General features: G+C 64.0%; 57 protein-coding genes and 1 riboswitch (1 of these 58 running past the window's edge). Of the genes, 28 read left to right on the plus strand and 29 right to left on the minus strand.

Translation table 11 applies throughout. From position 1 onward, the window contains the following. The first annotated feature begins 203 nt into the window (after nt 1–203). Nucleotides 204–302, plus strand: a riboswitch (ZMP/ZTP riboswitch). A gap of 166 nt (nt 303–468) precedes the next feature. The 7 genes from glyA to U4Y90_RS17205 all read left to right on the plus strand — a co-directional run bounded on the left by glyA (nt 469) and on the right by U4Y90_RS17205 (nt 5,030). Then, nucleotides 469–1,716: a serine hydroxymethyltransferase gene (glyA, locus tag U4Y90_RS17175; protein WP_321796237.1), complete on the plus strand. Its 1,248-nt coding sequence runs from the start codon at nt 469–471 to the stop codon at nt 1,714–1,716. An 18-nt stretch (nt 1,717–1,734) separates the two neighbouring features. Next, a complete protein-coding gene (gene nrdR, locus U4Y90_RS17180; protein ID WP_321796238.1) occupies nt 1,735–2,217 on the plus strand; it encodes a transcriptional regulator NrdR in 483 nt (160 codons plus the stop codon). 159 nt (nt 2,218–2,376) lie between these two features. Further along, nucleotides 2,377–2,925 (plus strand): GspH/FimT family pseudopilin, encoded by a 549-nt coding sequence (locus tag U4Y90_RS17185; RefSeq protein WP_321796239.1) that lies wholly within the window; start codon nt 2,377–2,379, stop codon nt 2,923–2,925. Then, a complete protein-coding gene (locus U4Y90_RS17190; RefSeq protein ID WP_321796241.1) occupies nt 2,922–3,305 on the plus strand; it encodes a prepilin-type N-terminal cleavage/methylation domain-containing protein in 384 nt (127 codons plus the stop codon). Before U4Y90_RS17185 ends, U4Y90_RS17190 begins: the two co-directional genes overlap by 4 nt. After that, complete coding sequence (locus tag U4Y90_RS17195) at nt 3,302–4,090, plus strand: PilW family protein (RefSeq protein WP_321796243.1); 789 nt, start codon at nt 3,302–3,304, stop codon at nt 4,088–4,090. The genes U4Y90_RS17190 and U4Y90_RS17195 overlap by 4 nt, the downstream gene beginning before the upstream one ends. Then, on the plus strand, nt 4,087–4,569 hold the full coding sequence (locus U4Y90_RS17200; RefSeq protein ID WP_321796245.1) for a pilus assembly PilX N-terminal domain-containing protein: 483 nt from the start codon (nt 4,087–4,089) through the stop codon (nt 4,567–4,569). The genes U4Y90_RS17195 and U4Y90_RS17200 overlap by 4 nt, the downstream gene beginning before the upstream one ends. An 8-nt stretch (nt 4,570–4,577) precedes the next feature. Next, a complete protein-coding gene (locus U4Y90_RS17205; RefSeq protein WP_321796246.1) occupies nt 4,578–5,030 on the plus strand; it encodes a type IV pilin protein in 453 nt (150 codons plus the stop codon). A gap of 10 nt (nt 5,031–5,040) precedes the next feature. Here the strand turns inward: U4Y90_RS17205 and U4Y90_RS17210 are convergent, their stop codons facing one another. The 4 genes from U4Y90_RS17210 to U4Y90_RS17225 form a co-directional block, all read right to left on the minus strand. After that, nucleotides 5,041–5,541, minus strand: coding sequence for a DUF3318 domain-containing protein (locus U4Y90_RS17210; protein WP_321796247.1), 501 nt, complete (start codon nt 5,539–5,541; stop codon nt 5,041–5,043). Between the two features lie 21 nt (nt 5,542–5,562). Then, complete coding sequence (locus U4Y90_RS17215; protein ID WP_321796439.1) at nt 5,563–5,943, minus strand: phage holin family protein; 381 nt, start codon at nt 5,941–5,943, stop codon at nt 5,563–5,565. A gap of 176 nt (nt 5,944–6,119) precedes the next feature. Beyond that, a complete protein-coding gene (locus U4Y90_RS17220; RefSeq protein WP_008342781.1) occupies nt 6,120–6,422 on the minus strand; it encodes a DUF883 family protein in 303 nt (100 codons plus the stop codon). A 279-nt stretch (nt 6,423–6,701) separates the two neighbouring features. Further along, entirely contained in the window at nt 6,702–7,892 is a 1,191-nt protein-coding gene (locus tag U4Y90_RS17225; RefSeq protein WP_321796249.1) for an acyl-CoA dehydrogenase, read from the minus strand. 142 nt (nt 7,893–8,034) lie between these two features. Between U4Y90_RS17225 and U4Y90_RS17230 the strand changes: the two genes are divergently transcribed. Further along, nucleotides 8,035–8,823: an IclR family transcriptional regulator gene (locus tag U4Y90_RS17230; protein WP_321796250.1), complete on the plus strand. Its 789-nt coding sequence runs from the start codon at nt 8,035–8,037 to the stop codon at nt 8,821–8,823. A 4-nt stretch (nt 8,824–8,827) separates the two neighbouring features. Here U4Y90_RS17230 and kynA read toward each other — a convergent pair whose 3' ends face one another. The 3 genes from kynA to kynB are packed head-to-tail and all read right to left on the minus strand — an operon-like array spanning nt 8,828 to nt 11,611. Further along, the gene (kynA, locus tag U4Y90_RS17235; protein ID WP_321796251.1) at nt 8,828–9,694 is read right to left on the minus strand and encodes a tryptophan 2,3-dioxygenase; all 867 of its coding nucleotides are present in this window, start codon (nt 9,692–9,694) and stop codon (nt 8,828–8,830) included. A 13-nt stretch (nt 9,695–9,707) separates the two neighbouring features. Further along, on the minus strand, nt 9,708–10,958 hold the full coding sequence (gene kynU, locus U4Y90_RS17240) for a kynureninase (protein ID WP_321796252.1): 1,251 nt from the start codon (nt 10,956–10,958) through the stop codon (nt 9,708–9,710). A gap of 26 nt (nt 10,959–10,984) precedes the next feature. Continuing rightward, on the minus strand, nt 10,985–11,611 hold the full coding sequence (gene kynB / locus U4Y90_RS17245) for an arylformamidase (protein WP_321796253.1): 627 nt from the start codon (nt 11,609–11,611) through the stop codon (nt 10,985–10,987). A 133-nt stretch (nt 11,612–11,744) separates the two neighbouring features. On the opposite strand from kynB, the gene U4Y90_RS17250 reads away from it, so the two are divergent. After that, on the plus strand, nt 11,745–12,251 hold the full coding sequence (locus U4Y90_RS17250) for an Lrp/AsnC family transcriptional regulator (protein WP_321796254.1): 507 nt from the start codon (nt 11,745–11,747) through the stop codon (nt 12,249–12,251). A gap of 5 nt (nt 12,252–12,256) precedes the next feature. Here U4Y90_RS17250 and U4Y90_RS17255 read toward each other — a convergent pair whose 3' ends face one another. Then, the gene (locus U4Y90_RS17255) at nt 12,257–12,769 is read right to left on the minus strand and encodes a flavin reductase family protein (protein ID WP_321796256.1); all 513 of its coding nucleotides are present in this window, start codon (nt 12,767–12,769) and stop codon (nt 12,257–12,259) included. 324 nt (nt 12,770–13,093) lie between these two features. Between U4Y90_RS17255 and msrA the strand changes: the two genes are divergently transcribed. Next, on the plus strand, nt 13,094–13,663 hold the full coding sequence (gene msrA, locus U4Y90_RS17260; RefSeq protein WP_321796257.1) for a peptide-methionine (S)-S-oxide reductase MsrA: 570 nt from the start codon (nt 13,094–13,096) through the stop codon (nt 13,661–13,663). A 7-nt stretch (nt 13,664–13,670) separates the two neighbouring features. Here msrA and U4Y90_RS17265 read toward each other — a convergent pair whose 3' ends face one another. The 3 genes from U4Y90_RS17265 to pdxH form a co-directional block, all read right to left on the minus strand. Beyond that, complete coding sequence (locus U4Y90_RS17265) at nt 13,671–14,762, minus strand: DUF72 domain-containing protein (RefSeq protein WP_321796441.1); 1,092 nt, start codon at nt 14,760–14,762, stop codon at nt 13,671–13,673. After that, on the minus strand, nt 14,759–15,973 hold the full coding sequence (locus U4Y90_RS17270; RefSeq protein WP_321796258.1) for a cyclopropane-fatty-acyl-phospholipid synthase family protein: 1,215 nt from the start codon (nt 15,971–15,973) through the stop codon (nt 14,759–14,761). Before U4Y90_RS17270 ends, U4Y90_RS17265 begins: the two co-directional genes overlap by 4 nt. A gap of 106 nt (nt 15,974–16,079) precedes the next feature. Continuing rightward, entirely contained in the window at nt 16,080–16,721 is a 642-nt protein-coding gene (gene pdxH, locus U4Y90_RS17275; RefSeq protein ID WP_321796259.1) for a pyridoxamine 5'-phosphate oxidase, read from the minus strand. A gap of 288 nt (nt 16,722–17,009) precedes the next feature. Here pdxH and U4Y90_RS17280 point away from each other — a divergent pair, with 288 nt between their 5' ends. Continuing rightward, entirely contained in the window at nt 17,010–17,855 is an 846-nt protein-coding gene (locus U4Y90_RS17280) for a tRNA threonylcarbamoyladenosine dehydratase (protein WP_321796261.1), read from the plus strand. A 53-nt stretch (nt 17,856–17,908) separates the two neighbouring features. Here the strand turns inward: U4Y90_RS17280 and trxA are convergent, their stop codons facing one another. Together trxA and U4Y90_RS17290 are read right to left on the minus strand one after the other, a co-directional pair. Beyond that, nucleotides 17,909–18,757: a thioredoxin gene (gene trxA / locus U4Y90_RS17285; RefSeq protein WP_321796263.1), complete on the minus strand. Its 849-nt coding sequence runs from the start codon at nt 18,755–18,757 to the stop codon at nt 17,909–17,911. A gap of 79 nt (nt 18,758–18,836) precedes the next feature. Beyond that, on the minus strand, nt 18,837–19,736 hold the full coding sequence (locus U4Y90_RS17290; RefSeq protein WP_321796265.1) for a pirin family protein: 900 nt from the start codon (nt 19,734–19,736) through the stop codon (nt 18,837–18,839). A 181-nt stretch (nt 19,737–19,917) separates the two neighbouring features. Between U4Y90_RS17290 and U4Y90_RS17295 the strand changes: the two genes are divergently transcribed. Together U4Y90_RS17295 and U4Y90_RS17300 are read left to right on the plus strand one after the other, a co-directional pair. Next, on the plus strand, nt 19,918–20,160 hold the full coding sequence (locus tag U4Y90_RS17295; protein WP_321796267.1) for a hypothetical protein: 243 nt from the start codon (nt 19,918–19,920) through the stop codon (nt 20,158–20,160). 163 nt (nt 20,161–20,323) lie between these two features. Continuing rightward, complete coding sequence (locus U4Y90_RS17300; protein WP_321796268.1) at nt 20,324–21,202, plus strand: EamA family transporter; 879 nt, start codon at nt 20,324–20,326, stop codon at nt 21,200–21,202. A gap of 15 nt (nt 21,203–21,217) precedes the next feature. Here the strand turns inward: U4Y90_RS17300 and U4Y90_RS17305 are convergent, their stop codons facing one another. Together U4Y90_RS17305 and tsaE are read right to left on the minus strand one after the other, a co-directional pair. After that, complete coding sequence (locus tag U4Y90_RS17305) at nt 21,218–22,720, minus strand: N-acetylmuramoyl-L-alanine amidase (RefSeq protein WP_321796270.1); 1,503 nt, start codon at nt 22,718–22,720, stop codon at nt 21,218–21,220. After that, a complete protein-coding gene (gene tsaE / locus U4Y90_RS17310; RefSeq protein ID WP_321796272.1) occupies nt 22,702–23,286 on the minus strand; it encodes a tRNA (adenosine(37)-N6)-threonylcarbamoyltransferase complex ATPase subunit type 1 TsaE in 585 nt (194 codons plus the stop codon). The genes U4Y90_RS17305 and tsaE overlap by 19 nt, the downstream gene beginning before the upstream one ends. Nucleotides 23,287–23,304: 18 nt before the next feature. On the opposite strand from tsaE, the gene queG reads away from it, so the two are divergent. From queG to xerD, 3 genes are read left to right on the plus strand one after another with little or no spacing between them, the layout of a single operon-like run. After that, complete coding sequence (queG, locus tag U4Y90_RS17315; protein WP_321796443.1) at nt 23,305–24,537, plus strand: tRNA epoxyqueuosine(34) reductase QueG; 1,233 nt, start codon at nt 23,305–23,307, stop codon at nt 24,535–24,537. Next, complete coding sequence (locus U4Y90_RS17320) at nt 24,534–25,016, plus strand: methylated-DNA--[protein]-cysteine S-methyltransferase (protein ID WP_321796273.1); 483 nt, start codon at nt 24,534–24,536, stop codon at nt 25,014–25,016. The genes queG and U4Y90_RS17320 overlap by 4 nt, the downstream gene beginning before the upstream one ends. Next, on the plus strand, nt 25,013–25,942 hold the full coding sequence (gene xerD, locus U4Y90_RS17325; protein WP_321796274.1) for a site-specific tyrosine recombinase XerD: 930 nt from the start codon (nt 25,013–25,015) through the stop codon (nt 25,940–25,942). Before U4Y90_RS17320 ends, xerD begins: the two co-directional genes overlap by 4 nt. Before the next feature lie 9 nt (nt 25,943–25,951). On the opposite strand, the gene U4Y90_RS17330 is transcribed toward xerD, so the two are convergent. Next, complete coding sequence (locus U4Y90_RS17330; RefSeq protein WP_321796275.1) at nt 25,952–27,103, minus strand: acyl-CoA dehydrogenase family protein; 1,152 nt, start codon at nt 27,101–27,103, stop codon at nt 25,952–25,954. A gap of 109 nt (nt 27,104–27,212) precedes the next feature. Between U4Y90_RS17330 and ybaK the strand changes: the two genes are divergently transcribed. Both ybaK and plsY read left to right on the plus strand, forming a co-directional pair. Further along, on the plus strand, nt 27,213–27,704 hold the full coding sequence (gene ybaK / locus U4Y90_RS17335; protein WP_321796277.1) for a Cys-tRNA(Pro) deacylase: 492 nt from the start codon (nt 27,213–27,215) through the stop codon (nt 27,702–27,704). 36 nt (nt 27,705–27,740) lie between these two features. After that, complete coding sequence (plsY, locus tag U4Y90_RS17340; RefSeq protein ID WP_321796278.1) at nt 27,741–28,376, plus strand: glycerol-3-phosphate 1-O-acyltransferase PlsY; 636 nt, start codon at nt 27,741–27,743, stop codon at nt 28,374–28,376. A gap of 58 nt (nt 28,377–28,434) precedes the next feature. Here the strand turns inward: plsY and U4Y90_RS17345 are convergent, their stop codons facing one another. Beyond that, entirely contained in the window at nt 28,435–28,920 is a 486-nt protein-coding gene (locus U4Y90_RS17345) for a YajQ family cyclic di-GMP-binding protein (protein ID WP_106855383.1), read from the minus strand. 100 nt (nt 28,921–29,020) lie between these two features. On the opposite strand from U4Y90_RS17345, the gene murB reads away from it, so the two are divergent. Continuing rightward, nucleotides 29,021–30,037 carry a UDP-N-acetylmuramate dehydrogenase gene (murB, locus tag U4Y90_RS17350; protein WP_321796282.1) on the plus strand — a complete coding sequence of 339 codons (1,017 nt, stop codon included), beginning with the start codon at nt 29,021–29,023 and terminating at the stop codon, nt 30,035–30,037. 69 nt (nt 30,038–30,106) lie between these two features. Here murB and U4Y90_RS17355 read toward each other — a convergent pair whose 3' ends face one another. Together U4Y90_RS17355 and argF are read right to left on the minus strand one after the other, a co-directional pair. Then, nucleotides 30,107–31,336, minus strand: coding sequence for an argininosuccinate synthase (locus U4Y90_RS17355; protein WP_321796284.1), 1,230 nt, complete (start codon nt 31,334–31,336; stop codon nt 30,107–30,109). Nucleotides 31,337–31,499: 163 nt separating this feature from the next. Beyond that, complete coding sequence (gene argF, locus U4Y90_RS17360; protein WP_321796286.1) at nt 31,500–32,429, minus strand: ornithine carbamoyltransferase; 930 nt, start codon at nt 32,427–32,429, stop codon at nt 31,500–31,502. A gap of 514 nt (nt 32,430–32,943) precedes the next feature. Between argF and U4Y90_RS17365 the strand changes: the two genes are divergently transcribed. Beyond that, on the plus strand, nt 32,944–33,282 hold the full coding sequence (locus tag U4Y90_RS17365) for a DUF3579 domain-containing protein (protein ID WP_321796288.1): 339 nt from the start codon (nt 32,944–32,946) through the stop codon (nt 33,280–33,282). A 148-nt stretch (nt 33,283–33,430) separates the two neighbouring features. On the opposite strand, the gene rpsT is transcribed toward U4Y90_RS17365, so the two are convergent. Continuing rightward, complete coding sequence (gene rpsT, locus U4Y90_RS17370; protein ID WP_321796289.1) at nt 33,431–33,709, minus strand: 30S ribosomal protein S20; 279 nt, start codon at nt 33,707–33,709, stop codon at nt 33,431–33,433. Between the two features lie 367 nt (nt 33,710–34,076). Between rpsT and murJ the strand changes: the two genes are divergently transcribed. After that, the gene (gene murJ / locus U4Y90_RS17375; protein ID WP_321796291.1) at nt 34,077–35,627 is read left to right on the plus strand and encodes a murein biosynthesis integral membrane protein MurJ; all 1,551 of its coding nucleotides are present in this window, start codon (nt 34,077–34,079) and stop codon (nt 35,625–35,627) included. After that, nucleotides 35,627–36,472 carry a SirB1 family protein gene (locus U4Y90_RS17380; protein WP_321796293.1) on the plus strand — a complete coding sequence of 282 codons (846 nt, stop codon included), beginning with the start codon at nt 35,627–35,629 and terminating at the stop codon, nt 36,470–36,472. Before murJ ends, U4Y90_RS17380 begins: the two co-directional genes overlap by 1 nt. Before the next feature lie 50 nt (nt 36,473–36,522). Here the strand turns inward: U4Y90_RS17380 and U4Y90_RS17385 are convergent, their stop codons facing one another. From U4Y90_RS17385 to lpxK, 5 genes are all read right to left on the minus strand, one after another. Next, nucleotides 36,523–37,281 carry a 3-hydroxyacyl-CoA dehydrogenase gene (locus tag U4Y90_RS17385; protein ID WP_321796295.1) on the minus strand — a complete coding sequence of 253 codons (759 nt, stop codon included), beginning with the start codon at nt 37,279–37,281 and terminating at the stop codon, nt 36,523–36,525. Between the two features lie 208 nt (nt 37,282–37,489). Continuing rightward, nucleotides 37,490–38,155, minus strand: coding sequence for an adenylate kinase (gene adk / locus U4Y90_RS17390; protein ID WP_321796296.1), 666 nt, complete (start codon nt 38,153–38,155; stop codon nt 37,490–37,492). A gap of 288 nt (nt 38,156–38,443) precedes the next feature. Continuing rightward, nucleotides 38,444–39,235: a 3-deoxy-manno-octulosonate cytidylyltransferase gene (gene kdsB / locus U4Y90_RS17395; protein ID WP_321796298.1), complete on the minus strand. Its 792-nt coding sequence runs from the start codon at nt 39,233–39,235 to the stop codon at nt 38,444–38,446. Between the two features lie 10 nt (nt 39,236–39,245). Further along, entirely contained in the window at nt 39,246–39,452 is a 207-nt protein-coding gene (locus tag U4Y90_RS17400; RefSeq protein WP_321796300.1) for a Trm112 family protein, read from the minus strand. Further along, nucleotides 39,433–40,449 carry a tetraacyldisaccharide 4'-kinase gene (lpxK, locus tag U4Y90_RS17405; protein ID WP_321796302.1) on the minus strand — a complete coding sequence of 339 codons (1,017 nt, stop codon included), beginning with the start codon at nt 40,447–40,449 and terminating at the stop codon, nt 39,433–39,435. The genes U4Y90_RS17400 and lpxK overlap by 20 nt, the downstream gene beginning before the upstream one ends. Before the next feature lie 496 nt (nt 40,450–40,945). Here lpxK and xseA point away from each other — a divergent pair, with 496 nt between their 5' ends. The 4 genes from xseA (at nt 40,946) to U4Y90_RS17425 (ending at nt 44,673) form a co-directional block, all read left to right on the plus strand. Next, nucleotides 40,946–42,313, plus strand: coding sequence for an exodeoxyribonuclease VII large subunit (gene xseA, locus U4Y90_RS17410; RefSeq protein WP_321796303.1), 1,368 nt, complete (start codon nt 40,946–40,948; stop codon nt 42,311–42,313). A gap of 209 nt (nt 42,314–42,522) precedes the next feature. Beyond that, nucleotides 42,523–43,104, plus strand: a complete 582-nt coding sequence (locus U4Y90_RS17415) for a superoxide dismutase (protein ID WP_321796305.1) — start codon at nt 42,523–42,525, stop codon at nt 43,102–43,104. A 212-nt stretch (nt 43,105–43,316) separates the two neighbouring features. Beyond that, nucleotides 43,317–44,453, plus strand: coding sequence for an acyltransferase (locus U4Y90_RS17420; RefSeq protein WP_321796307.1), 1,137 nt, complete (start codon nt 43,317–43,319; stop codon nt 44,451–44,453). 67 nt (nt 44,454–44,520) lie between these two features. Continuing rightward, the gene (locus U4Y90_RS17425; protein ID WP_321796309.1) at nt 44,521–44,673 is read left to right on the plus strand and encodes a hypothetical protein; all 153 of its coding nucleotides are present in this window, start codon (nt 44,521–44,523) and stop codon (nt 44,671–44,673) included. Between the two features lie 2 nt (nt 44,674–44,675). On the opposite strand, the gene U4Y90_RS17430 is transcribed toward U4Y90_RS17425, so the two are convergent. From U4Y90_RS17430 to U4Y90_RS17445, 4 genes are all read right to left on the minus strand, one after another. Further along, the gene (locus U4Y90_RS17430; protein WP_321796310.1) at nt 44,676–45,947 is read right to left on the minus strand and encodes an EAL domain-containing protein; all 1,272 of its coding nucleotides are present in this window, start codon (nt 45,945–45,947) and stop codon (nt 44,676–44,678) included. A gap of 240 nt (nt 45,948–46,187) precedes the next feature. Next, nucleotides 46,188–47,621 (minus strand): multidrug transporter subunit MdtD, encoded by a 1,434-nt coding sequence (mdtD, locus tag U4Y90_RS17435; protein WP_321796312.1) that lies wholly within the window; start codon nt 47,619–47,621, stop codon nt 46,188–46,190. Nucleotides 47,622–47,631: 10 nt separating this feature from the next. Next, complete coding sequence (locus U4Y90_RS17440; RefSeq protein ID WP_321796314.1) at nt 47,632–48,378, minus strand: GntR family transcriptional regulator; 747 nt, start codon at nt 48,376–48,378, stop codon at nt 47,632–47,634. Between the two features lie 222 nt (nt 48,379–48,600). Beyond that, nucleotides 48,601–49,815: an MFS transporter gene (locus U4Y90_RS17445; RefSeq protein ID WP_321796316.1), complete on the minus strand. Its 1,215-nt coding sequence runs from the start codon at nt 49,813–49,815 to the stop codon at nt 48,601–48,603. A 337-nt stretch (nt 49,816–50,152) separates the two neighbouring features. Between U4Y90_RS17445 and xdhA the strand changes: the two genes are divergently transcribed. Together xdhA and xdhB are read left to right on the plus strand one after the other, a co-directional pair. Next, on the plus strand, nt 50,153–51,676 hold the full coding sequence (gene xdhA / locus U4Y90_RS17450) for a xanthine dehydrogenase small subunit (protein WP_321796317.1): 1,524 nt from the start codon (nt 50,153–50,155) through the stop codon (nt 51,674–51,676). A gap of 12 nt (nt 51,677–51,688) precedes the next feature. Continuing rightward, a protein-coding gene (gene xdhB / locus U4Y90_RS17455) for a xanthine dehydrogenase molybdopterin binding subunit (RefSeq protein ID WP_321796318.1) crosses the window boundary here: on the plus strand, nt 51,689–54,019 show its 5' portion. The gene runs 33 nt beyond the window's last position; 2,331 of the gene's 2,364 nt are visible here — the first part of the coding sequence; it begins with the start codon at nt 51,689–51,691; its stop codon lies beyond the right edge, outside the window.

Consider the following 54,019-nt stretch of genomic DNA (forward strand, 5'->3'; position numbering starts at 1 on the left):
CGGGCTCCGAACGGGGTGAAATGGATACAGCCGGCGCACGCAGGGAAGCGCGTCCGGCAACGGCGCAAAGGGTACTTCCATTGATGCGGCGCGGCAAGCAATCACGGGTTCGAACGATCGTGCTTTATATGCTTTCGCTTGTGCGTGGATCTGGCCTGTCCGCCGGTTGCCTAAAGCATGGCCGCCCATTACACTACAACGCTCAAACCCCGCGTGACTGGCGATAGAATCTTCGGATTCAAGGTGGAGCGACCCACCAGGAAGCGCGGAGCGTCGTTTTGCCGTTCGCCTGGGCAGCTGAGATCCGCACGCCGTCGCTGCGTTGCCGGTGGCTGTCCGTTCCGCGAAGCCGGATTCATTCTCCATCCGTCGCGCCTGGACTCCATTGGTTTCCAGCGTCTTTTGCGTCTGCTTCGAACGTGGCGCACGCGCGATCCGGTCAACCTGTTTTGATCTCACGGAAAACGTATGTTTGACAGAGCCGAAAGTACCCTCGCCAATGTCGATCCCGAACTGCTCAAGGCGATCGAGCAGGAAAACCGCCGCCAGGAAGATCACATCGAGCTGATCGCGTCGGAAAACTACACGAGCCCCGCGGTGATGGCCGCGCAGGGCTCGCAACTCACGAATAAGTACGCCGAAGGCTATCCGGGCAAGCGCTACTACGGCGGCTGCGAATACGTCGACATCGTCGAGCAGCTCGCGATCGATCGCGTGAAACAGCTCTTCGGCGCCGAGGCCGCGAACGTCCAGCCGAACTCCGGCTCGCAGGCCAATCAGGGCGTGTTCTTCGCGGTGCTCAAGCCGGGCGATACCATCATGGGCATGAGCCTCGCCGAAGGCGGTCACCTGACGCACGGCTCGCCGGTCAACATGTCGGGCAAATGGTTCAACGTCGTGAGCTACGGCCTGAACGAAGCCGAAGACATCGACTACGAAAAGACCGAAGCGCTCGCCAAGGAGCACAAGCCCAAGCTGATCGTTGCGGGCGCGTCGGCATTCGCACTGAAGATCGATTTCGAGCGTCTGTCGAAGATCGCGAAGAGCGTCGGCGCTTACTTCATGGTCGACATGGCGCACTACGCCGGTCTCGTTGCCGCTGGCGTGTATCCGAACCCAGTGCCGCACGCCGATTTCGTCACGACGACCACGCACAAGAGCCTGCGCGGCCCGCGCGGCGGCGTCATCCTGATGAAGGCCGAGTTCGAAAAGCAGATCAACTCGGCGATCTTCCCGGGCATTCAGGGCGGCCCGCTCATGCACGTGATTGCCGCGAAGGCCGTCGCGTTCAAGGAAGCGCTGTCGCCGGAATTCAAGACGTATCAGCAAAACGTGGTCGACAACGCGCGCGTGCTCGCCGAAACGCTCGTGAAGCGCGGATTGCGCATCGTGTCGGGCCGCACGGAAAGCCACGTGATGCTCGTCGACCTGCGCGCGAAGAAGATCACCGGCAAGGCCGCGGAGGCCGCGCTCGGCGCCGCGCACATCACGGTCAACAAGAATGCGATCCCGAACGATCCGGAAAAGCCGTTCGTCACGAGCGGCGTGCGCCTCGGCTCGCCCGCGATGACCACGCGCGGCTTCGGCACGAAGGAAGCGGAGATCGTCGGCAATCTCATCGCCGATGTGCTCGACAATCCGGAAGACCAGGCGACTCTCGCGCGTGTACGCGAGCAAGTGGCCGATCTGACCAAGCGTTTCCCGGTCTACCGTTAATCCGCGAGCCCGACACCGATGCGCTGCCCATTCTGCCGACACGAAGATACCCAGGTCGTGGATTCTCGCGTGTCGGAGGATGGCGCGGCCATCCGGCGGCGGCGGCGCTGTCCCGCGTGCGACAAGCGTTTCACGACGTATGAGCGCGTCGAACTGGCGCTGCCTACCGTCGTCAAGAAGGACGGCAGCCGCACGGAATTCGACCGCCGCAAGATCGTCGCGAGCATGCAGCTTGCGCTGAGAAAGCGCCCGGTTGCAGCCGATGCGATCGATGCCGCCGCGTCCCGCATCGAATATCAACTGCTCGGCAGCGGCGAGCGCGAAGTGCAGAGCGAGCGGCTCGGCGAGCTCGTCATGAACGAACTGCGACAGCTCGACACCATCGCCTACGTGCGTTTCGCCTCCGTCTACAAGCGTTTCGAAGACGTCTCCGAGTTCGAAGACGTGCTCGACGAATTCCGGCGCGCCGTGCCGAAGAAATCGAGTTCGCGCAAGCGCTGATCCTTTTCGCATCGTTTTCCTCCCAAGCCTGATTTCCTGCCATTCGCTCGCGCAGTGTGCGGGGCATCGGATGACATGAACACTCGGCCATTCGGCTAATGGCGGCGCGCGTTCCTTATCGCTAGATTGAGCTTTTCGGCTCGGTCCGATCGATAAGGCATGCAGATGATCCGTACATCAAGTCAAGGTTTCACGCTCGTCGAACTGTGCGTGGTGCTCGCCGTGATGGCGATTCTCGCGACGTTCGCCGCGCCGTCGTTCGTCGCGTGGCGGACGCGCGATCACGTCGACGCGCGGGCGCGCTCGCTCTTCTCCACGTTGTCGTTGGCGCGGGCCGAAGCCGTCAGGCGCGGAGCGCGCGTCACGCTGTGCAGAATCGATGCGTCGCGCCATTGCCTACAGTCAGGGCGAAGTTGCGAGAGCGGCGTCACGGACTGGTCGTGCGGATGGGGCGTCTTCGTCGATCGCGACGGCGTTTCGACGCTCCTTCGCATGCAGCCGCCGATGACCTCGGTATCGATCGCCGGGGCGTCGACAGAGCTTTCGTTCACGCCGCCCTCGGGGCAGGTGATCGGCGGATTTCGCAGCTTCGATTTCGGCCCGCGCGGCGCCGATCCCGCTGCGAGTCCGGAGGCGCGGCGATGCATTCGGCTCGCGGCGGGCGGCCGCGCACGGATGACTCAGGGCAGTTGTGGAGCATCGGCATGAAGGACGCTCAACGAGGCGATTCGCTAATCGAAGTGATGATCGCGCTCACGCTCACGGCGGTTACGGCGCTCGGTCTTATCGCGGTGCAAAGCGCGCTCGCGCGCGGCGAACGAGCCGCGTTGATGCGGGAACGCGCGGCGCTCATCGCGGATTCGGTAGTGGAAGGCATCGGCGGCAATGCGGACCGTGCGGCGATCGTGTCGCTATGGCAGAGCAGGGCTGCGTCAGTGCTGCCGTCGGGCGATGTCGCGGTATTCGATCGCGCCGATGGCTTGCGCATCGCGACGGTGAGCTGGCGCGCGGAAGACCGGTCCGATCCGTGTCCCGAGGCGCAGGCGAGACCGCTCACGTCATGCATCGCGGTGGCGTTCGCGCGATGACGTCACGCCTGCTCTCGTCGCGCGGCCATACGCTGCTGGAAATGTCGATCGCGCTCGCACTCGGCATGCTGATCGTGACCGCGTCGCTGTCGCTCTATCGCGGACAGCGCGCTGCGTTCGATCTTGCCGCGGAAACCGCGCGCATTCACGACGCCGCGTCCGTCGCGCTGGACATGCTCGGCCAGCAGATTCAGATGGCAGGATTCACCTCGAGCCGGGACGTGAATGTCGACGCATCGTTGTTCGGCTGCGCGCAAGGCCGCGTCGTCGGTGCGGACTCGGCGCCGTCGTGCGAGTCGCTTGCCAGTCATGCGGACGGGCTGCAGGTTCGCTATGTCGCCGACACCGTGTCCACCTGGCCGACCAGCGCAGGCGCTCCGACGGACTGCCTCGGCCAGGCCGTCGCCGACACCGTCGTCACGAATCGCTTCCATGCGAAGCTCAGCGGTTCGACCGGCGAGCCCGAGTTGTACTGCGAGGGCGGCGGCAGACAGGCGCAGCCGATCGTCGAAGGCATCGAGCGGATCCGCGTCATGTACTGGCTGGCGGGCTCGCCATCGGCATCGGATGCTTCGGCCATCCCGCGCGAACGCTGGCGCGACGCCTACGCGGCCGAGATTTGCGTCCTCGTGCGCGGCTTTACCACACACGCCAAGCGCAAAACGAGCTACGTCGATTGCAGCGGTGCGACTGCTTACGCCGAGGACGGCCGCGCTCGCCAGGCCTTCTGGCGGCGCGTCGCGATACGCAATTCGCCGGCGATGCAATCCGGAGGCGCGCGATGAAGCGACGTTCGCCGACACGCGGGGCCACGTTGCTGATCGTCCTGATCCTCGCCGCGATGATGCTGATCACCACGGGCGCATGGTTGCAGACATCGCTGGTGGCGGCGCGCACGACCATCGCCGCGCGCGAGCGCGTGCAGGCGTTTCATGCGGCGGACAGCGCGTTGATCCGATGCAGCCGGATGCTCGACCTCGCACTGCCGTCGATTCCCCAGTCGAAGGATGAACCGTCGCGATGGCGCGCGAAGGCTTCGTTCGAAGGGCCGTCGGCTGCGGCGATCACGCCGTTCGCGTCGTGGCCGTATGCGCGCCGCGCACCGCAATGCCTGATCGAATCGTGGGCAGATACGTCGTATCTGATCACGGCGCGGGGTTTCGGCGCGACAGCAGAGTCCGAAGCGTGGCTGCAGCTTCGGATCGATATCGCCGAGGGCGCGAGCGCGCAACACTGGCGGCGCGTCGTCGCCAGGCCGTTTTGAGGATCGTCATGAACGAAAAGGGATTCAGTCTGCTTGAACTGATGATCGCGCTGGGCGTCGCCGCGATCATCGCGACGTTCGCCGTTCCAGCGTATCGAACGCATGTGGTGAAGGCGCACCGGCTCGATGCCGCGTCCGCGTTGATGCGCGCGGTTCAGTTCGTCGAAACGACGCGGCTCGCCCAGAATCCGGCGAGCGGCGACGCCATCGCGCTCGGCGCCGGTCTCGATCGGGCGCCTGCGAGCGGGGCGGCTGTGTACAGCGTGGCCGTGCTGCCGGAATCGTCGACGAACGGCGGCTATGCCGTCGAAGCCGTGCCCATCGTGCCGGGAGCAATGCAGGACGATGCGTGCGGCGTGTTCGTCATCGATGCAACCGGGCTACGCTGGAATCGTCCGCCCGGCGCGACCACGCCGCTCGATGCGGCACAGTCGGCGTCCTGCTGGGCGGGAAAGGCTTGATCTCGCGCGCTCAGAATACGGTGGGATCGGCGGCGTCGCTGGAGGTTTCCGGCGCAGTGCTCTTCATCTGCTGATAGATGCGCCAGCCTTCCCATCCGGCGAGAGCAAGTCCACCCCATTTGAGCACGGGCTTCGCGCTGCGCAACAGCTTCGTTCTGACCGGTTTGGTGAAGACGAGCGACACGATCGAGCCGATGACCGGATACTGTTTTAACAGCATGCCGACATTACCGGAGCCGAGCAGCGACCCGAGCATTGCGCCGATGCCGCCCGCCGACGCGCCGCGCCGGCCCCAGCGGCGTGATCTGCCTCCGCCCGGCATCAGGAAGCGCAGGAAACTGAAATGCGTGACGGACGCGCGCAGATCATAGGTGGCTTGCCGCAGTTCCATGCGCTCGACATCGGCGCGGGCGATCAGCAGTTCCTTGCGCAGCGCGCGCATGTGCGGCGTGCGCAGCGTCTGCGACTTGTCGCGCCTGGGCGTCTTGAAGGTGTCGTCGTGTTGGCTCATGGCTTGGTGTGGGCGCGGGGATCAGCGGAACGTGTCGCGGTCTTTGCGGAATTCGGCGAGCGTCTCGTCGAACATGTTCGGCGCGTCGCGCAAATTGCTGCGCGCGCGCAGGCCGCATGCAAGCGCGATCAGTGCATACAGCAACGTGATGCCGCCGAGCGCCTGCCAGCGATACGTGTCCCAGAAGAAGATGGCGATCAAGACCGTCAGCGAGATGAGCGCCATCATCGCGAGCATCATCGAGGCGAGTCCGAGGAACAGCACGCCGATCAGCCGCTCCTTTTCCTCCTGAAGCTCGATACCGATGAGTTCAAGGCGCGTCTCGAAAATGGCGAAGGCGGAGCTCAGAATTCGTCGCAATGGTCCGGGGGACGATTGCTGCGTTGGCCGTTCTGTCGTCATGGCTTGGATGCGAGAGGCGCGTTGGTGCCGCTTTTTTGTATTCCGGCCGGCGCGTGAAGCAGCCGTCCGGTGCGAGTGTCGAGCCGCGCGCCCGGGCAAGGCGCTCGCGGTTCGGTCCTGCGGGACCGCGACAGAAGGCTGGTCAGCAATCTGCGGGCCATCGAGCGAGACGTTGCTTACTTGCGGTTGATCAGAAGGCCGATCACCATGCCGATGCCCGCCGCAATGCCGATGGACGCCCAAGGATGCTCGTGCACATAGTCGTCGGTGGCGCGCGCGGCTTTCTTGCCTCGCTCGATCACGACGACCTGCGCGTCGGCGGCTTTTTCCTTCGCTTGCTTCAGACGGGTGAGTGCGGTCTCGCGCAATTCGGAAGCGCGCTCACCGGTAGCGGTAGCCGCTTGCTTCAAGAGATCTTCGGCGTCAGCGAGTACTGATTTGATATCCGACATGAATCGCTCCTTATTGATTTCTGACATTGATGGCTCCAATCGGTAAGGCTACGGGCATCGTAACCAAAGATGGGATCGCTGACGAGGAGGCGTGCAATCCGCCGCGCGAATCGACGCAGATTTCGTTCCACTCGCGCGACCCCGCGCCGCAGCCCGCTGCCTCGCCTGTGCGTCGACATCGTTCCGGATTGATTCGATCTGACCCGTAAAAGTTTCAGGCGCTTATCGAAAATTACAACCGCGAAGCGAAAAAACAAAAGGGCCGGCGCAAAAGCGCCGGCCCTTCCGGTTGTGAATGAAGTTCGTTTAGAAAAACGCCTGAATTCCGGTTTGCGCGCGTCCGAGGATCAACGCGTGAATATCGTGCGTGCCTTCGTAGGTATTCACCACTTCGAGGTTCACGAGGTGACGCGCGACGCCGAATTCATCGGAGATGCCGTTGCCGCCGAGCATGTCGCGCGCGAGCCGGGCGATGTCGAGCGCCTTGCCGCAGGAATTGCGCTTCATGATCGACGTGATTTCGACGGCCGCCGTGCCTTCGTCTTTCATGCGGCCGAGGCGCAGCACGCCTTGCAGGCCGAGCGTGATTTCAGTCTGCATGTCGGCGAGCTTTTTCTGAATCAGTTGATTCGCCGCGAGCGGCCGGCCGAACTGCTTGCGATCCAGCGTGTATTGCCGCGCCGTGTGCCAGCACGCTTCCGCAGCGCCGAGCGCGCCCCACGAAATGCCATAGCGCGCCGAGTTCAGGCAAGTGAACGGACCCTTGAGGCCACGCACGTTCGGCAGCATGTTTTCTTCGGGGACGAACACTTCGTCCATCACGATTTCGCCGGTGATCGACGCGCGCAAGCCGACCTTGCCGTGAATCGCCGGCGCCGACAGACCCTTCCAGCCCTTTTCGAGGATGAAGCCGCGAATCTCGTCACGCCCGTCCTCCTCCAGCTTCGCCCAGACGACGAACACGTCCGCGATCGGCGAGTTCGAGATCCACATCTTCGTGCCGGACAGCGAAAAGCCGTTCTGCACCTTCTTCGCGCGTGTCGTCATGCTGGCCGGATCGGAACCGGCGTTCGGCTCGGTGAGGCCGAAGCAGCCTATCCACTCGCCGCGCGCGAGCTTCGGCAGATACTTTTCCTTTTGCGCTTCGCTGCCGAACGTGTTGATCGGCACCATCACGAGCGACGACTGCACGGACATCATCGATCGGTAGCCCGAATCCACGCGCTCCACTTCGCGCGCGATCAGGCCGTAGCAGACGTAATTGAGCCCAGGGCCGCCGTACTGCTCGGGGATCGTCGGTCCGAGCAGGCCCAGTTCACCCATTTCGCGGAAGATCGCCGGATCGGTCTTTTCCTCGCGAAACGCCTGCATCACGCGCGGCTGCAGCTTGTCCTGCGCGTAAGCGCGCGCGGCCTCGCGCACCATGCGTTCGTCGTCGGTCAGTTGCTGATCCAGCAAGAGCGGATCTTCCCAGTTGAAACGGGCGGCGTCGGCCATGTGTATCTCCTGATTTCATCGAAAAGCGCCGGAAGCGGATCGGTTCGACAAGCCTATGCGATCGGCCGGCGCGTGAGGCGCTTGACATGAGTTCCGCTAAGCGAAACAATGTTTTGCAAATCAGCCTTGAGTCTATCACCCGATGCCGACAGATTCCAACCGAAATTCCTTGCGCCATGTATCGTCCGAGGAGATCGACGAGCGCAAGTTCGTCGTCGCGCTCGCGCGCGGGCTCGATCTGCTGCGCGCGTTCCGTCCCGGCGAGACGCTGCTCGGCAATCGGGATTTCGTCGAACGCACGGGTTTGCCGAAGGCGACGGTCAATCGTCTCGCCTACACGCTGACGACGCTCGGCTATCTGCGTTTCGACGAACCCGCGGGCAAATACGCGCTCGACACGGGCGTGCTGTCGCTCGGCTTCACGCTGCTCGCGGGCGCGGACACGCTGGAACTCGCGCGTCCGCACATGCGGGCGATGGCGCGCGAGATCGGCGCGGCGGTGTCGCTCGGCTGCCGTGACGGGCTCGACATGATCTATCTGGAAACCATTCGCAGCGAGACGGCGCTCACGCTTGGCCTCGCGCCGGGCTCGCGTCTGTCGATGCTGACAAGCTCGATGGGCCGCGCGTATCTCGCCGTGCAGGAGCCGGCGGCGCGTGAGGCGTTGTTCGAGGAGCTCGGCAAGAGCGAAGGCGAAGAGAAAGTCGATGCGGCGCGCCGCTCGATCGAGGATTACGCGCGCGACGGCTGCTGCTATTCGTTTCGCGAATGGCACGACGACGTGAACGCCATCGCCGCGCCGCTGCGCGACCTGCGCAACGGGCGCTGGCTCGTGCTGTCGAGCAGCGGGCCGGCGTCGTCGATGGACGAGGCGTATTTCCGCGAAACCGTCGGGCCGAAGCTGAAGGCGCTGGCCGCGCGGCTCGCGTAACGCTTCAGAGCACCGTCCGGACGTGCCAGAGCTCCGGAAACAGCACGACGTCGAGCATCTTGCGCAAGTACGACGCACCCGCGGTGCCGCCCGTACCGCCCTTGAAGCCGATGATGCGCTCCACCGTCGTCACATGCCGGAAGCGCCACTGCCGGAACGCGTCCTCCAGATCGACGAGCTCCTCCGCCATCTCGTACAAATCCCAGTGATGCGACGGATCGCGATACACCGCAAGCCACGCGGCCTCGACCGATGGATCGTGCGTCGTCGGCTGGGTCCAGTCGCGGTTCAGGCGTTCCGGGGCGATCGCGAAGCCGCGCCGGGCGAGCAGGCGGATCACTTCGTCGTAGAAAGAGGGCGCTTCGAGCGTCTCGCGCACCTGGTCGAGAATTTCCGGCCGATGCGCATGCGGCCTGAGCATCTGCTCGTTCTTGTTGCCGAGCATGAACTCGATCTGCCGATACTGATGCGACTGAAACCCGGACGACTGCCCGAGATATGGGCGCATCGCGGTGTATTCGGACGGCGTCATGGTCGCGAGGACGTTCCACGCCTGCACCAGCTGCTCGAAGATGCGCGACACGCGCGCAAGCATCTTGAACGCAGGCGGCAACTCGTCGCGATGCACCGCCGCGAGCGCCGCGCGCAGTTCGTAGAGCGCGAGCTTCATCCACAGTTCGCTCGTCTGATGCTGCACGATGAACAGCATCTCGTTGTGATCCGGCGAGAGCGGATGCTGCGCATTGAGGATCGAATCGAGGCCGAGATAGTCGCCGTAGCTCATCGAATCGGAGAAATCGAGCTTGGCGTCGTGCCAGCCGTTTTCATCGGATGCGCCGTGGCCAAAAGGGCAGCCTTGTGTGTTGCTCATGTCGACGCTCCTCTCAGGTCACCGATGCGCGCTCGGCGAATTCGGGCGCGCGCCAGCCTTCGGTGACGAGCACGTCGCGCAGGATTTCGACGGCGTCCCACACGTCGACGAAGCGCGTGTAGAGCGGCGTGAAGCCGAAGCGCAGGATGCGCGGCTCGCGATAATCGCCGATCACGCCGCGCGCGATCAGCGCCTGCATCACCTCATAGCCGTGCGGATGCTCGAAGCTCGCCTGCGAGCCGCGTTGCGCGTGATCGCGCGGCGTCGCGAGCGAAAGCGGGAATTCTCCGCAACGCTCCTCGACCAGCCTGATGAACAGATCGCTCAACGCGAGCGATTTGCGGCGTAGCGTCTGCATGTCGGTTTGCAGGAAGACATCGAGACCGCATTCGACGAGCGACATCGATACGATCGGTTGCGTGCCGCAAAGAAAACGGCCGATTCCGTCGTCCGGGCGATACACCGGGTTCATCTCGAACGGCTTCTTGTGCCCCCACCAGCCGGAAAGCGGCTGCGAGAACGCGTTCTGATGGCGCTTGGGCACCCACACGAACGCGGGCGAACCGGGTCCGCCGTTCAGATACTTGTACGTGCAACCGACAGCGTAGTCCGCGCCGACGCCGTTCAGATCGACCGGCACCGCGCCCGCCGAATGCGCGAGATCCCAGACGGCGAGCGCGCCCGCGCGATGGATCATCTCCGTCAGCGCGGCCATGTCGTGCATGTAGCCGGTGCGGTAGTTGACGTGCGTGATCATCGCGATGGCGGTGGTTTCGTCGATGGCGGACGGCAACTCCGAGGGATCGTCGACGAGACGCAGCTCGTAGCCGCGATCCAGTTGCTCGATCAAACCTTGCGCGATATACAGATCGGTCGGGAAGTTCGAACGTTCGGAGACGATCACGCGGCGCTTCGGATCGCGCTCGTTCGCGAGCTTGAGCGCGGCCGAGAGAATTTTGAAGAGATTTGCGGAAATCGTGTCCGTGACGACGACTTCGTCCGCGTCAGCGCCGATCAGCGGCGCCAGCTTGTTGCCGAGGCGCTTGGGCAGCGCGAACCAGCCGGCCGTGTTCCAGCTGCGGATCAGGCCGTCGCCCCATTCAGCGGCAATGACGTCGGCGGCGCGCGTGGCGGCGGCTCTGGGCGGTACGCCGAGCGAATTGCCGTCGAGATAGATCACGCCGTCGGCGAGCGCGAACTGGTCGCGCAGCGCGCGTAGCGGATCGTCGCGGTCGAGCGCCGCGGCTTCGTCACGATGTTTCATCGAAAAGTCCATATATTTGAGGATCATCAGGAAAGTGGACGCAGGACGGCGCGAACGGGGCTCGCATCGAGCGTCGAAAATTTGAGTGGCAGCGCAATCAGTTCGTAATCGCCGGGCGCGGCGGAATCGAGCACGAGGCCTTCGAGAATCGCCATGCCGTGCGCGCGGATGCGCTTGTGGGCGTCCATCGTCTTCGAGTCTTGCGGGTCGAGCGAAGGCGTATCGATGCCGATGAGCTTCACGCCTTTTTCGGCCAGCAGGTCGATGGTTTCCGGCGCGACAGCGGCAAAGGCGTGGTCCCACGCGTCGAGCGGCGCGCGCGCATACGTGCGGAGCAGGACGCGCGCGGGGATGCCGTCGAGATGCGCGGCGACGTGCTCGGGCATCACGAGCGGCGATGCGCCGATACAGTGCACGACCCGGCACGCGCCGATGTACGTATCGAGCGCAACCGCGCCGATCGGCTGGCCGTGCTCGTCGTAGTGAAGCGGCGCGTCGGCGTGTGCGCCGGTGTGCGGAGAAAGCGTGAGTCGGGCGACGTTGACGGGCGAGCCCGCTTCCATGCGCCACACGCGCTCGATGCCGACCGGCGTGTCGCCCGGCCACACGGGCGTGGCGGGATCGATCGGCGGGGAAATGTCCAGAAGCGTCATGACGCGCCTTAGCAGAAAGCGTGGAGATGCGTCAAATCATAGTCGTGTCATCTCGAAAAGTGCTTGCGAAATAACCACCCAAAAGTGTCGCGCTTAGAACATAATTCGATGAAACGGGCTAGGGGACTCAAAAATGACCGGATTCACGCTCGATGCAACGGATTGCCGAATTCTGGCGGTACTGCAGGAAGATGGACGGATCAGTAACCTGGACCTGGCGGAGCGCATCTCGCTCTCGCCGTCGGCATGCTTGCGCCGAATGCGGCTATTGGAAGAGGAAGGGGTGATCGCGAGCTATCGCGCGTGCCTCGACCGCGAGCGGCTCGGCATCGAACTGGAAGCGTTCGTCCACGTGTCGATGCGCAACGATCAGGAAAACTGGCATGAGAAGTTCGCCGCCGCCGTGCGCGAATGGCCCGAAGTGGTCGGCGCGTTCGTCGTCACCGGCGACACGCACTACGTGCTGCGCGTGCTCGCGCATAACCTCAAGCACTATTCCGACTTCATTCTCTCGAAGCTCTACAAGGCGCCCGGCGTGATCGACATCCGCTCGAACATCGTGCTTCAAACGATGAAAGACGACGCGGGCGTGCCGGTTGCGCTGATCGAGCAGCCGGGGCGCAGCCACCACACGCCCTGAGCTTCTTATTCGAGCGGCCCCAGCGTGTGGAAGCCGCCCGCCTGAAAGACGAGCGGCGCGACCTGCGCCGCGTCTTCGCGCACGCCGCAACGCTCCACTTCGCCGACGAAGATCACGTGATCGCCTTCGTCGTAGCGGCTGCGATTGTGGCATTCGAACCACGCGAGCGCGCCGTCGAGCACGGGCATGCCGGTGTCGCCGGCGGCGTGCGACACGCCTGCGAAGCGGTCGCCCTTGACCGTCGCGAAACGCTTGCACAAGTCGATTTGCGATGCCGCGAGCACGTTCACCACGTAGTGGCTATTGGCGCGAAACACCGGCATCGACGCCGATTTGGTCGAGAGGCTCCACAGCACGAGCGGCGGATTGAGCGACACCGAGTTGAACGAGCTCGCGGTGATGCCGATCAACTGGCCGGAATCGGTGCGCGTCGTGATGACCGTGACGCCGGTAGCAAACTGGCCGAGCGCGGCGCGAAACGCGGTCGGGTCGAAATTCGGGCTTTTGGCGCGGGTCATTTGGCAGTTGAGCAGGCAAATGGGCGGTCGAGTGTGTCGTGTGCTACCGAGCCGGCCGCGCGTCGCGCTTCAGTCGGAAGAACCTTTTCAGAAATCATGTAAAAGCTGGAGATTTGTGACGATTCTATCGGAATCGGCAGCCGAAGGCCGCCAAATGCCCGTATTCCGGCAGCAAGTTTTCCGCCTTCGTGATGCTTCCTGCGCCGCGTGTTCAAACCCAGTAAGCTCGTCTCATCGCGTCTGGATGATTGAAGAATCGGCCGGGCGCATCCATATGCATGATCCGCGGCACGGCCGCATGCACTTGATGAGGAGTTGCGCCTTATGACCCAGTCCAACCAGCACAACGAGCAGGCGAGAACCGAGACCGCGACCCTCGGCGGAGGATGTTTCTGGTGCACCGAAGCCGTGTTTCTCGCGGTGCAGGGCGTGGAGTCGGTCGAATCGGGCTATGCGGGCGGCAAAGTGGTGAATCCGTCGTACGAGCAGGTTTGCAGCGGCGACACTGGCCACGCGGAAGTGGTGAAGGTCGTGTTCGATCCGTCCGTCATCAGTTATCGCGACGTTCTCGAGATCTTCTTCGCGACGCACGATCCGACCCAGCTCAACCGGCAGGGCAACGATGTGGGCACGCAGTATCGCTCGGCCGTCTTCACGCATTCGGACGAGCAGCGCAAGATCGCGCTCGAAGTCATCGACGAACTCGAGCGCGAGGATGTCTACGGCGGCAAGATCGTCACCCAGGTCGTGCCGCTCGACGACGATTACTATCCCGCCGAGGCGTATCACCAGAACTACTTCGCGCAGCATCCGAACCAGGGCTATTGCGCGGCGGTCGTCGGGCCGAAGGTCGCGAAGTTTCGCAAGAAGTTCGTGCATCGCCTGAAGGCGTGATGCGCGTCTAATCGTTGCGCGCGCGCTCGCACTCTTGCGCGATGCCGCGTGCGAGTTCGAAGCAGGTGAGCGGCGCGGACCCTTCGGCCTTGTTGTTCGCCGCGATCACGACCGGCTGGCCCGCGATGGCATATCGCGCGGCCAGTTCGGCGAGCGCTTCGTGCGTGTCGCGGTCTTCGTCGACGATCTTGTCGAACGGCTCGTACCTGGCCTTCGCCTGTTCATAGCGAAAGCCGCTGTGCAGACTCCAGCGCACGATGAGCGGCCCCGGCTTGTCTTCGTCCAGCAACGCGAGCGCCTTCGCCTGACGCCGCACGTCCGGCATGCGCGCGTGCACGCCGATGCAATAGCGCACGTTCGCCTCGCGCAGCGCGCGGATGAAGCGCGGGGTGAGCATGACCGCGTCGCGGATTTCGACCGCATAGCATGACTCGCCTTCGAGCGGCGGCAACGCCTGCAGAAACGCCGACAGCCGCTCGATGAAGCGCGCCGGCTCGACGATCATCGCGTCGGGCAGCGGCGAGAACTGAAACACGAGCGCGCCCGCTTTCGCCCCGAGTCCGCCGATGCACGGCGTCACGAATTCGTCGATGGCGATTCGCGCGTTCAGAAACGCGGGATTCTCTGCATCTGGCGTGCCGCGCTCGCCGCGGATGAAGGCATCGGTGACGGAAGCGGGCGCTTTCACGATGAAGCGGAAATGCCCCGGCACTTGCGACGCGTGGCGCGCATAGTCGGCGAGCGAAAGCGGCGCGTAAAAAGAGCGGTCGATCGACACGCTTCTCAGAAGCGGATGCGCGCTGTAGGCGCTGAGGCCGTCGCGGGAGAGCTTCGTGTTCGAATATTCGTCCCCGTAAACGATGCCGCGCCAGCCCGGAAACGACCATGTCGATGTGCCGAGATGGATCGCGTCCGGCAGGCGTTTTGCGAGGGCTTCGAGTTCGGGCTGCAACGGCGCGGGGAGTACGCCGCGCGCTTTGGGCTGTCGGGGTGGCTTCAGCGGCTTCCCAGGTTCCGCCGAAACGGGCGCGGGCTCGCCGAAGAGATCGAACTGATCTTCCGGCTCGCCCGTTTCGAGGTGGTTCGAATCGCGGTTCAGAGCGCCTTCTCGTAGATATACCGCCGCGACCACGGCAGCGTCGTCGCACTGCGTCCCGCCTTGCGGCAGACCACCTGATAGATCGACACGTCGTCGTTTTCGAACGCGTACGCGCAGCCCGCGAGGTACACGCGCCAGATGCGGAAATGCTCATCGTCGACGAGCTTTTTCGCCTCCTCGGCGTTCGCTTCGAACCGGTCGGCCCAGACGTCGAGCGTGTGCGCGTAGTGCCGCCGCAGGCTTTCGACGTCGATCGCCTCCAGCCCGCCGCGCTGCATGCTTTCCAGCGCGAGGCCGATGTGCGGCAGCTCGCCGTCCGGGAACACGTATTTGTCGATGAACTCGCCGCCGCCGAGCGACGTCTCGCCGCTGTCGGCATCCGACGACGTGATGCCGTGGTTCATCGCGATACCGTCATCGACGAGCAGGTCGCGGATTTTCGCGAAGTAGTCCGGCAGATTCTTGCGGCCGACGTGCTCGAACATGCCGACGCTCGTGATGCGATCGAACTGCCCCGGTATATCGCGATAGTCCTGCAAGCGGATTTCGACCTGGCCTTCGAGGCCCGCCGCCTTCACCCGCTCGGTCGCGAGCTTGAACTGATTCTCGGACAGCGTGACGCCGACGCACTTCGCGCCGAAGTTCTGCGCCGCGCGAATCACGAGCGCGCCCCAGCCGCAGCCGATGTCGAGCAGGCGCTGTCCCGGTTGAAGCTGAATTTTCGTCAGAATGTGGTCGATTTTCTTCAACTGCGCGGTGTCGATGTCTTCATCGCCGTTCTCGAAGTACGCGCAGGAGTACACCATGTTCTTGTCGAGCCAGAGCCGATAGAACTCGTTCGACACATCGTAGTGGTACTGAATGGCTTTCTTGTCCGACGTCTTCGAGTGATTGAAGTAACGTCGCACGCGGGCGAGCTTGCTTGCGCTCGTCACCGTGCTCTTCGCGAGCGAATAGCTGATGTTGATGATGTCGGAGAGCTTGCCCTCGATGTCGATCTTGCCCTTCACGTAGGCTTCACCGAGATTGTCGAGACTCGGTTCGAGCAGATAGGGCAGCGCAGTCGCGCTCTTCACGTGCAGCGTCACCTGAGGCGCGGCGAACTGGCCGAAGTCGTGCTGCTGGCCATCCCAAAGCACGAGCCGGGCGGGCAGGTTCGCCCGGGCGCGCACTTCCTCAACCCACTGCGTCAGCTTCTTCTCCCAGAACATGCTTGTTTCTCCGCGCTAGATGAAATCAAGAGAAGGCTCGCGCCTCCATGTTCGTGCTATCTGCCGCTTCGCCGCTGCAACGTCCGGCCGTGATGCGCCCGATCGCTTACGGCGCGAGCCTCGCGATGCGCCACGGACCGAGCGCGTCGTCCCGCGTATAGACGATGCGGTCGTGAAGGCGCGACGGGCGTCCCTGCCAGAATTCGACGGCATCGGGCACGAGGCGATATCCGCCCCAATGCGGCGGGCGCGGCGGCGCGTCGCCGTACCGGGCGATCATCTCGCGCTCGCGCGCTTCCAGCGCCTCGCGGCTTTCGAGCGGCTGGCTCTGGTCCGATGCCCACGCGCCGATGCGCGAGCCGAGCGGACGCGATGTGTAATACGCATCGCTTTCCTCAGCGCTCGTCTTCTCGACGCGGCCCTCGACGCGCACCTGGCGCTCGAGCTCGATCCAGTGGAAAAGCAGGCTCGCAGCGGGATTGACAGCGAGTTCGCGGCCCTTGCGGCTATCGTAATTGGTAAAAAAAACAAATCCGCGTTCATCGACACCTTTGATAAGCACGATGCGTGCGGAAGGGCGCCCTTGCGCGTCGACGGTCGCAAGGGTCATGGCATTCGGCTCGGGCAGTTTCGCGTCGAGCGCTTGCTTGAACCAGGTCTGGAACTGGGTCACCGGATTCGGATCGACGTCGGAGGCATCGAGCGCGTCGCGCGAATAGTTTTTGCGGAGGTCTGCGAGGGTCGTCATTTTTATGCGAACGCTACAGTCGCGTCAGTATAGCCAAGGTGAAACGATCTTGCCCTGATTACCGTGAACGTGCCGTGCGCGCCGGCGGAGCAAGACGGTCGCGGCTATCACGTCCAAGATTTCGATAAGGCAGAATACGCAATTCGCCCGAATTTTGCATGATCGAACACCCAAGTTTGCAAACCCGATAGCCGTCTGTAAGCATTGCTTGACGCCGCACAACGAGCGTTGCATTTTGGCGGCTTTAAGTTCGCTTTCAATGGGCTCGATTCCATCCCTTTGCACGACATGAACGCTTCATCCGATACCGCTGCAACACCATTCGCCGCCGATGCCGCCGATCGCGAGCGCCGCTTCGGCGGCATCGCGCGCCTGTACGGCGCACCCGCGCTCGCCGCGTTCGAGCGCGCCCATGTCGCGGTGATCGGCATCGGCGGCGTGGGCTCCTGGGTGGCCGAGGCGCTCGCGCGCAGTGCTGTCGGCAAGCTCACGCTGATCGATCTCGACAATGTCGCCGAAAGCAACACGAATCGTCAGATTCACGCGCTCGATGGCAACTACGGCAAGGCGAAAGTCACGGCGATGGCCGAGCGCATCAAGCTGATCGATCCGGCGTGCGACGTGCGGCAGATCGAGGACTTCGTCGAGCCCGGCAATTTCGATGAAACATTGGGCGGCGGCTTCGACTATGTGATCGATGCGATCGACAGCGTGCGTACCAAGACGGCGCTCATCGCGTGGTGCGTGGCGCGCAAGCAGGCGCTCATCACCGTCGGCGGCGCGGGCGGGCAGCTCGATCCGACGCGCATTCGCATCGACGATCTCGCGCTCACGATTCAGGACCCGTTGCTCTCGAAGGTGCGCGGCCAGTTGCGCAAGCTGCACGGTTTTCCGCGCGGGCCGAAGGCGCGGTTCAGGGTGAGCGCGGTGTATTCGGACGAGCCGCTGATCTATCCCGACGCGCCCGCGTGCGATATCAGCGAAGGCGCCGAGCATCTCGAAACGGGCGCGGGCCATTCGGGGCCGGTCGGGCTCAATTGCGCGGGCTTCGGATCGAGCGTATGCGTGACGGCGAGCTTCGGCTTCGCGGCGGCCGCGCATGTGCTGCGGGAATTGGCGAAGCGCGCCGCCTGAAACGAAAATGGCCAGCTTCGATAGTTGGCCATTTCTTCCATCCGGAGCGCCGATCAGTTGATCGCCGCGCTCAACTTGCGCCGCCACTGCGACACGAGATCCGGCTGATTCGCGGCGAGTTCGAAGACGGAGAGCATCGTCTTGCGGCCGACATCGTCCATGAAGGCGCGGTCACGCACGACGATCGCCAGCAAATGCTCCAGCGCTCCGGCGTAGTCGCGCCCCGCGATCAGGCGATTGGCGAGCGCGAAGCGCGCGTCGAGATCGTCGGGATTCGCGTTCACCGCGTCGATCAGCGCGTCGGCGGGCGGCAGGTCGGCGGCGGCATCGGCGGCATCCAGCTCGGTTTTCAACGCGTTGTAGCGCGCGTCGATGCCTTGTGTCGTCTTCGGCGACAGCAGCTTGTCCTCTTCCTTCGCCTCGTCGATGCGGCGCTCCGCGATCAGCCATTCGATCAGGTCGAGGCGCGCATCGTCATAACCAGGATCGAGCGCGAGCGCGGCCTTGATCGTGTCGATCGCGAGCTTGCGCTTGCCCGCGGCCCACGCGGTCTGCGCCTTGAGGCGCTCGGCATCGGCGCCGGCGGGCACGAGCCGGTCGAGAAACTCGCGCAACTGGCCTTCCGGCAGCACGCCGATGAACTGATCGACCGGCCGGCCCTCCGCGAACGCGATCACGTGCGGAATGCTGCGCACCTGAAAATGCGCGGCGAGTTCCTGATTCTCGTCGACGTTCACCTTGACGAGCTTCCACGCGCCCGCGGCTTCGGCTTCGAGCCTCTCCAGCATCGGCCCGAGCGTCTTGCACGGGCCGCACCAGGGCGCCCAGAAATCGACGAGAACGGGCGCGAGCATCGACGCGTTGATGACATCGTTCTCGAAAGTGGCGAGGGTCGTATCCATGCGTTTTCTCCTAATGCTTGCGGTCGATCCCAATCAGATAGGGACGATCCGCTCGACTCTCAAGCGCGAAACGCACGCATCATGCCTCGGGCGTGCGATTTTCGCGGCGCTGCGGCGGCAGCGGAATGAACTCGGTCTCTCCCGGCACGTGTCCCATGCGCTGCTCGCTCCACGCGACCTTGGCTGCGTCGATCTTCTCGCGCGAACTCGACACGAAGTTCCATTCGATGAAGCGCGGCCCGTCGAGCGGCGCGCCGCCGAGCAGCATCGCGACCGCGCCGCGCGCGCTCTGCAGCGTCACGTCGGGGCCGGGCTCGAGAACGGCCATCTGCTGTTCGGGCAACGCAACGCCGTCGATCGACAGATCGCCGCTCACGAGATAGACGCCGCGTTCCTCGTGCTCGGCATCGAGCGTGATCGCGCTGCCCGGCGCGAATTGCGCGGCGACATAGAGCGTCGGCGAGAACGTGCGCGTGGGAGCTTTCGCGCCGAACGCCGTGCCCGCGATCACACGCAGCGTCACGCCATCGCGCTCGATCTGCGGCAGGGCCGCGGCCGCGTGATGCTCGAACGCGGGCTCGATGTCCTCGCTCGCGACGGGCATCGCGACCCATGTCTGAATGCCGTGCATCGACTGGCCGGCGGCGCGCTCTTCATCGGGCGTGCGCTCCGAATGGACGATGCCGCGGCCTGCGGTCATCCAGTTGACGTCGCCGGGAACGATCTTCTGCACCGAGCCGACGCTGTCGCGATGCATGATCGCGCCGTCGAACAGATACGTGACCGTCGCGAGTCCGATATGCGGATGCGGGCGCACGTCGAGTCCCTTGCCGGGCACGAGCGTTGCGGGACCGATGTGGTCGAAAAAGATGAAGGGTCCGACGGTGCGCGCCGCGAGCGCGGGCAGTACGCGCCGCACCATGAGGCCGCCGACGTCGTGTTGGTGTGGCTTCAGCATTGCACGGATCGTCGAAGGCATGGCGGGTTCCGAAAAGGGGATCGCGCGCCGGAATGACGCGCGGATTCGTCGATTCTACCGGCCGATGCCGCGCGGCGCAGACGTGCCGCCGAGGCCCTCGTTTTTTTGGTCGCCGCGCACGTCCGCACACGCGCGGCTTCGCGCGAGCTTCGCAACCTGACAAACTCGACAGGAGTCGAAAATGAGCAAGAACAAGCTTTTGATCGCCATCACCGCAGGCCTTTTCAGCGCCACCGCCGTCACGGGCGCGTTCGCGCAGACTTCGCCGGGCGATTCGGCAGGGGCGACCACCGATAATTCGGCCGCCATGACGACGCCCAAGAAGCACAAGACCCGCAAGCATTCATCGCATGCGACGGCGGCCAAGAAAACGCCTGCCGCCGAAACCGGCAGCAACGCAGCGACGTCGGGCCAGAGCAAGTAAGCATCCGATTCGGCTCACCGGAGACAGCGCTCGCGCCGCTCGTCTGGCGCGGGCGCTTTTTCGTGCCCGTCGTCATCCCGCGCAGCTTTTGACAAGCCTGCCGCCGCGCCCTCCGCTACACTTGACCGCTCGCCAATAACGGACGTGACAAGAGGGGCAGGCGATGTCGCCAAAGGATTTGCTGATCGCAGCGGTAGTCATTCTCGCGTGGGGCGTGAATTTCGTCGTCATCAAGCTGGGATTGCACGGTGTGCCGCCGATGCTGCTCGGCGCGCTGCGTTTCGCGCTCGCGGCCGTGCCGGCGATTTTCGTGAAACGCCCGCAGATTCCGCTGCGCTGGCTCTTCGCCTACGGTCTCACCATTTCCCTCGGGCAATTCGCGCTGCTGTTCTACGGCATGTATGTGGGCATGCCCGCCGGCCTCGCGTCGCTCGTCTTGCAGGCACAGGCGTTCTTCACGCTCATCTTCGCGTCGATGATCCTCGGCGAGCGCATCCGCGCGGCAAACGTCGCCGGGCTGGTGATCGCGGCGGCGGGGCTGGCGCTCATCGGCATGCGCGGCGGCCAGGCGATGACCATTACCGGCTTTCTCTTCACGCTCGCCGCCTCGGCGATGTGGGCGCTCGGCAATGTCGTGACCAAGCGCATGGGCAAGGTCGATCTGCTTTCGCTCGTCGTGTGGGGCAGCCTGATTCCGCCGCTGCCGTTTCTCGCGCTGTCGCTGATTTTCGAAGGCCCGGCGCGCATCGAGGCGAGTCTCGCGTCCATTCCGCTCGTCTCCGTGTTCGCGATTCTCTACCTCGCGTTCATCGCGACGATCGTCGGCTACAGCCTGTGGGGGAAGCTGCTCGCGCGCTATCCGGCGGGGAGCGTCGCGCCGTTCTCGCTGCTCGTCCCGGTGATCGGGCTCGCATCGGCGGCGGTGTTTCTCGGCGAGGGACTGAGCGCGGCGCAGGTGGCGGGCGCGGCGCTCGTGATGGCGGGGCTCGTGGTGAACGTGTTCGGCGCGCGGCTCGTTCAGCGCATCTTGCCGGCGCGCTGAACGCCACGCGCGCGCTTACGTCATGCGGCTCTTCGCAAGCGGCGGATTGGCCGCGAAGTAGCGCTTGATGCCCTTCATGATCGCGTTGGCCATCTTGTCGCGATAGGCGTCGTCGTTCAGGCGGGTTTCCTCGTCCGGATTGCTGATGAACGCGGTCTCCACGAGGATCGACGGAATGTCCGGCGCCTTCAGCACGGCGAAGCCCGCCTGCTCGACCGAGCCTTTGTGCAGCTTGTTGATGCCGCCGATCTCGTTCAGCACGAAGCTGCCGTAGCGCATCGAGTCGCGGATCTGCGCGGTCGTCGACATGTCGAAGAGCGCGCGATTCACGCTCGCATCCTGCGATTTCACGTTGATGCCGCCGACCTGGTCCGACGCGTTTTCCTTGTTCGCCATCCAGCGCGCGGCCGCGCTCGACGCGCCGTGTTCCGACAGTGCGAACACCGAGGAGCCGCGGGCGTCGGGCGAGGTGAACGCATCCGCGTGAATCGACACGAACAGGTCGGCGGAGACGCGCTGCGCTTTCTGCACGCGCACGTTGAGCGGCACGAAGAAGTCGGCGTCGCGGGTCATCATCGCGCGCATGTTAGGCTGGGCGTCGATTTTCGCGCGCAGCTTCTTCGCGATATCGAGCGCGATGTGCTTTTCGTACGTGCCCTGGCCGCCGATCGCGCCGGGGTCCTCGCCGCCATGACCCGGATCGATCGCGACGGTGAGCAGGCGCGTCGTGCCGGCGCCCTGCTTGGGCGCCGAAAACGTGTATTCGTCGCTGTCCTCGTCCTTCTTCGCGATGACGGGCGGCGGCGCCGGCACGCGCGGCTTGACCGCCGGTTTCGGCGCCGCTTCGACGGGCGCCTCGTTTTGCGCGTACTTTTGAAAGAACTCGTCGGTGGAATCGGGCGTCGTCGGCTTTTGCGCGGTCGCCGGGCCTGAGAGCGTCGCGGGCGGCGGCGCGGACGGATTCGGATTGGCGCGATCGAGCGCTTCCTGCTTGCGCTCGGTCTGCGCGAGCAGCTCCATCAGCGGATCGGGCGCGACCGCGGGATACAGGTCGAACACGAGCCGGTACTTGTAGCTGCCGATCGGGCCGAGGGTGAACACCTGCGGCTTCACCGAGCCCTTCAGGTCGAACACCATGCGCACGACATGCGGCTGATACTGCCCGACGCGCACCGCCTGAATCTGCGGATCGTTCGGCGTGATCTTCGAGACGAGATCACGCAGCGCCTGATCGAGATCGATGCCGGAGAGATCGACGACCAGCCGGTCCGGTCCCTGCAGCAACTGGTTGGCGTTCTGAAGCGGCTGGTCCGACTCGATCGTCACGCGGGTGTAATCGCGCGCGGGCCACACGCGCACGCCGAGCACGGAGCTCGCGTGCGCGAGCTTCGGCCCGATGAGCCCGAGCACGAGCGTCGAAGCGCCAGCGCGCAGCACCTGGCGACGACGCCAGTTGTGCGGCGCGGTGGCGCTCGCTTCGATCGACGCAAACGGCTTGATCAACATCTTTCGAGACATGACTTTCCTGTTTCGCTAAACGCCCGCGCGGTCAGCACGCGGCCTTCTTCGTTCGAATCTGCTTCCGGTTCGACGTCATTTCGCAAGGACAGCTGGAACACGAGGTCCGGCACGCCGAGCAGGCCGCCCGCTTGCTGTGGCCACTCAACGAGGCATACCGCGCCCGCGTCGAAATATTCGCGAAAGCCGGCATCGGCCCATTCGGCCGGATCGGCGAAGCGATAGAGATCGAAGTGATAAACGTCGAGCGGGCCGCTTTCGATGACGATCGAATACGGCTCGACGAGCGTGTAGGTCGGACTCTTCACGCGGCCGACATGGCCGAGCGCGCGCAAGGTCGCGCGCACGAGCGTGGTCTTGCCCGCGCCCAGATCTCCGATCAACTGGACCTGGAGACCGTGAAATCGTTCAGATGAAACTTGCGATGCATGAAGGCGCGTGGCGTCGATGGCGCGCGCGAAGCGTTCTCCGAAAGCGAGCGTCGCGGCTTCGTCGCGCAGGTCGAAGCGGCGTTCGAGAAGCGCGGGAGGAAGGTCTTGCGTCGTTCGTACGGGGCTTTCGGGCATTGCTCGTAAAATGTCGTGATGAACCGATTGCCGGAACATTCCATTGATATCACGACCGCGTCCAGCGACGCCGCCGCTGAATCCGTTTCAGAATCTCGCGTCTTCGATCTCGATGAAAACGCGCTGGCAGAACTCGCGCAGCGCATCAAGGTGTGGGGGCGCGAGTTGGGGTTCGGTGCGGTCGGCATCAGCGATATCGACCTGACGGATGCCGAGAAGGGCCTGACTGACTGGCTCGAAGCAGGCTATCACGGCGAAATGGATTATATGGCCAAACATGGGATGAAACGCGCAAGACCGGCCGAGCTTGTGGCCGGAACGCGACGCGTCATCACCGCGCGCATGGCCTATCTGCCGGCGAAAACGCTCGCGAGAACGGGCGATGAAAGTGTCGCGACAGCCGATGGTCAGAAGAACGACTGGCGCGCGATCGAATGGTCGAGACTCGCGAAACCATCGCAGGCCGTGGTCTCCATTTACGCGCGCGGCCGCGATTATCACAAGGTCATGCGCAACCGCCTGCAGCAACTGGCGGAGCGCATCGAGAAGGAGATCGGACCGTTCGGGCATCGCGCGTTCACGGATTCCGCGCCCGTGCTGGAAGTCGCGCTCGCGCAGAAGGCGGGCAACGGCTGGCGCGGCAAGCATACGTTGTTGCTCGATCGCGATGCCGGCTCACTCTTCTTTCTCGGCGAAATTTTCGTCGATGTTCCTTTGCCCGTCGATCCGCATCCCGAACGGGAAGGCGCGCATTGCGGGCAGTGCACGCGCTGCATCGGCGCATGTCCGACGGGCGCGATCGTCGCGCCGTATCGCGTCGACGCGCGGCGCTGCATCTCGTACCTGACGATCGAACTGCACGGCAGCATTCCCGAAGCGATGCGCCCGCTGATCGGCAATCGCGTCTACGGTTGCGACGATTGCCAGCTCGTCTGTCCGTGGAACAAGTTCGCGCAGGCCGCGCCGGTTGCCGATTTCGATGTGCGGCATGGACTCGATCGCGCGACGCTCGTCGAATTGTTCGGCTGCAGCGCGGAAGATTTCGACACGCGCATGCAGGGCAGCGCGATCCGGCGCATCGGGCATGAACGCTGGCTGCGCAATATCGCGGTGGCGATGGGCAATGCGTTGCGCGCGTCCGGGCTCGATGCGAGCGAGCGCAAGACTATCGTCGACGCGTTGCGAGCGCGTGCCGACGACCCGTCCGAACTCGTTCGCGAGCACGTTCGCTGGGCGCTGGAGCAATCATGAAGAACACCCCATACGATGCCGTGATCGACGCGCCGTTCGGCAAGGTCGGCATTCGCGTCGATGCGCAATCGGTGTGCGAGATCGTCTATCTGCCGGACGATGTCGACGGCATCGCGCCTGAGAAGCCGCTCGCGAAGGACGCCGTCGCGCAGATCCGCGCGTATCTCCAGAACCCCGCGATGCGCTTCGACCTGCCGCTCGCGATGCGCGGCACGACGTTTCAGCAACGTGTGTGGCGGGGCATCGCCGGCATCGCGGCGGGCCACGTCTGGACCTATGGCCAGCTCGCACGCGAGATCGGCAGCGTGCCGCGCGCGGTCGGCCAGGCGTGCGGCTCCAATCCGCTGCCGATCGTGATACCGTGCCACCGGGTCGTGGCTTCGGGCGGGATCGGCGGTTTCGCGCATCATCCCGGCGAAGGTTTTTATCGCAACGTGAAGCGCTGGCTGCTGGCGCATGAAGGTGTATCGATCGCATGACGAGCGCAACGACTGAAGACATACAAACGCCGCAACTGAGCGCGAGCCACGACGCGATCGATCTCTTTTGCGACGCGCTCTGGCTCGAACACGGTCTTGCCAAGAATTCGCTCGAAGCGTACCGGCGCGATCTCAAGCTCTTCGCGGAATGGCTCGGCAAGACGCGCGGCGCATCGATCGACGCGGCAGTCGAAGCGGACATGAACGGCTACATGGCCGCGCGCCGCGGCGACAAGGCGACCTCCGCGAACCGGCGTCTCTCGGTGTTTCGCCGCTACTACGCGTGGGCGTTGCGCGAGCATCGCGTTTCGTCCGATCCGACGCTGAAGCTACGCTCGGCCAAGCAGCCGCCGCGCTTTCCTTCGACGCTCAACGAGTCGCAAGTCGAAGCGCTGCTCGGCGCACCCGACATCGAGACGCCGCTCGGCTTGCGCGATCGCACGATGCTCGAGTTGATGTACGCGAGCGGTCTGCGCGTGACCGAGCTCGTCACGCTGAAGACGGTCGAGCTCGGCCTGAACGAAGGCGTCGTGCGCGTGATGGGCAAGGGCTCGAAAGAACGCCTGATCCCGTTCGGCGAGACGGCGCACGACTGGCTCGAACGCTATCTGCGCGAAGCGCGTCCGGCGCTGCTCGGCGCGCGCGCCGCCGATGCGCTCTTCGTCACGTCGCGCGGCGAAGGCATGACGCGCCAGCAGTTCTGGAACATCATCAAGCGTCATGCGCTGAAGGGCGGCGTGCACGCGCCGCTCTCGCCGCACACGCTGCGCCACGCTTTCGCGACGCATCTGCTCAATCACGGCGCGGACTTGCGCGTCGTGCAATTGCTGCTCGGCCACTCGGACATTTCGACGACGCAGATCTATACGCACGTCGCGCGCGAGCGTCTGCAGAAGCTGCATCGCGAGCATCATCCGCGCGGCTGAATCGCTTCGCTAGATCTCCGCGCCGCGCATCAGCCCGCGCGCGATGATGACCTGCTGAATCTGCGACGTGCCTTCGTACAGCCTGAAAAGCCGCACGTCGCGATAGAAGCGCTCGATGCCGTATTCCGCGATATAACCCGCGCCGCCGTGCACCTGCACCGCGCGATCGGCGACGCGCCCGCACATCTCGGTGGCGAAGTACTTCGCGCATGACGCTTCGATCGACACGTCGCGCCCTTCGTCGCGGCGGCGCGCGGCGTCGAGCACCATGCATTCGGCGGCGTAGAGCTCGGCCTTGCTGTCGGCGAGCATCCCCTGTACGAGCTGAAATTCGACGATCGGCTGGCCGAACTGGCGGCGCTCCATCGCGTAGGCGAGGGCGTCGCGCAGCATCCGCTTCGCCGCGCCGACGGCGATCGCCGCGATATGAATGCGGCCCTTGTCGAGCGTTTTCATCGCCGTCTTGAAGCCGACGCCTTCCACGCCGCCTATCAGCTGGCTCGCCGGCACGCGGCAGTTTTCAAAGATCACGTCGCTCGTGTGCGCGCCGCGCTGGCCCATCTTGCGATCCGGCTTGCCGATGGAAAGGCCCGGCGTGTCACGCCCGACAATGAACGCAGAGATTGCGCTCGCCCCTTTCGCATCGCTCGTGCGCGCCATGACCGTGTAGATGCCGGCTTCGGGAGCGTTGGTGATGAAGCGCTTGGTGCCGTCGAGCACGTAGACGTCGCCGTCCTTCCGGGCGCGCGTCTTGAGCGAAGCGGCGTCGGAGCCCGCGTCGGGCTCCGTGAGACAGAATGAGCCGATCAGTTCGCCCGAAGCGAGTTTCGGCAGATAGTGCGCCTTTTGCGCGTCGGTGCCGTCGAGCAGGATGCCGATCGAGCCGATGCCGTTGTTGGTGCCGATCACCGAGCGAAACGCCGGCGAAGTCTGACCGAGCTCGAACGCGATGCGCACTTCCTCTTCCATCGTGAGGCCGAGGCCGCCGTAGGCTTCCGGAATGGTCAGGCCGAACATGCCGATCTCGCGCATCGCGTCGATGAGGTCGGCGGGAATGGTGTCGGTTTCGTCGACTTCGCCCTCGCGGGGGACGAGCTTTTCGCGCACGAAGCGGCGAATCGTGTCTTCGAGCAGCGTTTGCGTTTCGGCGTCGCGGATCATCGTGCATCTCCTGTACGTTCGCGAACGATCGTGCCACGGTATTCCGTGCCCGCACAATCGGCCGAATGGCCGATGGTGAGCGCCCCGGCGCGCCGCTACAATGCGTGGCATGTCGAAAGCCAAACACGTGTCCGAAACGCCCGCGACGCAATTCCTGCGCCGCCACAAGGTCGAGTTCGGCGAGCATCCCTACGATTATGTCGAGCATGGCGGCACGGAGGAATCCGCGCGGCAGCTCGGCGTGGACGAGCATATCGTCGTCAAGACGCTGGTGATGGAAGACGAGCACGCGAAGCCCCTCATCGTCCTCATGCACGGCGATCGCACCGTGTCCACGAAGAACCTTGCACGGCAGACGGGCGCGAAGCGCATCGAGCCGTGCAAGCCGGAAGTGGCGAACCGGCATTCGGGGTTCCTCGTCGGCGGCACGTCGCCGTTCGGCACGAAGAAGGCCATGCCGGTGTATGTCGAATCGAGCATTCTCGGGCTCGAGCGGATCTATCTGAACGGCGGGCGTCGCGGGTATCTCGTGAGCATCGATCCGAACGTGCTGACCGAGTTGCTGAACGCGAAACCCGTGCAGTGCGCGAGCGTCGATTAGAATGCGTTCCGCTCTCGCCAAAACTGAAAAGACACCATGATTTTTCTGATCGTCGCCGTCGTGTCCTACCTGATCGGCTCGATTTCGTTCGCCGTCGTCGTGAGTCACGCGATGGGACTGGCCGATCCCCGCTCGTACGGCTCGGGCAACCCCGGCGCGACCAACGTGCTGCGCACCGGCAACAAGAAGGCCGCGATCCTCACGCTGATCGGCGACGCGTTCAAGGGCTGGCTGCCGGTCTGGGTCGTCGTGCATTTCGGCGCGAGCTTCGGCTGGGATCAGGCGGGCATCAACACCGCGACCGCGCTCGCGGCCATCGCGGTGTTCCTCGGGCATCTGTACCCGGTGTTTTTCAGGTTCCAGGGCGGCAAGGGTGTTGCGACGGCGGCGGGCGTGCTGCTCGCGATCCATCCGGCGCTCGGTATCGCGACGCTGCTCACCTGGCTGATCATCGCGTTCTTCTTCCGGTATTCGTCGCTGGCGGCGCTCGTCGCGGCCGTGTTCGCACCGTTCTTTCAAGTCTTTCTGTTCGGGCCGAGCCGCATCTCGCTCGCCGTGCTGGCGATGAGTCTGCTGCTCATCTGGCGGCATCGCGCGAACATTTCGAAGCTGCTGGCGGGGAAGGAAAGCCGCATCGGCGAAAAGAAGAAAGTGGCGGAAGCAGCGGATTAAACTAAAAAAGCCGTTCCGGCGCACCGGAACGGCTTTTTACTTCTGACGCGCCGACGAATCAGTCGCGGAAGTTATTGAAGTCGAGCGGCGTATCCGTGACTTCCTTCTTCAGGAGCGCGATAGCGCCCTGCAGGTCGTCGCGCTTTGCGCCTTGCACGCGCACCGCGTCGCCCTGAATGCTCGCCTGCACCTTGATCTTGCTGTCCTTCACGATCTTGACGATCTTTTTCGCCAGATCGCCCGACACGCCCTTCTTCACCGTCACGACCTGCTTCAGCTTGTCGCCGCCGATCTTCTCCTGCTTGCCGTAGTCGAGAAAACGCACGTCGACACCGCGTTTGGCCAACTTGTTCAGCAGCACGTCCTTCACTTGGCCGAGCTTGAAGTCGTCGTCGGCGTAGAGCGTGAGCTCGCGTTCTTTCTGTTCGACGCGTGAATCCGAACCCTTGAAGTCGAAGCGCGTCGAGATTTCCTTGTTCGACTGCTCGATCGCGTTCTTCACTTCGATCATGTTTGCTTCGCTGACGACGTCAAACGATGGCATCTGTCTTTCTCCTTCATTGAGGCGAGCGCGCCGAACAGACGCGGCTCGCGCAATCGCTATAATCACGGACCTGTCGTCATTCTACCGACGCGTTTCGTTCATGTCGCTCCAGCTTCTCTCCGATTTCTCGCTGCTCGCTCACAACACGTTCGGCTTCGACGCGCGCGCGCGTCATGCGATGCGCATCGAATCCGTCGACGCGGCCATCGCGCTCGCCACCGATGCGCGCATCGCGAACATGCCGCAACTCGTGCTCGGCGGCGGCAGCAATATCGTGCTGACGCGCGATTTCGACGGCGTCGCGCTGGTCGTCGGCATTCCCGGCAAACGCGTGATCGCCGAAGACGACGATGCTTGGCTCGTCGAGGCCGGCGCGGGCGAGAACTGGCACGATTTCGTCGCCTGGACGCTCGCACAAGGCATGCCGGGGCTCGAAAACCTCGCGCTGATTCCCGGCACGGTCGGCGCGGCGCCGATTCAGAACATCGGCGCGTACGGGCTCGAAATGGGCGAACGTTTCGAGCGGCTCTGCGCGGTCGAGCTCGCGACGGGCCAACGCGCTGAATTCGATCGGGCCGACTGTGAGTTCGGCTATCGCGACAGCTTTTTCAAACGGGCAGGGCGTGGGCGCTTCATGATCACGTCGGTGGTGTTCCGGCTGCCGAAAGCGTGGACGCCGCGCGCCGATTACGCCGATGTCGCCCGCGCGCTCGATGGCGCCGCGAGACCGGATGCGCAGGCCATCTTCGATGCGGTCGTCGCCGTGCGCCGAGCCAAGCTGCCCGACTGGACCGTGCTCGGCAACGCGGGCAGCTTCTTCAAGAATCCCGTCGTGAGTGCGCAGGCGTTCGAGGTATTGCAGCAGCGCGAACCCGGCGTGGTCTCCTACCGCCAGGCGGACGGGCAGGTGAAGCTCGCGGCGGGCTGGCTGATTGATCAATGCGGATGGAAAGGGCGCGGCATCGGCGGCGCGGCGGTGCACGATCGTCAGGCGCTCGTGCTCGTCAATCGCGGCGGCGCGACAGGCGCGCAAGTGCTCGAACTCGCCGAAGCTATCAAGCGCGATGTGCTCACGCGTTTCGACGTAGAACTGGAAATGGAGCCTGTGGTGCTCTGAACCTTCCGCGCAGAAAAAACCCGCCGAACGAAAGTTCGGCGGGTTTTTTTACGTCCAGAAACGCGAGAATTACGCCCCGCGCTTGCGGCGCGCGTTTTCCGCGATGCGCATGCGCAGCGCGTTCAGCTTGATGAAGCCGCCGGCGTCGGCCTGGTTGTAGGCGCCGCCGTCGTCGTCGAAGGTCGCGATGGTCTTGTCGAACAGCGTTTCCTTCGAATCGCGCGCGACGACCGACACGCCGCCCTTGTACAGCTTGACACGCACCCAGCCGTTGACCTTCTCCTGCGTGTGGTCGATCAGCACCTGCAGCGCGCGGCGCTCCGGGCTCCACCAGTAGCCGTTGTAGATCAGCGACGCGTAGCGCGGCATCAGATCGTCTTTCAGGTGCGCCACTTCGCGATCCAGCGTGATCGACTCGATGCCGCGGTGCGCCTTCAGCATGATCGTGCCGCCCGGCGTTTCATAGCAGCCGCGCGACTTCATGCCGACGTAACGGTTCTCGACCAGATCCAGACGGCCTATGCCGTGCTTGCCGCCCAGGCGGTTCAGCTCGGTCAGCATGTCGGCCGGCGACAGGCGCTTGCCGTTCAGCGCGACCGGGTCGCCCTTCTCGAATTCGATATCGACATATTCCGGCTGATCCGGCGCCTCTTCCGGCGACACGGTCCAGCGCCACATGTCTGCTTCGGCCTCGGCCTTCGGATCCTCCAGATGGCGGCCTTCGAACGAGATATGCAGCAGGTTCGCGTCCATCGAGTAGGGCGCGCCGCCTTGCTTGTGCTTCATTTCGATCGGAATGCCGGCCTTCTCGGCGTACGCGAGCAGCTTTTCGCGCGAGAGCAGATCCCATTCGCGCCACGGCGCGATCACCTTGATGCCGGGTTCGAGCGAGTAATAGCCGAGCTCGAAGCGGACCTGGTCGTTGCCCTTGCCGGTCGCGCCGTGCGAGACGGCTTGCGCGCCGGTCGCGCGCGCGATTTCGATCTGGCGCTTCGCGATCAGCGGACGCGCGATCGACGTGCCGAGCAGATACTCGCCTTCGTAGATGGTGTTCGCGCGGAACATCGGGAACACGAAATCGCGGACGAACTCTTCACGCAGATCTTCGATGAAAATGTTTTCCTGCTTGATGCCGAGCTGGAGCGCCTTCTTGCGCGCGGGTTCCAGTTCCTCGCCCTGGCCGATGTCGGCCGTGAAGGTCACGACTTCGGCGTCGTAGTTGTCCTGCAACCATTTCAGGATGACGGAGGTGTCGAGACCGCCCGAATAGGCGAGCACGACTTTCTTGATATCGCTCATGGTGAACTCGTGTGCGGAAAAGCCGGTGCGGCGGTTGTGCGCCGCTTCGCGTCCGCCGGGCGCGCGACGGGCATGAAGTGCGCGGAAAAACCACTATTTTGACATCAAAAGGCCGCGCTTCCGTAAATTCGGGACGCACGGCGGGGCGACAGCGCGGATTCGCTCAGTGATTGAGCTTGCCGAGCAGGAGATACTCCATCAGCGCCTTCTGGACGTGCAGACGGTTCTCCGCTTCGTCCCAGACTACGCTCTGCGGTCCGTCGATCACTTCCGCGCTCACTTCCTCGCCGCGGTGCGCGGGCAGGCAGTGCATGAAGAGCGCATCGGGATGGGCGCGCGCCATCATCTCGGCGTCGACGCAATAATCGGCGAATGCTTTCATGCGCGCTTCGTTTTCGGCCTCGTAGCCCATGCTGGTCCAGACGTCGGTCGTGACGAGATCGGCGCCCGCGCAGGCTTCGTTCGGATCGTCGAACTCTTCGAAGAACGGCTTGCTCTCCTCGGAGACGAGCGCGGGATCGAGCTTGTAGCCGAGCGGCGTCGACAGGCGCAACTTGAAGCCGAGAATCTGCGCCGCTTCGATCCACGTGTAGAGCATGTTGTTCGCGTCGCCGACCCACGCGACGGTCTTGCCGTGAATCGGCCCGCGATGCTCGTAGAACGTAAAGATGTCGGCGAGCACCTGACACGGGTGGTACTCGTTGGTCAGCCCGTTGATGACCGGCACGCGCGAGCTTTCGGCGAAACGCCGGATGATGTCCTGGCCGAACGTGCGGATCATGATGATGTCGACCATGCGCGAGATGACCTGCGCCGAATCCTCGATCGGCTCGCCGCGGCCGAGCTGCGTGTCGCGCGTGTTCATGAACACCGCGTGGCCGCCGAGCTGAAAGATGCCTGCTTCGAACGAAAGACGCGTGCGCGTGGAGCTTTTCTCGAAGATCATCGCGAGCGTGCGGTCGTGCAGCGGATGATAAGTCTCGTAGTTCTTGAACTTGCGCTTCAGAATGCGCGCGCGTTCGAGCACGTACTCGTAGTCGTCGAGCGAAAAATCCTTGAACTGAAGATAGTGGCGAATTTTCTTGGCGGTCATGAAACGCAAGCGGCGGCTTCGAACCGGCCGCTGCGCTTCGCATCAAGGCCGGACGGCGCCGCCGTCGGGAGTGGTATCGCTTTTGAGCATAAAGTATTTTGCGATGTTTGACGAGGCTGGCCAAAAGCACGCAGACTCGAGCGAACGCCCGGACGGCGGCCCCGGAGTGTCCCTGATGGACGGGACGATGTCTGTGTGCGCTGCGGAAAAGAGCCCGCTACTGTATAATTGCGGTCGCTCGTTTCAACAGTTCTGCAACATTCAGCACCGTTTCACGCGCATCTGTGGCGAAGGATTCGCAAGAATCCGGTCGGCGTGACTTTGTGCATTCCGATTTCGCGGTGGATTGCCCAGTGCTGTCGAGTCCGCCATTCCTGTCGCGGTCGCGGACGGTTCCGACAGAATCGACCCGCGCAAGACCGCCCGGCGCCGTCGCTGCGCCTGCCCTTGCGGTTCCCTGCGTCAGGCATGTGCGTTCCGGTGCGCGTCACCGGCCGTCAAAAGGTATTGCTACATGGCTGAATCACCCTCTACCGAATACTTCATACAAGGCATCACCAAGAGCGGAAGGAAGTTTCGGCCGAGCGATTGGTCCGAGCGCCTGTGCGGCGTGATGTCGGGTTTCGGACCGAAGGCAAAGGGGCCGAACGCCCGTCTCCAGTACTCCATCTACGTTCGTCCGACGATGATCGGCGACATCAAGGTCGTGATCGTCGATTCGCGTCTGCGCGACATCGAGCCGATGGCCTTCGACTTCGTCCTGAATTTTGCCAAGGACAACGATCTCCTCGTGACCGAAGCGTGCGAACTGCCGCCGCATCACGGCACGCAGACCCAGCAGCATCAACCTTGACGCTCTGTGTCGGGAAGTACGGACGCAAAAAAGCCCGCCGAAGCGGGCTTTTTTGTTACTGCGCAGCGGAAACAGGAAGCTGCTTCGACGAACGCCTCGATCGCGAAACTCGCGAAACCGGATGGCGCCCGCCCGAAGCGAGCCGGAATTACTGGGCAGCGGGGGCTTGCAGGCCCTTGATGGCTGCAGCCAGGCGGCTCTTGTGACGAGCAGCCTTGTTCTTGTGGACGATCTTCTTGTCCGCGATGATGTCGAGCGTCTTGACCGACGACTTGAACACTTCGGCGGCCTTGTCCTTGTCGCCGGCTTCGATAGCCTTGCGGACTGCCTTGATGGCCGTGCGGAACTTCGAGCGCAGCGCCGAGTTGTGCGAGTTGGCTTTGGCGGCCTGACGGGCGCGCTTGCGAGCTTGTGCGGAATTTGCCATGACGGTTCCTTGTCCTGTTTCTCTGCTGTTACTTGTCCGGAGCGCGTGGCCGGCGAAGGCCTTGAAAAGCCCTGACGCGGGCCGATCGAGCGCGCTGCCTTTGATCGGAAATCCCGGGAACGATTGCCCGAGAACCTCTAAAACATCGCCGGCCGGGGCCGGAAAAGACGCGAAGCTGCTAATCCAAACGGTTTTGGAGCGTCGAAACCCGCGATTATAGCAAGCGAATATGAGATGTGACAAGCGCGGCGTGGGTCGCGTCGACGCGGGGCGGTTCGATGCCATCGGTCAAACATGCGGTGTTGCCCGCCAGCAATAGGCGGAGTCTGGTGGGCACGCCGCACGCGGCCCGTATAATAAGCGCCCCATGAATCTATTCCGAGCCCTGCTGACGGTCAGCGGCTTCACGTTGCTGTCGCGCGTGACCGGCCTGATCCGCGAAACACTGATTGCCCGAGCTTTCGGCGCCAGTATTTATACCGACGCGTTCTACGTCGCTTTCCGAATTCCCAACCTGCTGCGGCGTCTGTCCGCGGAAGGCGCGTTCGCGCAGGCGTTCGTGCCGATTCTCGCCGAGTTCAAGAACAGCAAGGGCCACGATCCGACCAAGGCGCTCGTCGACGCGATGTCGACGGTGCTCACGTGGTTCCTCGTCGTGCTGTCGATCGCCGGCATGGCGGGCGCGAGCTGGGTCGTCTTCGCGGTGGCGTCGGGGCTGCGGCACGAGGGCATCGGTTACGCGCTCGCGGTCGAGATGACGCGCATCATGTTCCCGTACATCGTCCTCATTTCGATGACGACGCTCGCCTCGGGCGTGCTCAACACGTACAAGCAGTTCTCGCTGCCCGCGTTCGCCCCCGTGCTCTTGAACGTGTCGTTCATTTTCGCGGCGGTGTTCGTGGCGCCGCATCTGAAAGTGCCGGTCTATGCGCTCGCGTACGCGGTCATCGTCGGCGGCATTCTGCAATTGCTCGTGCAATTGCCCGGCCTGAAGAAGATCGACATGACGCCGCGCGTCGGGTTGAACTTCCGCCGCGCGCTCGCGCATCCGGGCGTCAAGCGCGTGTTGCTGAAGATGGTTCCAGCGATGTTCGCCGTATCGGTCGGGCAGTTGAGCCTCATCATCAACACGAATATCGCGTCGAACATCGGGGCGGGCGCGGTGTCGTGGATCAACTACGCTGACCGGCTGATGGAATTCCCGACTGCGCTGCTCGGCGCGGCGCTCGGCACGATTCTCCTGCCGAGTCTCTCGAAAGCGCACGTCGACGCCAACCACGACGAATACTCCGCGCTGCTCGACTGGGGGCTTCGCATCACGTTCCTGCTGGCCGCGCCGAGCGCGGTCGCGCTCTTCTTTTTCGCCGAGCCGCTCACCGCGACGCTCTTTCACTACGGCAAGTTCGACAGCCATTCGGTCGTGATGGTCGGACGCGCGCTGGCGGCGTACGGGATCGGGCTGATCGGCCTCATCCTCATCAAGATTCTCGCGCCGGGCTTCTACGCGAAGCAGGACATCAAGACGCCGGTGAAGATCGCGATCTTCGTGCTGATCATGACGCAGGTGAGCAATTACATCTTCGTGCCGATCTTTTCGCACGCGGGTCTCACGCTCTCGATCGGCCTCGGCGCGCTCGCCAACGCGCTCCTGCTGTTCGCGGGGCTGCGCCGCCGGCGGATCTACCAGCCGTCGCCGGGCTGGCTGCGCTTTTTCGTGCAACTGATCGGCGCGTGCCTGATTCTTGCGGGCACGATGCACTGGGTGGCGATCAACTTCGACTGGATCGGCATGCGCGCGACGCCGCTCATGCGCATCGCGCTTCTCGGTGCGAGCCTCGTCGTGTTTGCCGCGCTATATTTCGGTATTCTGTCCGCAATGGGCTTCAAGTACGCCTATTTCAAGAGACGCACGCTTTGATGACGACAACGCGTATCCTCGACTACTTCTCTTCGCTGATGGCGGACGACGACAGCCTTCCGCTCACGGAAGCGGCCTTGTCGCTCGCGCAGGACGCGTATCCCGATCTCGACATGCAGGCCGCTCTCGCGGAGATCGATGAACTCGTCGTGCGCGCGCGTCGCCGCATGCCCGACGGCGCCGACGTGAAGCAGAAGACCGATGCGCTCAATCGTTATTTCTTTCGCGAGCTGGGGTTCTCCAGCAACCTCAACGATTACTACGATCCGGACAACAGCCATCTGAACGTCGTGCTGCGACGCCGGCGCGGCATTCCGATCTCGCTCGCGGTGATCTATCTGGAGATGGCCGAGCAACTCGGGTTGCCGGTGCGCGGCGTGTCGTTTCCCGGGCATTTTCTGTTGCGCGTCGCGACACCGGGCCAGGATCTGATGCTTGATCCGACGACCGGTCAAACGCTCTCCGAAGCGCAGATGGTCGAGATGCTCGAGCCGTATGTGCAGCGCGTGGGCGAATCGATCGGGAGCGCATTGCGCGTGCTGTTGCAGCCCGCGACGCGGCGCGAGATCGTCGCGCGCATGCTGCGCAATCTGAAGGGCATCTATTTGCAGACGGAGCGCTGGCAGCGTCTGCTCGCGGTTCAGCAGCGGCTCGTGATTGCCTTGCCGAACAGTATCGAGGAGGTGCGCGATCGCGGTTTCGCATACGCGCGGCTCGATTACCTGCGGCCGGCGCTGGAGGATCTGCAGCGTTACATCGAAATTCGTCCGGATGCCGAGGATGCAACCGTCGTCGAAACCGAATTGCACGAGTTACGGCAGCGCACGCAGCACAACGGCGACTGAATGCACGCGGCGGACTTCGAAAGAAGCCCGCCGTTTTCACATGCGAAGCGTCATTTCGGCTGCATGCGGATCGCGCCGTCCAGGCGGATCACTTCGCCGTTGAGCATCGGGTTGTCGAAGATCTGCTTGACGAGCATCGCGTATTCGTCCGGCTTGCCGAGGCGCGAGGGGAACGGCACCATCGCGCCGAGCGCGTCCTGCACTTCCTTCGGCATGCCGAGCAGCATCGGCGTTTCGAAGAGACCCGGCGCGATCGTCATTACGCGAATGCCGCTCTTGCTCAGATCGCGCGCGATCGGCAGCGTCATGCCCGCGACGCCGCTCTTCGACGCGGCATAGGCCGCCTGGCCGATCTGTCCGTCATACGCCGCGACCGATGCCGTGTTCACGATCACGCCGCGTTCGCCCGCGTCGTTCGCTTCGTTCTTCGACATCACGTTGGCCGCGAGCCGGATCATGTTGAAGGTGCCGATGAGATTCACCGAAATCACCTTCGAGAAGAGATCGAGCGCGTGCGGACCGTCGCGTCCGACGGTCTTCGCCGCCGGCGCGATGCCCGCGCAATTCACGAGGCCGCGCAACGTGCCGAGGCTCGTCGCGGCATCGACGGCGCGCTGGCCATCGTTTTCCTGGCTCACGTCGCATTTGACGAACACGCCGGACAGCTCGTCGGCGAGCGCAACGCCCGCCGCCTCGTTCATGTCGGCGAGCACGACCTTGCCGCCTTGCGCCGCGATGAGCCGCGCGCTCGCCGCGCCGAGCCCCGACGCGCCGCCGGTGATCAGAAAGACGTTGCCTTGCATCTCCATGTCTCTTCTCCTTTTGTGTGATTCGTGCGCGCGAGAGCAGGGGTGAAGCCGCTCGCGCCGATGTCTGTCCTCGTGGGAACGGGTCGATTGTAGCGAAGCCGCATGCTGCAAATTCGCACGATGGTCATGCGAAATCATACGAGCGCGCGGCATAAAAAAACCCGCTCATGGAGAGCGGGTCTTGGTCGGACGCGAATCGAGGCGCGCTTTACTTCAGTGCGTCGAACACGCGGGTGCGGATTTCATCGACGGCGCCGAGGCCCGAGATCTTGCGATACGCCGGCGCCTTCAGACCATTCGGCGCTTCGCCGTTCTTCGCCCAGTCGTTGTAGTACGCGATCAGCGGCTTGGTCTGAGCGACATAGACGTCGAGACGCTTCTTGACGGTCTCTTCCTTGTCGTCGTCGCGCTGGATCAGCGGCTCGCCGGTGACGTCGTCGGTCATGTCGACCTTCGGCGGATTGAACTTGACGTGATACGTGCGACCCGATGCCGCATGCACGCGACGGCCGCTCATACGGGTGATGATCTCGTCGAAGGGCACGTCGATTTCGAGCACGTAGTCGATCGCCACGCCGGCGTCCTTCATTGCTTCGGCTTGCGGCAGCGTGCGCGGGAAGCCGTCGAAGAGGTAGCCGTTCTTGCAGTCGTCAGCCTGCAGGCGCTCCTTCACGAGATTGATGATGAGCGAATCCGGCACCAGCTCGCCCGCGTCCATGAAGCGCTTCGCCTCGACGCCGAGCGGCGAGCCCGCCTTGACGGCCGCGCGCAGCATGTCGCCGGTCGAAATCTGCGGAATGCCGAATTTCTCCTTTATGAAGTTTGCCTGGGTGCCCTTGCCCGCACCGGGTGCGCCCAACAGGATCAAACGCATGGTGATCTCTCCGAATCGTCTATAAACCGCTTCAAGCCGCGAGGCTGATTTGACATCCGGTGGGCTGGCTCGTGCGGCGTCGACGACAGGGCGCGCGGCCGAAAGGAGACGGCGGGCACCTGCGGACAGCGGCGCAACGTTGAGCGTGGCGCTGACCGGAAGGCTCGCGCAATCGCTTGATTATGCCATGTCTCTTTACGATCGCGACCGTAATAACGCGGATAGAAAACGCCATTGAACCCCGCCAATCGGGCGTCGGCGGGGTTTACACGGGTTGCGCCGCGGCTTTCAGTCGGCTCCGGGAAAGAGCGCCTGGACGCGCGCGAGATCGGCGGGGGTGTCGACGCCGGGCGGCGGCGCGTCCTGCGTCACGCGCACCGCGATGCGCTCGCCGTGCCACAGCGCACGCAGTTGCTCGAGCGCTTCGGCGGCCTCGATCGGCGCTTGCGAGAGGTTCGGGAAGTCGCGCAGGAATTTCGCGCGGTAGGCGTACAGCCCGATATGGCGCAGCACGTTTTCGGGCGCCGAAGGCAATTTTCCGAGCGCGGCGACGTCCGGCCAATGCGGCTGCCACACGTCGCGCGCCCATGGAATCGGCGCGCGCGAGAAGTAGAGTGCGCGGCTCTTCGCGTCGAGCACGACCTTCACGACGTTCGGATTGAAGACGTCCGCCGGATCGTGAATCGGGTGCGCGGCGGTTGCGATCGCGCAATCCGGATAGGAGGCGAGGTGATCGGCGACATCGCGCACGAGTTGCGGATCGATGAGCGGCTCGTCGCCCTGAACGTTGACGACGATCACGTCGTCGGCCCAGTTCAGACGCGTCGCGACTTCAGCCAGGCGATCCGTGCCGGTGGGATGATCGGAGCGCGTCATCATCACTTCGATGCCGTGATCGCGCACGGCTTCGACCACACGGTCGGAATCGGTCGCGACGAGCACCTGGCTCGCGCCGGATTCGCGCGCGCGCTCGGCGACGCGCACGACCATCGGCTTGCCGCCGATGTCGGCGAGCGGCTTGTTCGGCAGGCGCGTGGACGCGAGGCGCGCGGGAATGACCGCGATGAACGGAACGGACATGTCGGCGTGCTCAGGCTTCGCCGGCCGGTTTGATCGGCTCGACGGGCGTGCCAACGACCGTCTGGCGCGCTTCGTCGACGAGCATCACGGGAATGCCGTCGCGAATCGGATAGGCGAGCTTGTCCGCGCTGCAGACGAGTTCCTGCGCCGCGCGATCGTAACTGAGCGGGCCTTTGCAGATCGGGCAAACGAGGATTTCAAGCAGACGTGCGTCCACGGAGTTTCTCCACAACAAGAGCGATGAGGCGCGGTCTCAGCACGGCTTGCACCGGAACGACCCAGATGCGTGCGTCGCGCCAGGCCCCAAATTTTACTGCATCCTTTTCGGTGATCAGGATCGCATCGGCGTCGAGGCCAGCGAACGGATTCTCGCGATACGAATAGTGATCGGGGAACGCGCGCGTCGCGGGCGCGATGCCCGCTGCGCGCAGCGTCGCGAAAAAGCGTTCGGGCGAGCCGATGCCCGCCGCCGCGATCACTTTTTCGCCCGCGAACTGTTCGAGCGGGCGGCGCTGATGCGGATCGTCGAGCAGCCACGCGTCGCCGGATTCGAGTTCGAGCGCGAAGGTGTTCGGCCACGGCGGCAGCGTGCGCTCGTAGGGACTGTTGATGAGCGTCGCGTCGCGGCGGCGCGACATCGGCTCGCGCAACGGGCCTGCGGGCAGCAGAAAGCCGTTGCCGCCGAGACGGTCGTCGAACACGACGAGCTCGAACGCGCGCGCGAGCCGATAGTGCTGGAGGCCGTCGTCGGACACGAGGACATCGACGTTCGGATGCGCTTCGAGCAGCGCCTTCGCAGCGGCGACGCGATCCGGGCACACGAACACCGGCGCATGCGTGCGTCGCGCGATGAGGAGCGGTTCGTCGCCGACCTGCGCGGCAACGGAAGTCGCCGTGACGCTCGTGGGCTTCGCGACTTTCGCACCATAGCCGCGCGAGACCACGCCCGGCTGATACCCGGCGGCGCGCAACGCCTCGACGAGCGCGATGACGGTTGGCGTCTTGCCCGTTCCGCCGACGGTCACATTCCCGACGACGACCACAGGCGCGCCCACGTCGATGCGCTTGAGCCAGCCGAGTTCATAGAAGGCGCGCCGCGTCGCGGCGATCGCGCCGAAAATGCAGGCGAAGGGCGTGAGCGCCCACGCGACGGGGCCGCGCCGGCGCCATTCGCGGGCGAGGAAGTTCTCGATCGGCGGCTTGAAATCAGACATGGACCGCCTTCGCGCGGAACGCATTGTGTCGGCGAGTCGGGTACGGCATGGCGTGCAACGGCAGCTCCTCGGATATCGGTTGGCGTTGGACGATGCCCGGCGTTTCGCGGCTCGGGACGAACGAGAGTCGGCCGCGCCAGCCGGTGCTGGAACCCGGCACTCTAGCGCGCGCGGGCCGTCGACGCCAGTCGCGAGCGCATCGGAGGAACAGCTTCCGTTCGATGGCGACGCCTGTGGATAACTCTGTGAAGAACTTGCGGCCCGCAAACCGCAAATCGGCATCAGGAAAGAGTTGCTTCGGGGATTACAGTGTTCGTGAAAAAATATCGTCGTAAAATCAGCGGGTTAGAACGAACTCATTGGCTTTCGGCGATGCCGTGGCGCATACCGAGGTAAGTCTTTCTGTGTGGACACTTGTTACACTTGCGTACCTCGATCGCCGGTATTTGCCCAACAGGCACCGCGGTCGCGCACTCGGTATATTTCCCGTTCAGCCATGACCCCCGATTCCCTGCCGTCGCAGAGCGGCGACGCCGTCATTCCCGTTTCCGTGCTCAACCGCGCGATCAGCTCGATGCTAGAGCGGTCGTTTCCGCTCGTCTGGGTATCGGGCGAGGTGTCGAACTTCACGCGCGCGGCCAGCGGCCACTGGTATTTTTCGATCAAGGACGCGAACGCGCAGATGCGTTGCGTGATGTTCCGCGGCCGCGCGCAATACGCCGAATTCACGCCGCGCGAAGGGGACAAGATCGAAGTGCGCGCGCTCGTCACGATGTACGAGCCGCGCGGCGAATTGCAGCTCAACGTGGAAGCGGTGCGGCGCACCGGGCAGGGACGCCTCTACGAAGCGTTTCTGCGTCTGAAGGCGCAACTCGAAAGCGAAGGGCTCTTTGCGGCCGAGCGCAAGCGCGCGCTGCCGGCGCATCCGCGGGGTATCGGCATCGTGACGTCGTTGCAGGCGGCCGCGCTGCGCGACGTGTTGACGACGCTCGCGCGCCGCGCGCCGCATGTGCCGATCGTCGTGTATCCGGCGCCGGTGCAGGGCGCGGGCGTCGGCGCGAAACTCGCGGCGATGGTCGAAGCCGCGAACGCGCGGCGCGAGGTCGACGTGCTCATCGTGTGCCGCGGCGGCGGGTCGATCGAGGATCTGTGGGCGTTCAACGAGGAAGTGCTCGCGCGCGCGATCGCGGCGAGCGCGCTGCCGGTCGTGAGCGGCGTCGGACACGAAACGGATTTCACCATCGCCGATTTCGCGGCCGACGTACGCGCGCCGACGCCGACCGCCGCCGCCGAGCTCGTGAGTCCGCAACGCGTGCTGCTGTTGCGCGATCTCGATCATCGGCATGCGGCGCTCGCGCGCGGCTTCGGTCGGATGATGGAACGTCGCGCGCAGCAACTCGACTGGCTCGCGCGCCGGCTCGTGAGTCCGGCGGAGCGGCTGGCGCGGCAGCGGGCGCATCTGCGGCAACTGGCGAGCCGCCTCGCGGCGGCCGGCGCGCGGCCCGTGCGCGACGCGCGCGCGCATTTCGCGCTCGTGCACTATCGCTGGCAGCGCAGGCGTCCGAATGTCGACGCCGGGCGCGAGCATCTGCTGCGGCTTGCGCAGCGTATCGGCAGCTCGTACGAGCGGCGCGCGGAGCGGGAGCGAGCGTGCGTGTCGGAACTCGCGGCGCGCTTGCAGGTGCTGAGTCCGCAGCGCACACTGGAGCGCGGCTACGCCGCTTTGATCGACGCGCAAACCGGCCGCGCAGTGCGTGCCCCGAACGCCCTGAAGCCGAAGCGGCCGCTCACGGTTCATCTCGCGGAAGGATCGGCGGACGTGCTGCTCGCCGATGTCCAGGCGCGTCTGTCCGATGAATTCTGAGCGCTGCGCGGCGTGCCGGATCGGCGTACATTTGACTTGCCAGACGACGCCCGCCAAAGCATTTTTTACGCCGTCCGCCGCGGATAGAAAGCAATCTTGCTCATAAAGGGCACACGGTTTGCTGGGTTATCCCAACTCACCTACAATCCATTGCTCCACTGCTGGACGCCTCACAATCCCACAATCCACATAGAAAGGAAGCTCGCATCATGGAACATACGCTCCCGCCGCTGCCGTTCGACAAGAACGCGCTCGCACCGCACATGTCGGAAGAAACGCTCGAGTATCACTATGGCAAGCATCACCAGACCTATGTGACGAATCTGAACAAGCTGATTCCCGGCACCGAATTCGAGAACCTGTCGCTCGAAGAAATCGTGAAGAAGTCGTCGGGCGGCGTGTTCAACAACGCAGCGCAAATCTGGAATCACACGTTTTTCTGGAACAGCCTGTCGCCGAAGGGCGGCGGTGCGCCGACCGGCGCGCTGGCCGATGCGATCAATGCCAAATACGGTTCCTACGACAAGTTCAAGGAAGAATTCGCGAAGGTCGCGGCCGGCACGTTCGGCTCGGGCTGGACCTGGCTCGTGAAGAAGACCGACGGCACGGTGGATATCGTGTCGACGAGCAATGCCGCCACGCCGCTCACGACGGACGCGAAGCCGCTCGTGACCATCGACGTGTGGGAACATGCTTACTACATCGATTATCGCAATGCGCGTCCGAAGTTCATCGAAGCTTACTGGAATATCGTGAACTGGGATTTTGCGTCGAAGAATTTCGGTGCGTAATCACGCGTGAAAATCGAAAGCGGCACTCCGAAGTGAATTCCGAAGACCGCGATCAAAAAGAAAGCCCTTGCGAGAGGGCTTTCTTCGTTTTTAAGTACGGCGCGAATCCTTTTGGGGAACGTCGAAGTCTGACCTAGTCTAACGGGATTCTGGTCGCCGAACCGGCTTCCGATTTCCATGTTGGCCCTGCCAACACAGACGCGAGCTGAACAATGACGACACGCTATCACCAACTGGATTCACTGCGCGGCATTGCCGCTTTGACGGTCGTGTTCAGTCACTATTCGCAGATCACGCTGACGCAATGGCTGCAGCATGTCCCATGGCGCGTAGTCGCGGAAGGGCACTCCGCCGTGATCCTGTTCTTCGCGCTGAGTGGTTTTGCCTTGGCCATGCAGATTACCGGTGACAGCAAACCCGGCTTTGCCGAGTTCGTCGTCAAGCGTGTCTGCCGTATTTACATCCCGTATCTGATCGCGGTTCTGGCTGCGTACACGGCATATTGCATGCTTTATCGGTCGGATCTGTCCTGGACCGGCGAATGGGTTAATAAGGCCTGGCACGCGGGCATCGATCGGCATGACCTGCTTAATCACATCTACTTTTTGATTCCATTCAGCAACAGTACGCTGGATCCGGTGCTTTGGTCGCTGGTCTACGAGATGCGTATCTCGCTGATCTTCCCGATTCTCATCGCCGTCGTTTTTGCCATGCCCGCGTGGTTCTCCGTGGCACTAAGCGTCTGTTTATCGCTCGCAGCGTTTGGCTATTACCATCATGCGCAACGGACACTCATGGACGCGAGCATTCAGGGCGAATGGATGCCGACGATCCATTACATTTCGATGTTTGTCCTCGGTGCGCTGATTGCGCGATATCGCGAAGCGATCGCATCCAGGCTCGGCGCCTGTTCCGCGCGATCGCTTTTCGGCGTATTGGTGCTTTGTCTCGCGCTCTACGGTCTGGTGGGCTCGATCACTCGCCATTTTGTTTCCGACGATGTGCTGCGCGGTTTCGCGGACGACTGGGTCATCCTTCCGGCCGTAACGGGCATTCTGGTTCTGGCGATTTCGCTCAAGCCATTTGCGGCGATTCTGACTGCGCGACCATTGATCTTTCTCGGCCAGATTTCCTTCAGCCTCTATCTCCTGCACTGCATCGTTCTGCTGGGCGTCCTGCATTATTTCGGTGACGCGTATCAAGGCATGTCGCTGATCATTGCCGCCGCGCTGATTTTTCCGGTCAGTATCGCGGGGTATTACGCGATCGAAAAACCTTCGATTCGATTAGGCCGGTATCTGACGCGGGGAAAGCAGCGCAATAGGGCGGCACTCGGCGCAAGACCGTAAGCCGTCGCTGCCCGGATTGGGCGGCGAGCCTAAAATACCGGCTTGCCGCACCGTTCCGAATCCCGTCATGAAACGTTTTGCAGGCCTATGCCTCGCGGCCTGGTCCGCTGCCGCGCTGCTGTATTTCGGCCGCCATTCCGCCGCGCTCATCGTGCTGTCCGGCGTGCTCGCGCTCGCAGGCTTCGATCTGCTTCGCCCGGAGTCCGAGAACCGCTCGTAGGTTCAACGCTGCTTGGCGCCTTCCCAGTTGATATCGACGCACAGCACTTGCAAGCCATAAGGCGTCTGCGCGGCGATCGACGCCGTCACGCAAAGGTGCGCTTCGTTGATCGACAGATACGGCGCCGTCAGATGCACACGCCCCGGCGCGCGCAGCGCCTCGATGAAATACGGCCGGCGCTCCCAGCTCGCGCCCTCCGAATGCAGCAGCGGGCTGAAGCGCTTCGCGCGCTGCGACGTGCGCACGACCGGCACCACGTTGTCCCCGATCTGCCGCCCCGCCTGATCCAGCAGAAAGCAGCGCGCGGTATCGGCGAGTTGCAGCAACTCGCTCGTCGCCACGACGAGCGTCTCGCCTTCCATCAGCTTGACCGATGCGCGCTCGAGGCCGTTCACGTACGGCTCGAGCCGCGTGAATTGCGCGCGCTCGCGCCCTGCAACTCGTTCGCGCGAGGCCGCCGACAGCGCATCCATCACGCCCGCCGCGACTTCGCTGTGCACCGCTTCGACGCTCGGCTGAGCGAAGTACGCGCCTTGTACGAAGTCGACGTTGCATTCCAGCGCAATCAGCGCGTCGCGCTCGGTCGCGAGCCCGCCCATCAGGACGAGCTGACCGGATTCGTGGAGCAGCGACACGAGACGCGGCAGCACGCGCTCGATATGCGAATGCTCGGTCGCCTGCTGGAGGATGCAGCGGTCCAGCGTCACGATGTCGGGCCGCAGATGCCACACGCGATCGATATTCGAATGCTTCACGCCGAAGCCGTCCAGCGCGATCAGAAAGCCCGACTTGCGCAAGGAATCGATGATTTCGGCAAAACGCGTGGTCTCGCCACCGGCCTGCTCTGGCACTTCGAGCACGACCCGCTGCGGCGACAGGCCGATGTCCTTCAGCGATGCGAGCAGCGCGTCGCCGTAGCTCGTATCCATCAGCGCGGCGGGATGCAGGCTCAGGAAGAGCCATTCGTCGTGGCTGTCGAACGCGTTGAAGTTGCCTAAATGCAGCGATTCCGCGAGCCGGCCGAGTTCGAGCAGATCGCCACGGCGAGCGGCCTGCGTGAAGACTTCGTGAGACGGAACATGGCGATGTGCGTCGTCGCGGGCGCGCAACGAAGCGTGGTAGCCGATCGCGCGCCGGTGCGACACGGAAAACACGGGCTGAAACACGCTGAAAACGGTGTACTCGCCGTACAGCACGGTGCGACGCGAACCATCGTCGCCGGCAACGGGGCGCGGCGGCTGGAAGCGGGGAGGGTCGAGATCAACCATGCTCATGGTGTCGGGCGAAAGGCAGTGTCTTTATCGAGATAGTTTACCGGATCGGCGCCCGATCGTTCGAGCAAAAAGCGTGCAAATTCAATATCCAAGCGGGCCTCGGCGGTGTTCCGGGCTTCGGATGCGCCTATTCGTGTGCGGATTGGACGCCGTGTGCCGCAGACCCGGGAGCGCGCGCCGCGCGATCGTGCGCGCGAGCACCGGCACGGTGCGCGACCGGGCGGCCGCGCCTTTGTCGGGTCAGTTCGACTCGGACGGATCGGGTTTTCTGCGCGCCGCGCGCACTTCGGGCGCGAGCTGGCCGAAGATCCACGCCGTCGCCGCGGTGATGATGCCGACGCACAGGAAGGTCGCGTGGAACGCGGGCAACGAGTTCGTCTCCGTGACGTGCGGCAGGAGTCCCGTGAAGGTCGACAGGATCGCGCCCGCCACGGTCACGCCGAGGCTCATCGACAGCATCTGCACCAGCGAGAACAGGCTGTTGCCGCTGCTCGCGCCGCCGGTGCCGAGGTCCTTGAGCGTGAGCGTGTTCATCGCGGTGAACTGCATCGAATTGACGGCGCCGAAGATCGCGAGTTGCACGAGCCGCAGCCAGAGCGGCTGATGCGCGCTCGCGAGGCCGAAGCTCGCCATCATCAGCCCGACGAGCACCGTGTTCACGACCAGCACGCGCCGATAGCCGTGCTTTTCGATGAGACGCGTGACGACGCGCTTGGACGCCATGCCCGCGGCAGCGACGGGCAGCATCATCATGCCGGCCTGAAACGCCGTGTAGCCGAGACTCACTTGCAGCAGCAGCGGAATCAGATAAGGCATCGCGCCGCTGCCGATGCGCGCGAAGAGATTGCCGAGCAAGCCGACGCTGAACGTGTGGATCTTGAAGAGATCGAGCGAGAAGATCGGCTGGGCGACGCGCGTCGCGTGCAGGCCGTAGGCGACGAAGCAGCCGAAGGACAGCACGAGCAGCACGATCACGATTGCGTGCGCGAGGCCGAGATCGGCGAGGCCGTCGAGCGAGATCGTGAGCGCGACCATGCCGATCGCGAGCAGCAGATAGCCGGCGAGATCGAAGCGTGCGGTCGCCGGATTGCGGCTGTCGGGCATGTACAGATTCGTCGCGATGCAGCCGATCACGCCGACCGGCACGTTGATCAGAAAGATCCAGTGCCACGATGCAATCTGCACGAGCCAGCCGCCGAGCGTCGGGCCGATGAGCGGGCCGATCAGCCCCGGAATCGCGACGAACGCGAGCGCCGAGAGATAACGCTCGGCCGGAAACACGCGCAGCACGGCGAGGCGTCCGACCGGCAGCAGCATCGCGCCGCCGACGCCTTGCACGACGCGATACGCGACGAGCGCCGACAGCGATTGCGCGTTTGCGCAGAGCAGCGAGCCGATCGTGAACACGAGAATCGCGCTGAAGAACACGCGCTTCGTGCCGAGTTTGTCGGCGAGCCAGCCGGACACGGGGATCATCATCGCCATCGTGAGCGAGTAGGCGATGACGACGCCCTGCATGCGCAGCGGCGCTTCGCCCAAGCTTCGGGCCATCGCGGGGAGCGCGGTGTTGACGATCGTCGAATCGAGCGTCTGCATGAAGAAGCCCGTGGCGACCAGCCACAGCATGATGGATAGCGATCGGTCGGACGGCTGGGCTGTGGCGGTATCGGTCATGGGGCGGGACTTACTTTCGCAGCTCGGCGACGAAGTCGTAGTAGTCGTTGCGGCAGTAGGTATCGGTGAGTTCGATCGCGCGCTGATCGGCCGTATAGCCGACGCGCGTGATGAGCAGGAGCGCGTCGTGTGGCGCGATGCCCATCTGCTGCGCGATTTCTTCGCTCGCGTTCACGGCGCGAAAGTGCTGAAGCGCGCGGACGATGGAAAGCCCGCGCGCATCGAGATAGCTGTAGAGCGAATCACCGATGGTCTGCGGGTCTGGAATGCACGACGCGGGAAAGGTCGAATTCTCGACGGCCATGACGATGTCATCGGCGAGACGCAGACGTTTCAGGCGCGTGACCGTCGCGGCGGGCGACAGACCGAGCTGGATGACCTCTTCGCGATTGGCCGGCTCGATGGTGCGCGAGAGCCACTTGGAGCTGGGCTTGAAGCCGCGACGCCTGAGCATCTCGGAGAAGCTCGACAGGCGCGAGAGCGGATCTTCGTAACGCGGCGTGATGAAGCTGCCCGCGCCTTGCTCGCGGCGGATCAGGCCTTGCTCGACGAGCAGCGCGATCGCCTTTCTCGACGTGATGCGCGAGACGCCGAGCGCGTCCGACAGCACGCGCTCGGAGGGTAGCGCTTCGCCTGCGTTCCAGCGATTGTCGTGGATCGCGTTGGCGAGCTTGCGGGCGAGTTGAAGGTAGAGCGGTGTGTCGCTGTCCGGGTCCGGGCGCAAGTCGCGCCAACGGTCTTCCGAGGTCGGGTTCATAAAGCGGACGCTAATGGGCCAAGCGGGGATTTTAAGACAAACGGTGTCGTCTATTGGCCTGGTGGGGTGGGGTTGGGTGTTTTTTGTTTGCCTTTGGACTTTTTGTCGGAGCTTGTGTTTTTTGCCGGATCCCGATTTCGCGTCGGTCTATTGGCAACGCCAATAGACCACCGCGAAAACAAGCTTCACGCAAAAAAACCCGTCGCAATCGCAACAACAGCCTCAAGCCGTAGCCGCCCCACCCACCCCGCGTCCCGCGCGCATGTAAAGCGCCACCGACAACGCCACCGCCGCGGCCGCTGCCAGCGCGGCGAACAGAAACACCGACCCGTAGCCCAGCTCACCCGCCACATACCCCGCGAGCGGCCCGGTCAGCCCGAGCGACAAATCGAGAAACACCGAATACGCCGAAAGCGCCGCGCCACGGCTGGCCGGCGGCACGAGCCCGACCGCCTCGACGCCCAGCGCCGGAAACACCAGCGCGAAGCCGAAGCCGGTCAGCGCCGCGCCCGCGAGCGCAAACGTGGGCTCGGCCGCGAGCCACAGCATCAGCAAGCCCGCGCATTCGAAAGCGAACGACACGATCGCCACGCGGAAGCCGCCGTATGCCTTGATCGTGTTGGCGAAGAGCAGCCGGGCGCCGATGAACATCGTGCCGAACACGGTGAGCGAAAGCGCCGCATTCGGCCAGTTGTGCGCGGCGTAATAGAGCGTGATGAACGTCGCGATGGACCCAAATCCCGCCGATCCGAGCGCGAGGCCCAAACCATGCGGCAGCACGCGGAAGAACACGCTGCGATACGACATGCGCTCGCCATGCACGATGGGCACGCTCGCCATGCGCGTCGCAAGCCAGTAACCGAAGCCGCCCAGCGCGATCACGATCAGCCCGAGCGACGCGAACCCCAGCGAATGATCGATCGCGACGCCGAGCGGCGCGCCGATCGCGAGCGCGCCGTATGTCGCGATGCCGTTCCACGAGATCACCTTCGCGTTGTTGGTCACGCCGACGCGCCCGATACCCCACGTGATCGACCCCGTGCCGACCCAGCTCTCGCCGAAACCGAGCACCAGCCGGGCGATCACCAGCAGCGCGAGACTCACCGCGTGCCATTGCGCGGCGAGCGCCGAACCGAGCAGCAGCACGCCGCTCGCCGCGCACGCCGCCAGACCGTAGAGAACGGTTTTCTTCGGGCCGAGCGTATCGGCGGTGCGGCCCGCGAGCGGTCGCGACATGAGCGTCGCGAAATACTGAACGCTGATCGCCGCGCCCGCCATCACCGAGCCGTAGCCCAGATCCGTATGCACGAAACCCGGCAGCACCGCGAGCGGAATGCCGATCGTCAAGTAGCAGAGGAACGTGTACAGCACGACGGGCAGAATCCGCAGCGTGACTGCGAAATCGCCTTGCGACTGGGTGCGGGACTCGGTGGACATAGGGAAATTGCGGGGTTGAATTCGGCGCGAAGACGTGATTCTCCCATATGTTGCGGCGCAACGTCGCGCTGGTTTTGTAACCAGATGGGACAAATGCCCTGTCGGGACGATCGGCCGGCAGCGCCGGAAGCCTTGCTGGATAAGCCTTAGAACACATATCGGACGAAGAATATGTCGTTCATGCAATGCCGCCTATGGGTTGTGGATTTTGGCAGTGATAGCTTTCCAATCATCGAAGCGACAGGATTAGTCCGATAAGTCCCACGAAGTCGCGAATGCCACCGGCTGCGCATCCCGCGCAACCAGCAGAAAAGCATCGAAGAGCCCCGAGACATCCATGACCCAGCCGATCCGCTTCTATCACCGCAACGCGATCCAGGAAGTGAGCGGCGCGTCGACGACGCGCACCGTCCTGCAATACCTGCGCGAAGACGCGCGCTGCACCGGCACCAAGGAAGGCTGCGCGGAAGGCGACTGCGGCGCGTGCACGGTCGTCATCGGCGAGCCGGACGGCGCGGGCGGCGTCGCGTTCAAGGCCGTGAACGCGTGCGTGCAGTTCCTGCCGACGCTCGACGGCCGCGCGCTTTTCACCGTCGAGGACCTGCGCCAGCCGGACGGCACGCTGCATCCGGTGCAGCAGGCGCTCGTCGATTGCCACGGCTCGCAGTGCGGCTTCTGCACGCCGGGTTTTGCGATGTCGATGTTCGCGCTCTACGAAAAGCACGGCCATGCGACGACCGGTTGCGCGGGAACGTGCGAAAAGACGAAGCCCTCGCGCCAGGAAATCAGCGACGCGCTGACGGGCAATCTTTGCCGCTGCACGGGCTACCGGCCGATCATCGAAGCCGCCGAGCAAATGTTCGATCGCGCGCCGCTCGCGCCCGTCAACGTGCCGGCGCTCGCGCGCACGCTCGAAAGCCTGAAGCGCGAGGACACGTTCCACTACGAGCACGCCGGCCGCCAGTTCGACGCGCCGCGCACCACCGAGGCGCTCGCGGCAATCAAGGACAAGAATCCCAATGTGCGGATTCTCGCGGGCAGCACGGACATCGGCTTGTGGGTGACGAAGCAATTGCGCGATCTGGGCGACATCGTCTATGTCGGGCAGATCGAATCGTTCAAGCATGTCGAGACGACGGACGAATGGATCGAAATCGGCGCGGGCGTCTCGGTCGAGCGCGCGTATGACGAACTCGTGAAGATCTATCCCGAACTCGAAGAGACGCGTTTGCGCTTCGCGTCGCTGCCGATCCGCAATGCCGGCACGCTCGGCGGCAATGTCGCGAACGGCTCGCCGATCGGCGATTCGATGCCCGGCCTCATCGCGTTGAATGCGCGCGTCGTGCTGCAGAGCGTCGAAGGCACGCGCGAAATGCCGCTCGAAGACCTCTACATCGCGTATCAGAAGAAGGACATGCGCGAGAACGAATTCGTCGCCGCGGTCCGCGTGCCGACGCGCGCGGGCAAGCGTGCGAAGCTCCAGTTCCGCGCGTACAAGCTGTCGAAGCGTTTCGACTCCGACATTTCCGCGGTGTATGCCGCATTCAGCTTCATCGCCGATGGCGAGACGATCCGCGAGCCGCGCCTCGCCTACGGCGGCATGGCCGCGACGCCGAAGCGCGCCGCCCACGCCGAAGCCATTCTCACCGACACGCAGTGGCACGAGGCCACCGCGCAGGCCGCGATGATCGCGCTCTCCAAGGATTACCAGCCGCTCACCGACATGCGCGCGAGCAGCGACTATCGCCTCGACACGGCGAAGAGCCTGCTGTATCGCTTCTGGCTGGAGACGCGTCCGCACGATCCGCTGGACAAGTCGAAACTGGATGTGCGTGCAATCGAATTGGTCGAAGCGAAGTAAGGAGAAAAGAACATGAATCAGCAAGCCGAAGCTTTTCTCGCCGACGCTCAGTCGCTCGCGAACGAAATCGACGCTTTCAAGCAGGTCCACGTGTCGCGTCCGCATGAGTCGGCGCATCTGCATGTGAGCGGGCGCGCGAGCTACACCGACGACATTCCGATCGTCGCGGGCACGCTGCACGCTGCGCTCGGCACGAGCCCGAAGGCGCACGCGAAGATCGTGTCGATGAACTTCGACGCCGTGCGCGCGACGCCGGGCGTGGTCGCCGTGTTCACCGCCGACGACATTCCCGGCGTGAACGACTGCGGCCCGATCATCCACGACGATCCGGTGCTCGCGCAGGGCATCGTGCAGTTCATCGGCCAGCCGATGTTCATCGTCGTCGCGACCTCGCACGATACGGCGCGGCTCGCCGCCCGTCGCGCGACGATCGAATTCGAGGATCTCGTGCCGATTCTGACGCCGGAAGACGCGCGCAAGGCCGAATCGTACGTGCTCAATCCGCTCAAGCTGTCGCGCGGCGACGCGCAGGCGCGCATGGCGAAGGCCTCGCATCACGAGCGCGGCGCGATGAAGCTGGGCGGCCAGGAACAGTTCTATCTCGAAGGCCAGATCGCCTACGCCGTGCCGAAGGACGACGACGGCATGCACGTCTACTGCTCGACGCAGCATCCGACGGAAATGCAGCATCTCGTCGCGCACGTGCTGAACGTGCATTCGCATAACGTGCTGGTCGAGTGCCGTCGCATGGGCGGCGGATTCGGCGGCAAGGAGTCGCAGTCGGGCATTTTCGCGTGCTGCGCGGCGCTCGCCGCGTGGAAGCTGCTGTGCCCGGTGAAGCTGCGTCCGGACCGCGACGACGACATGATGATCACCGGCAAGCGCCACGATTTCGTGTACGACTTCGAAGTCGGCTACGACGACGACGGCAAGATCGAAGGCGTTTCCGTCGACATGACGTCGCGCTGCGGCTTCTCGGCCGACTTGTCCGGTCCTGTGATGACGCGCGCCGTCTGCCACTTCGACAACGCGTACTGGCTGTCGGACGTGAAGATCGAAGGCTATTGCGGCAAGACCAACACGCAGTCGAACACCGCGTTCCGCGGCTTCGGCGGGCCGCAGGGCGCGTTCGCGATCGAATACATCATGGACAACGTCGCGCGCTCGGTCGGAAAAGACTCGCTCGACGTGCGCCGCGCGAATCTCTACGGCAAGACGGAAAACAACAAGACGCCGTATGGCCAGACGGTCGAAGACAACGTCATTCATGAGCTGATCGCCGAGCTCGAGGAGACGAGCGAATATCGTCGCCGTCGCGCGGCCATCAACGAATTCAACGCGAACAACGAAGTCCTGAAGAAGGGCCTCGCGCTGACGCCGGTGAAGTTCGGCATCGCGTTCAACGTGACGCACTTCAACCAGGCGGGCGCGCTGGTCCACATCTATACCGATGGCTCGATGCTCGTGAATCACGGCGGCACCGAGATGGGCCAGGGCTTGAACACGAAGGTCGCGCAAGTCGTCGCGCATGAGCTCGGCGTGAACTTCGAGCGCGTGCGCGTCACGGCGACCGATACGAGCAAGGTCGCGAATACGTCGGCGACGGCGGCATCGACCGGTACCGATCTGAACGGCAAGGCCGCGCAGGACGCCGCGCGCCAGTTGCGCGAACGTCTCGCGAAGTTCGCGGCGGAGAAGTTCGGCGGCGGCACCGTGACGCCGGCGCAAGTGCGCTTCGCGAGCGATCGCGTGATCGTCGGCGACGATGCGATCCCGTTCGGCGAAGTCGTGCAGAAGGCTTATCTCGCGCGCGTGCAGTTGTGGTCCGACGGCTTCTACGCGACGCCCAAGCTCTACTGGGATCAGGCGACGATGCAGGGCCGCCCGTTCTACTACTACTCGTACGGCGCGGCCGTGTCGGAAGTGGTGATCGACACGCTCACCGGCGAGATGCGCGTGCTGCGCGCGGATGCGCTGCACGACGTGGGCGCATCGCTGAATCCGGCGCTCGACAAGGGCCAGGTGGAAGGCGCTTTCGTGCAGGGCATGGGCTGGCTGACGACCGAAGAACTGTGGTGGAACGACAAGGGCAAGCTGATGACGCACGCGCCGTCCACCTACAAGATTCCGACGACGAACGACATGCCCCCCTATTTTCGCGTGGACCTCTTCAAGAACCGCAACGTGGAGGACAGCATCCATCGCTCGAAGGCGGTCGGCGAGCCGCCGTTGCTATTGCCGTTCTCGGTATTCTTCGCGATCCGCGATGCGGTGTCAGCGGTGGGCGATCACAAGGTCAATCCGCCGCTGAACGCGCCCGCGACGGCAGAAGAGATCCTGAAG

The organism is Caballeronia sp. J97 (assembly GCF_905220305.1).
GTDB lineage: Bacteria > Pseudomonadota > Gammaproteobacteria > Burkholderiales > Burkholderiaceae > Caballeronia.

Coding starts and splice junctions, on each gene's coding strand:
- U4Y90_RS17320 (WP_321796273.1), top strand. CDS start 24,534: ATGAAGAACACCCCATACGATGCCGTGATCGACGCGCCGTTCGGCAAG.
- U4Y90_RS17290 (WP_321796265.1), bottom strand. CDS start 19,736: ATGCCTTCGACGATCCGTGCAATGCTGAAGCCACACCAACACGACGTC.
- pdxH (WP_321796259.1), bottom strand. CDS start 16,721: ATGACGACCCTCGCAGACCTCCGCAAAAACTATTCGCGCGACGCGCTC.
- U4Y90_RS17190 (WP_321796241.1), top strand. CDS start 2,922: ATGAAGGACGCTCAACGAGGCGATTCGCTAATCGAAGTGATGATCGCG.
- U4Y90_RS17425 (WP_321796309.1), top strand. CDS start 44,521: ATGAAACGTTTTGCAGGCCTATGCCTCGCGGCCTGGTCCGCTGCCGCG.
- adk (WP_321796296.1), bottom strand. CDS start 38,155: ATGCGTTTGATCCTGTTGGGCGCACCCGGTGCGGGCAAGGGCACCCAG.
- murB (WP_321796282.1), top strand. CDS start 29,021: ATGTCGCTCCAGCTTCTCTCCGATTTCTCGCTGCTCGCTCACAACACG.
- U4Y90_RS17225 (WP_321796249.1), bottom strand. CDS start 7,892: ATGGCCGACGCCGCCCGTTTCAACTGGGAAGATCCGCTCTTGCTGGAT.
- U4Y90_RS17230 (WP_321796250.1), top strand. CDS start 8,035: ATGCCGACAGATTCCAACCGAAATTCCTTGCGCCATGTATCGTCCGAG.
- kynB (WP_321796253.1), bottom strand. CDS start 11,611: ATGACGCTTCTGGACATTTCCCCGCCGATCGATCCCGCCACGCCCGTG.
- U4Y90_RS17345 (WP_106855383.1), bottom strand. CDS start 28,920: ATGCCATCGTTTGACGTCGTCAGCGAAGCAAACATGATCGAAGTGAAG.
- U4Y90_RS17445 (WP_321796316.1), bottom strand. CDS start 49,815: ATGTCCACCGAGTCCCGCACCCAGTCGCAAGGCGATTTCGCAGTCACG.
- xerD (WP_321796274.1), top strand. CDS start 25,013: ATGACGAGCGCAACGACTGAAGACATACAAACGCCGCAACTGAGCGCG.
- trxA (WP_321796263.1), bottom strand. CDS start 18,757: ATGGATACGACCCTCGCCACTTTCGAGAACGATGTCATCAACGCGTCG.
- U4Y90_RS17195 (WP_321796243.1), top strand. CDS start 3,302: ATGACGTCACGCCTGCTCTCGTCGCGCGGCCATACGCTGCTGGAAATG.
- U4Y90_RS17200 (WP_321796245.1), top strand. CDS start 4,087: ATGAAGCGACGTTCGCCGACACGCGGGGCCACGTTGCTGATCGTCCTG.
- tsaE (WP_321796272.1), bottom strand. CDS start 23,286: ATGCCCGAAAGCCCCGTACGAACGACGCAAGACCTTCCTCCCGCGCTT.
- U4Y90_RS17330 (WP_321796275.1), bottom strand. CDS start 27,103: ATGATCCGCGACGCCGAAACGCAAACGCTGCTCGAAGACACGATTCGC.
- kdsB (WP_321796298.1), bottom strand. CDS start 39,235: ATGTCCGTTCCGTTCATCGCGGTCATTCCCGCGCGCCTCGCGTCCACG.
- xdhA (WP_321796317.1), top strand. CDS start 50,153: ATGACCCAGCCGATCCGCTTCTATCACCGCAACGCGATCCAGGAAGTG.
- U4Y90_RS17280 (WP_321796261.1), top strand. CDS start 17,010: ATGAACGCTTCATCCGATACCGCTGCAACACCATTCGCCGCCGATGCC.
- U4Y90_RS17270 (WP_321796258.1), bottom strand. CDS start 15,973: ATGTTCTGGGAGAAGAAGCTGACGCAGTGGGTTGAGGAAGTGCGCGCC.
- rpsT (WP_321796289.1), bottom strand. CDS start 33,709: ATGGCAAATTCCGCACAAGCTCGCAAGCGCGCCCGTCAGGCCGCCAAA.
- lpxK (WP_321796302.1), bottom strand. CDS start 40,449: ATGTCTGATTTCAAGCCGCCGATCGAGAACTTCCTCGCCCGCGAATGG.
- U4Y90_RS17215 (WP_321796439.1), bottom strand. CDS start 5,943: ATGACGACAGAACGGCCAACGCAGCAATCGTCCCCCGGACCATTGCGA.
- U4Y90_RS17430 (WP_321796310.1), bottom strand. CDS start 45,947: ATGAGCATGGTTGATCTCGACCCTCCCCGCTTCCAGCCGCCGCGCCCC.
- kynU (WP_321796252.1), bottom strand. CDS start 10,958: ATGAAACATCGTGACGAAGCCGCGGCGCTCGACCGCGACGATCCGCTA.
- msrA (WP_321796257.1), top strand. CDS start 13,094: ATGACCCAGTCCAACCAGCACAACGAGCAGGCGAGAACCGAGACCGCG.
- queG (WP_321796443.1), top strand. CDS start 23,305: ATGAACCGATTGCCGGAACATTCCATTGATATCACGACCGCGTCCAGC.
- argF (WP_321796286.1), bottom strand. CDS start 32,429: ATGACCGCCAAGAAAATTCGCCACTATCTTCAGTTCAAGGATTTTTCG.
- U4Y90_RS17365 (WP_321796288.1), top strand. CDS start 32,944: ATGGCTGAATCACCCTCTACCGAATACTTCATACAAGGCATCACCAAG.
- U4Y90_RS17440 (WP_321796314.1), bottom strand. CDS start 48,378: ATGAACCCGACCTCGGAAGACCGTTGGCGCGACTTGCGCCCGGACCCG.
- mdtD (WP_321796312.1), bottom strand. CDS start 47,621: ATGACCGATACCGCCACAGCCCAGCCGTCCGACCGATCGCTATCCATC.
- xseA (WP_321796303.1), top strand. CDS start 40,946: ATGACCCCCGATTCCCTGCCGTCGCAGAGCGGCGACGCCGTCATTCCC.
- murJ (WP_321796291.1), top strand. CDS start 34,077: ATGAATCTATTCCGAGCCCTGCTGACGGTCAGCGGCTTCACGTTGCTG.
- U4Y90_RS17185 (WP_321796239.1), top strand. CDS start 2,377: ATGCAGATGATCCGTACATCAAGTCAAGGTTTCACGCTCGTCGAACTG.
- U4Y90_RS17355 (WP_321796284.1), bottom strand. CDS start 31,336: ATGAGCGATATCAAGAAAGTCGTGCTCGCCTATTCGGGCGGTCTCGAC.
- U4Y90_RS17250 (WP_321796254.1), top strand. CDS start 11,745: ATGACCGGATTCACGCTCGATGCAACGGATTGCCGAATTCTGGCGGTA.
- U4Y90_RS17415 (WP_321796305.1), top strand. CDS start 42,523: ATGGAACATACGCTCCCGCCGCTGCCGTTCGACAAGAACGCGCTCGCA.
- U4Y90_RS17220 (WP_008342781.1), bottom strand. CDS start 6,422: ATGTCAGAAATCAATAAGGAGCGATTCATGTCGGATATCAAATCAGTA.
- U4Y90_RS17420 (WP_321796307.1), top strand. CDS start 43,317: ATGACGACACGCTATCACCAACTGGATTCACTGCGCGGCATTGCCGCT.
- U4Y90_RS17255 (WP_321796256.1), bottom strand. CDS start 12,769: ATGACCCGCGCCAAAAGCCCGAATTTCGACCCGACCGCGTTTCGCGCC.
- U4Y90_RS17205 (WP_321796246.1), top strand. CDS start 4,578: ATGAACGAAAAGGGATTCAGTCTGCTTGAACTGATGATCGCGCTGGGC.
- ybaK (WP_321796277.1), top strand. CDS start 27,213: ATGTCGAAAGCCAAACACGTGTCCGAAACGCCCGCGACGCAATTCCTG.
- plsY (WP_321796278.1), top strand. CDS start 27,741: ATGATTTTTCTGATCGTCGCCGTCGTGTCCTACCTGATCGGCTCGATT.
- U4Y90_RS17385 (WP_321796295.1), bottom strand. CDS start 37,281: ATGGAGATGCAAGGCAACGTCTTTCTGATCACCGGCGGCGCGTCGGGG.
- nrdR (WP_321796238.1), top strand. CDS start 1,735: ATGCGCTGCCCATTCTGCCGACACGAAGATACCCAGGTCGTGGATTCT.
- U4Y90_RS17295 (WP_321796267.1), top strand. CDS start 19,918: ATGAGCAAGAACAAGCTTTTGATCGCCATCACCGCAGGCCTTTTCAGC.
- glyA (WP_321796237.1), top strand. CDS start 469: ATGTTTGACAGAGCCGAAAGTACCCTCGCCAATGTCGATCCCGAACTG.
- kynA (WP_321796251.1), bottom strand. CDS start 9,694: ATGAGCAACACACAAGGCTGCCCTTTTGGCCACGGCGCATCCGATGAA.
- U4Y90_RS17210 (WP_321796247.1), bottom strand. CDS start 5,541: ATGAGCCAACACGACGACACCTTCAAGACGCCCAGGCGCGACAAGTCG.
- U4Y90_RS17380 (WP_321796293.1), top strand. CDS start 35,627: ATGACGACAACGCGTATCCTCGACTACTTCTCTTCGCTGATGGCGGAC.
- U4Y90_RS17305 (WP_321796270.1), bottom strand. CDS start 22,720: ATGTCTCGAAAGATGTTGATCAAGCCGTTTGCGTCGATCGAAGCGAGC.
- U4Y90_RS17300 (WP_321796268.1), top strand. CDS start 20,324: ATGTCGCCAAAGGATTTGCTGATCGCAGCGGTAGTCATTCTCGCGTGG.